Origin of the sequence: Micromonospora sp. DT228 (genome assembly GCF_049841595.1) — a bacterium.
GTDB lineage: Bacteria > Actinomycetota > Actinomycetes > Mycobacteriales > Micromonosporaceae > Micromonospora.
Window position 1 is genome coordinate 268512 of the sequence record NZ_JBNCKO010000005.1, and the last position, 54839, is coordinate 323350.

The following is a 54839-nucleotide window of genomic DNA, read 5'->3' on the forward strand; positions in this document are numbered from 1 at the left end:
GCGTCGCCGGAGCCTCGACGAGGCGGCTCCGGCGACGCGCCCGGTCGGGGCCGTCCTCGCCGGTGGTTTGCGAGGGCCGCGCACCGGAGCGCGACGGCCGAGGCGACCCAGCGGGAACGTCAGGCCGAGTTGTGCGTACTGAGCACCGCGTCCAGGAGACCTGGGTAGAGGCGGTCCAGCTCGTCGCGGCGGAGCCGGACCAGGCGGCTGGTGCCGGCGGCCCGGGTGCGGGTCAGGCCGGCCTCGCGCAGCACTTTCAGGTGATGGCTGCGGGTCGCCTTGGAGACGCCGAAGTCGAAGCTGCCGCAGGTCGCCTCGCCATCTTCGGCAAGCGCCCGCACGATCTTCAGCCGCACGTCGTCGGCGAGTGCGGTCAGCACGGTGGTGACCGGTACGTCGGTCAGGTCGGGTTCGTGCGGCTCCATGTGACCAGTGTAACCCTTGTTCGACAACTATCGAACAAGCCCCTATGGTCGGTGTCGTTGGTTCGACGATACTCGAACATTGGAGCTGACGATGCGATCCCGCGCCGCCGCCTATCCGCTGCTCGCCGTACTCGGTTGGGGCGTGATGTTCCCGGTCCTGGCCAGTGCGCTGACCCGGGTCGACCCCCTCAACCTGACCACCGCCCGTTACCTGCTCGCAAGCGTCATCCTGGTCGCGATTCTGCTGCTCCGCGAAGGTGCCGGCGCGCTGCGGCACGGCGGCCGGACCGGCGAGATCGTGCTGCTCGGCGTGGTCGGCTTCGCCGGCTTCAACGTGCTCACCAACCTGGCGCTCGAACACGCCGCCCCGCAGCAGATCGCTCTCTTCGTGGCCACCACCCCGCTGATCACCCAGTTGGTCCGGTGGGCCCGGGACGGCGTACGGCCGAAGCCGCTCCTGCTGGCCCTCTCCCTGGTGGCGCTTTTCGGAGTCGGCCTGGTGATCACCCGCGGGAGCCTGGCCGGGCTCGGCCAGTTCGGTCTCGGTGGACTGATGATGATCGGCGCGGTGCTCGGCTGGGGCATCTACACGCACGGTGCCAGCCGGTTCGGCGACTGGTCACCGCTGCGCTTCACCACCCTGACCGCGCTCGCCGGCACGGCGGCCATGCTGGCCGCGAGCATCGGCGCGGACGCCCTCGGCTGGCAGCACGCGCCGGCCGCCGCCGACCTCGCGGCGGTCACCCCGCAGTTGGCGTACGCCGTGGTCGTCGGCGCGGTCATCGCGGTCCTGGCCTGGAACACAGGTGTGCAGCGGCTCGGCGCCGCCAACGCCGCGCTGTTCATGAACCTGGTCCCGGTCACCACCTTCGCGGTGCAGATCGTCCGCGGCTACCGCCCGGAGCCCATCGAGCTGGTCGGAGCCGCCATCACGATCGGTGCGCTGGTCGCCGCGAACCTCGCCACCCGGGCCCGGATCCGGCCTTCGTCGCCGCCGCAGTCGAGCGCGATCACGGACCGGATAGCGGTGGTCGATCCGGTCGCGGTGAGCGCCCGCTGACCCACCCCACCAGCGACCAGGCGCCGCAGCCGGGGAGCGCCGCCGCCGGTAACTGGCTGAGTTGTTCGGCTCACAGCGTGGGATCCGCGGTAGAGGCGGCGGACATAGTTGCCTAGACTCGACGGCACAACTGCATACCTCATCCAGAGGGGCTGAGGGATACGGCCCGACGACGCCCCGGCAACCACCCCGCGCGCTCACCGCTGAGCGACCCGCGGGGCAGGTGCCAATTCCGTCCCTGCCGCACCGTGCGATGTGGGGAAAGATGAGAGGACTCTCGACATGACGTCGACGCTCGCCGCCTCCGGCATCGACACCTCCGCCAGCCCCGCCCGCGCACTGGTCTGTCGCGCCTGCTCGGCCCGTTACCCGCTCGTCGCCCAGCACGCCTGCTACGAGTGTTTCGGCCCGCTGGAGGTCGACTACGACACCGCCGCCCTGGCCACCGTCACCCGCGAGCAGATCGAGGCCGGCCCGGAAAACATCTGGCGCTACGCCGCACTGCTCCCCGCCGGTCAGGACCCGGCCAGTCGGGTCACCCTCGACCCGGGGCTGACCCCGCTGGTGGCGGCCCCGCGCCTCGCCGCCGAGTTGGGCATCACCGCATCGCTGTGGGTCAAGGACGACAGCGGCAACCCGACCCACTCGTTCAAGGACCGGGTCGTCTCGGTGGCGCTCACCGCCGCGAAGGCGCTCGGTTTCACCCGGTTCGCCTGCGCGTCGACCGGCAACCTGGCCAACTCGGTGGCCGCGCACGCCGCCCGCGCCGGGGTGCCCTCGGTGGTCTTCATCCCCAGTGACCTCGAGCAGGGCAAGGTCATCACCACCGCCGTCTACGGTGGCGAACTGGTCGCCATCGACGGTTCGTACGACGACGTCAACCGGCTCTGCGGCGAACTGGTGGAGACCGACGAGTTCGAGGACACCGCGTTCGTCAACGTGAACGTCCGGCCGTACTACGCGGAGGGCTCCAAGACCCTCGGCTACGAGGTGGCCGAACAACTCGGCTGGCGCATCCCGGCGCAGGTGGTCATCCCGATGGCCAGCGGCGAGCTGCTCACCAAGATCGACAAGGCGTTCTCCGAGTTGGTGGAGATCGGCCTGGTCGATGCGCCGGCCGGCGGCTGGAAGGTCTTCGGCGCCCAGTCCGCCGGCTGCAACCCGATCGCCACCGCGCTGCACGCCGACACCGACACGATCATCCCGGTCAAGCCCACCGGCATCGCCAAGTCGCTGAACATCGGCGACCCGGCCGCCGGCGTCTACGCCCTGGAAGCGGTCCGCCGCACCGGCGGCTGGATGGAGTACGCCGACGACGACGAGATCCGCGCCGGCATCCGCGACCTGGCCCGCACCACAGGCGTCTTCGCCGAAACCGCAGGCGGGGTGACCATTGCGGTGCTCCGCAAGCTCGTCGAATCCGGCCGGCTCGACCCGACCGCGGAGACCGTCGTCTTCAACACCGGCGAAGGCCTGAAGACCGTCGACGCGGTCGCCGGCCAGGTCGGACCGACCCACCACATCAAGCCTTCGCTGCGCGCCGCCCGCGACGCAGGTCTCCTCGGCTGACCCACCCGCGACCCGCTCACCGGCCGGCCCGTGCCGGGTTGGCTTGATGGAGGGGGTGGGGGTCGTCCGGAAGGAGGAGCGAGTGGATCAATCGCGTAACTGGGGTTTCGCTGTGAGTGTGGAAAACCCACCCCTGCGGACTTGACGGCAGGAACCGGACGGCGCAAGATGCTCCGTGCGGGAGGGCATTTCGCCGAAGACTTTTGAAGTTCTTGCGACCCAACGCCGGAGGCGTTGTGCGAGTGTCCCTCCCGACCACGTTCGATCGGGCCAGCGATTAATTCGCTGGCCCGATCGCTTTCCCGGGGCGCAGGCTCAGCGGCATGAGCATCACGATCGCGTCGTTCGACGGCACCGACCGAGCCGCCGTCGACGAGGCGTACCTGATCGGCGCGGCGGCAAACGACGCCGATCTGCCGGACCTGCCGCCCTTCTGCCGGCGACGCTTCGACGCGTTCTTCCACACGCCGATGCCCGGTACCGAGTCGCTCTGGGCGCTGGCCCGGCTCGACGGGGTGCCGGCCGGCTACCTCCAGGTTGACCTGCCGTACCTCGACAACCCCGACAACGCCACCGCCGAGCTGACCGTGCATCCGGAGCTGCGGCGGCGGGGCGTCGGTCGGGCGTTGCACGAGTACGGGGTTCGCCTGCTCCGCGAGCGTGGCCGTAAGCGGGTGGTCGCGATGGCCGTCTCCGCGCTGCCCGGCGGGCCAGCCCGAAGCGGGGCGGGCGACGCGTTCGCCGCCGCCACCGGTGCCCAGCCGGCCCTGGCCGAGGTGCGTCGCCGGCTCGACGTCGAGGAGATCGACCGGGTCGCGCTGCGGGCGGCGCTGGCCGAGGCCCAGCCGCGGGCCGAAGGCTACCGGTCGGTCTGCTGGCAGGGGGCGACCCCGCAGGAGTACGTCGCGGACATCGCCTACCTGGACGGCCGGCTGCTCACGGACGCGCCCATGGGGGACGTGCAGTGGGAACCGGAGCAGGTGGACGCCGAGCGCATCCGTGGCAACGAACGGGCGTTGGACGCCCGGGGCCGGCGGTGCTACCACCTCGGGATGCGTCATGAGGCGACCGGTCGACTGGTCGCCTGGACCCTGCTGGACGTGGGCGCCTCCGCCGACTGGCACGCGTACCAGCAGATCACCATCGTCGACCCGGATCACCGTGGGCGCCGGCTCGGCCTCATCGCCAAGGCCGAGAACCTGCACCACCTGCTCACCCACGAGCCCGCGGTCCGCATGATCGACACCTGGAACGCGGCCAGCAACAGCTACATGGTGGCGATCAACGAGCAGCTCGGCTTCCGCCCGGTGGACGCCTGGACCGACTGGCAGCTCGCGCTCTGACAGCCATGCGCCGCTGCCCAACATTCGCGCTACTGCTCGCGAACCGGACTGCGGCATGATGGCGGGCATGACGGAGACCCCGCAGCCCCTGTACGACAGGCACGCCGACACCCTCAACCGTGCGCTGACCGCGATCACGGAACGGGGCTACTGGTCCGCCTATCCCGAATCTCCCAGCCCCCGGGTGTACGGCGAGACCGCCGCCGCCGACGGCAAGGCCGCCTTCGAGGCGTACCTCGGTGGTGATTTTCCGCTCGACCAGCCGGGCGCTGGCGCTCGGGTCGCCACCGAGGCGAGCCCGTTCGGGGTGGAGCTGGCGGTGCGGTACCCGCATGCTGGCCCCGGCGAGCTGATCGACGCCGCCGCCGCCGCGCTGCCGGCCTGGCGCGACGCCGGCCCGCAGGCCCGCGTGGGGGTCTGCCTGGAGATTCTCGACCGGCTGCACAAGCACATCTTCGAGCTGGCCAACGCGGTGCAGTTCACCAGCGGGCAGGCGTTCGTGATGGCCTTCCAGGCCGGCGGCGCGCACGCGCTGGACCGGGCGCTGGAGGCGCTGGCGTACGCGTACGCCGAGATGACCCGGCACCCGGCCACGGCCGGCTGGGAGAAGGCCGCCGGTAAGGGCGACCCGCTGCGGATGACCAAGACGTTCCACGTGGTGCCGCGTGGGGTGGCGCTGGTGATCGGCTGCAACACCTTCCCGACCTGGAACTCGTACCCCGGGCTGTTCGCCTCGTTGGTCACCGGCAACCCGGTGCTCGTCAAGCCGCACCCGCGCGCGGTGCTGCCGCTGGCGATCACCGTTAAGTACGCCCGGGAGGTGCTCGCCGAGGCCGGGTTCGACCCGAACCTGATCATGCTGGCGGCCGAGGCTCCCGGTGAGAAGCTCGCCAGCGACCTGGCCCTGCACCGCGCCGTGAAGATCGTCGACTTCACCGGTTCCACCGAGTACGGCGACTGGCTGGAGACGCACGCCCGGCAGGCGTCGGTCTACACCGAGAAGGCCGGCCTGAACACCGTCGTCATCGACTCCACCGACGACTTCACCGGCATGTGTCGCAACCTCGGTTTCACGCTGACCCTGTACAGCGGTCAGATGTGCACCACCTCGCAGAACATCCTCATCCCCGCCGGGGGCATCGAGACCGACCAGGGGCACAAGAGCTTCGACGAGGTGGCCGGCGGGATCGCCGCCGCGGTCGGCAAGCTCACCGCCGACCCGGCCCGAGGCGTCGAGCTGACCGGCGCCATCGTCAACGACGGGGTGCTGGAGCGGCTGGCCGAGGTGACAAAGGTCGGCGAGCCGGTGCTGGAGTCGCGGGCCGTGGCCCACCCGTCGTACGCCGACGCGGTGGTGCGTACCCCGACGATCGTGAAGCTGGCCGCGGACGACACGGAGACGTACGGCCGGGAGTGGTTCGGGCCGATCTCGTTCGCCATCGCGACCGACTCCACCACCCACAGCCTGGAGTTGCTGCGCCGCACCGTCGGCGAGAAGGGCGCGCTCACCGCCGGGGTCTACTCGACCGACGAGGCGGTGTTGGACGCCACCGAGGCGATCGCGGTCGAGGTCGGGGTGCACCTGTCCTGCAACCTCACCGGCGGGGTCTTCGTGAACCAGTCGGCGGCGTTCTCCGACTTCCACGGCAGTGGCGCCAACGCGGCGGCCAACGCCGCGCTCACCGACGGGGCGTACGTGGCGAACCGCTTCCGCATCGTGCAGTCGCGGCGTCATGTCTGAGTTTTAGTTGCGGCTGGGGTTTCCGGGGCAGCCCGACCCGCTCCGGGCGGTCAGGCTTGATCCCTGCGCGGGTCGGGCTGCCCCGGAAACCTCGGCGGGCGCGGTGGGCGGCGGCGTGTCTGGCCCGGGGCACTGCCCTTGGTCATGATCGCGCTCGATCCACGAGTAGTGGCCTCCCGGCGGCTACATTCAGGTGGGGTGTCTCGCGAGAAGTTCGCGCCGATCTTGCAGTTTCGGTTGTCGATATAGGTGATATACCCCTTGTGTCGGGACAGAAAGTGCAAGATCGCGGAGCGGGGGCAGTCCGGACCCGGCAATCACCACGTCCTGGTGCCGGGCTTGAGGCCGCATAGGCGTTCTGTTGTATGCCACAACTTCGTGATCGGCGAGGCGGCGCGGTTGACGAGCAATGGTTCCGCCCACAGCAACGGTGTTGTCCTGGATTTCAACGTGGTTGCGGTGGCGCGCTGCGGCCGGCCAGGCGCGACCTCGATCACCAACCGCCCCTCGGGCGCGGTGCACGAGTCGCCCCCTTTGCTCTGCACCCCAATAGGCACCGGTCACAGACCGTAGCCGTCGCACCCACGGGTGCAGAGCAAAGGACCCCCGACCACCCCCGGACACGCAGTGCCTGCCCCGCCGACCGGCCACCCCTGGCCGATCAACCTGGGTCGAAGGACAAGACCACCCCAGCACAACAGCATGAAAGGCGAGACAGTGCCCATTGACGAACAACCGCTCGCCCTAACACAACGGCGTTGACATCATGGACGTAGCGCGATCATCGCGGCCCGGCCCAACGCGATGGTTCGGCTGGTCAGGCCTTTCGGCGCATTTGTAGTTCGGTCAGGGCTGGGACGGTGGGGTGGGGGACGCGTACGCCCGTGTCGGTGAAGCCCAGCCGTTGGTAGGCGCGGTAGGCACGGTCGTTGCCGACCACCACCTCCAGCAGCAACTCCAGTCGGCCACAGGCCCGGGACCAGGCGGCCACCCCGTCGATCAGCTCGCCGAGCAGGCCACTGCCGCGCCAGGCCGGCGTGACGTAGACGGCGTAGATCACGGTGAGCCCGGGTTCGTTGTGCGAGACCGTGCCACCGGCGTGCCCGACGAGCCGGCCACCCGGGTCGGCGATGAACTGCGCGTTACCGGGGCCGGCCGAGGTGTACGCGACCCGGGCGGCGAACTCGGTGTGCGGCCGGGCCGCCGCGTCCGCCAGGGTCTCCAGGAAGGCCAACGGCGCGTCGGCGAGCATCTCCAGACGCAGTGCCCGCATCCGGGCGGCGTCCTCCGGCCGGACCCGGCGGATCTCCGCCTGCCGTAGGGCGGTCGCGCCCGTATCGGTGGTCATGCCCGCATGCCTACCACAGGCCCGGTGGCCCGGTCCGCCCGGTGGCCCGGTCCGCCCGGTGGCCCGGTCCGCCCGGTGGCCCGGTCCGCCCGGTGGCGCGGCGTCCGGCGGCGGGGCTTTCGGGGGCTGTGTCGCGCAATCGCCGACATGGATCCGGTGGATCGAGAAGCCGGCCGACAGGCGCAGTCCGATCGCCCCGGAATATGCCCGATTTGTGGCCGTGCGCGGCCGTCACTCCTCGTGTAGCGTGCGATTTCGGTCACCTTTTTCCAATGGTCGCCATCGATCGCTGAGGGTGGTGGCCGGTGGGCGTCCGGCCGTGCCGTGCGCCAGGTCAGGCAACACCGCGCATAGTGAGGGAAGTGCACCGTGGCACAGGGCTCCGTGAAGTGGTTCAACGCCGAAAAGGGCTATGGATTCATTGCCGTCGACGGCGGTCCGGACGTGTTCGTTCACTTCTCCGCGATCGAGATGGACGGCTACAAGGCGCTGGACGACGGCCAGCGGGTGGAGTTCGAGATCGCCCAGGGTCAGAAGGGCCCGCAGGCCGAGCACGTACGCGTCATCGCCTGAGCTTTCCTCCTTGATCGGCTCCGCGCGTCGGGGCTGCGACACGGGCGCACAACCGGGAAGATCGTGGCCGTTCCAGCCAATGCTGAGGAGCGTTCATGACTGACCAGTGGCCCCCGCCCACCCCACCCTCCGGGCCGGGGGAGCCGGGTCCGTCCGATCCGACCGTGCCGTCCGATCCGACCGTGCCGTACGGCAGTTCCGGCGTGACTCCGGAGACGCCATCCGAGCTGCGGCCGGGCGTACCTCCGGTCGGCCCGCCGCCCGGCTGGGATCCGGCGCAGGGCGCCTGGGGTGCGCCGCCGCCGGGTTGGACGTTCCCGCCCACCGGCGGCTACCCGCCCGGGTCGGGTCCCTACGGTGCAGTGCCGTGGTATCCGGGGTCGCCGGTTGGCTGGTACCCGCCGGATTACGGATTCGATCCGAACGACCCCCTGGTCACTCCCCGTGGCGCCGGTCTGGCCGGCTGGTTCAACAGGTGTCTGGGAGCGTTGCGCCGTAGCTGGCGGCAGTTGGTGCCCATCATGCTGCTCACCCAGGTGTTGCCGGCGGCCGTGCTCTCGGTGCTCGCCCTGGGCCTCGACCCGACGGCGAGATGGGAAGCCGAGGTCGGATCGGACCCGACTCCCGTGCTGCCGGACACGTTCGCCGTCGATCTGGCGGGTCTTCTCGCCGTGGCGATCGGTGGCAGCCTGTTGGTCGGGCTGGTGCAGGCCATCGGGTGGGCCGCCGGCAGTTGGGTGATCACGCAGCAGGCGTCCGGTCAGCCGGGCAACCTGGAATCGGCGCTGCGGTACGGCCTCCGTCGGGCACTCGGGCTCTGGGGCTGGACCCTGTTGACCAGCTTGATCGCCGGCATCGGTTTCTGTTGCTGCGTGCTGCCGGGCATCTATCTGACGTTCGCCCTGAGCATGGCCGGCCCGGTCTATCTCTTCGAACGCCGCGACCCCATCGGCCGGTCGTTCCGGATGTTCCACGACCGACTCGGCCTCCTGCTCGGTCGGGTGGCTCTGGTGGCCCTGGCGGTCATCGTCGTCAACGTGGTCACCGGCGCCCTGGAGGGGGCGGGCACCCCCCTGTTCGGCACGGATCCCCTCACGTCCCCGGGTACGGCCGTCGGGGTGGTGGCGGTGATCGGGGTCACCGCCGTGCTGGCCCTGCCCGCCCACCTCGCCCAGATGGTCGGTCTGCTGATGACGTACGCCGAGCAGCGAGCCCATGAGGCGCCGGTGAACACCGTTGGACTGGCCGCGGAACTCGGCTGAGCGGCGGCATCGTGCTTGCACTCGGCAGGGGAGAGTGCTAAACAAGTCATTGGCACTCGCATACCGTGAGTGCCAATGGTCGGGACGGTGGGGCCAGGTTGCACCGGCGTGGAGACGCCGGGGCGACACATGGCCGGTCGTCGCGGGCTATCCGGCCCGGCCGAAGGACGTCGTCGTCGCCAGGTGGCGACGTCCCAAGGTGCGTACACCAGGCGGCCCATCCGGGGCACACATCTCGGGTGGCCCGTGAGTGTCCAGGAGGACAACGCCGTATGGCCAAGATGATCGCGTTCGACGAAGAGGCGCGCCGCGGCCTCGAGCGGGGCATGAACCAGCTCGCCGACGCCGTAAAGGTGACCCTCGGCCCCAAGGGCCGCAACGTCGTGCTCGAGAAGAAGTGGGGTGCCCCCACCATCACCAACGATGGTGTGAGCATCGCCAAGGAGATCGAGCTCGAGGACCCGTACGAGAAGATCGGCGCTGAGCTGGTCAAGGAGGTCGCCAAGAAGACCGACGACGTTGCCGGTGACGGCACGACGACGGCGACCGTCCTGGCCCAGGCCCTGGTTCGCGAGGGCCTGCGTAACGTGGCCGCCGGCGCCAACCCGATGGCCCTGAAGCGGGGCATCGAGGCCGCGGTCGCGAGCGTCTCGGAGGAGCTGTCCAAGCTCGCCAAGGACGTCGAGACCAAGGAGCAGATCGCCTCCACCGCCTCCATCTCCGCTGGCGACAGCACCGTCGGCGAGATCATCGCCGAGGCGATGGACAAGGTCGGCAAGGAAGGCGTCATCACCGTCGAGGAGAGCAACACCTTCGGGCTGGAGCTGGAGCTCACCGAGGGTATGCGCTTCGACAAGGGCTACATCTCGGCCTACTTCATGACCGACCCGGAGCGTATGGAGGCCGTCTTCGACGACCCGTACATCCTGATCGCCAACAGCAAGATCTCGTCGGTGAAGGACCTGCTCCCGATCCTGGAGAAGGTCATGCAGTCGGGCAAGCCGCTGCTGATCATCGCCGAGGACCTGGAGGGCGAGGCCCTCGCCACCCTGGTGGTCAACAAGGTCCGTGGCACCTTCAAGTCGGTCGCCGTCAAGGCGCCGGGCTTCGGTGACCGCCGCAAGGCCATGCTGACCGACATCGCCATCCTCGCCGGTGGCCAGGTCATCAGCGAGGAGGTCGGCCTCAAGCTCGACGCCGCCAGCCTCGACATGCTGGGCCGCGCCCGCAAGGTCGTGGTGACCAAGGACGAGACCACGATCGTCGACGGTGCCGGTGACGCCGAGCAGATCCAGGGCCGGGTCAACCAGATCCGGGCCGAGATCGACAAGAGCGACTCCGACTACGACCGGGAGAAGCTGCAGGAGCGGCTGGCCAAGCTGGCCGGCGGCGTTGCGGTCATCAAGGTCGGCGCGGCCACCGAGGTCGAGCTCAAGGAGCGCAAGCACCGCATCGAGGACGCCGTTCGCAACGCGAAGGCCGCCGTCGAGGAGGGCATCGTCCCGGGTGGTGGCGTCGCGCTGGTGCAGGCCGGCAAGACCGCCTTCGACAAGCTCGACCTGGTCGGCGACGAGGCCACCGGTGCGAACATCGTCAAGGTGGCGCTGGACGCCCCGCTGCGGCAGATCGCCGTCAACGCCGGCCTCGAGGGCGGCGTCGTGGTGGAGAAGGTTCGTAACCTCGAAGCGGGTCACGGCCTCAACGCCGCCAACGGCGAGTACGTCGACCTGCTGGCCGCGGGCATCATCGACCCGGCCAAGGTGACGCGCTCGGCGCTGCAGAACGCCGCTTCCATCGCGGCGCTCTTCCTCACCACCGAGGCCGTTGTCGCGGACAAGCCGGAGAAGACCCCGGCTGCCCCGGCTGGCCCGGGTGGCGGGGACATGGACTTCTGAGTCCAGTTCCGACACCGAACGGGGCGGGCCGCTGACGCGGTCCGCCCCGTTCGTCGTCAGGTCGGTAGTGGGCGCTGGTTGCGCCGCTTCTGCGCCCGGCTGTACGGCGGAAGCAGTTGGATCGGCGCGTCCACCATCTCCCGTGGCTCCTCGACGACCGCCGACTCGTCGTCGGTGGTCATCTCGGCCAGTTGCTCGGCGTCGCCGTAGTCGAGCCTGTCGAACGGCAGTTGGCCGGGGAGTTCGCCGATCGGTTTCCAGGTGATCGGCGGGCCGTCCTCGGTCTGGTCGTCATCCGTGGTCATGGCTGCCTCCTCTACCAAAACGGTAGGGGGCGTCGATGGCCGACGCGGGCGAATGACTCAATACACTTTTTGCCCTGGTTACGCCGGCGGCAGGGTCCGCCGGTAGAGGAAGAAGACCCGCTCGATCCGGGCACCCGCGCTGCCGGAGTAGAACGGCACCGGCCCCACCCAGCCGATCTCCGCCCGGGTCAGCCCCGCCGCCCGCTGGTCGGCCAGGCAGCGCCGCAACAGGACACCACCGATGCCCGACCCCTCGGCGGCCGGCGCGGTGCCCATCGGCCCGAACCAACTCGGCCGGGACGACCCGTACGCGGCGAAGCCGAGCACCTCCCCGCCCCGCTCCGCGAGGTGACAACCGGCGCCGTCCCGCCCCACCGATCCGGCCAGCTCGCCGTCCCAGGTGCCACCGAAGGTGGACCGAGCGAACGCGGTCAACGCCGGCAGGTCCGCCGGCTCCGCCCGGCGTACGGTGACGCCCTGATCGGCCAGCCGCCGCTCGGCAGCCTCGGTGGACCGCAGTGCCGGCGACCCGTCGTACGACAGGTCGGCGGTCATGTTCCAGGCGGTCCGGTCCTGCTGATAGCCCAGCGCGAGGGCCGCGCAGACCGCCGGGGTGTAGCGGACGTCGATGCCCGGCCACGCGTAGTACGGCGGGTTCCCGGCCAGCAGCACCTCCGTCGCGCCACGATCGGCCAGCACCCGCTCGGCCTGCCGCAGCAGCGCCCGGCCGACGCCCCGGCGGCGGTGCTCCGGAAGGACCGCGACCAGGTCCACGTGCCCGGTACCCGGCTCGGTCGACGACACCGAGCAGAGCAGCACCCCGACCAGGTCCGCACCCCGGTACGCGCCCAGCCCCACCAGCGGCCGGTCGGCGGCGGCGGCCCGGGGCCAGAGGACGTCCACGATTCCGGCCGCCTCGGCGGCGTCCTCGGGCAGGTCGAGGGCCCGCTCGCAGAGCCGCGCCACGGTGGTGGCCAGGTCGGGGGTCAGTTCGGTGACGGTGATCTCGGCGTCCATGGTCGCCGACCCTAGATCACCGGGCGCCGGTCCGCGTACCTCACCGCCGGGCGGCCTGAACGGCCGCGTAGGCATCGACCTGGCCCGAGCCGGTGACGTTCGACGGGCCACCGCAGGCGTCGGAGGGACTGTCGGAGCGGTAGGTGGGCGTCGCCTCCGTCGCGGTGTCCCGCAGGATCTGCCGGGTGCGGTCCACGTCGCCGACGAGCGCCGGGTTCGCCGACCACATCAGCGCGACCACCCCCGCCACCTGCGGGGTCGCCATCGAGGTGCCGTCCAGCGCCGCGTACGTGCCGCCCGGCATCGCCGACACCACACCCACGCCCGGGGCCAACACGTCCGGCTTACCCGCAACTCCTGGCACCGGACCGCGCGACGAGAACTCCGCGACCCGGCGTTGGTCGTCCACCGCGCCCACCGTCAGCACGTCCGCGTACGGCGCCGGCGGGTCGTCGATCGACGCGCACCACGGCCCGGTGTTGCCGGCGGCGGCGACCACGAAGATCCCGGCGGCGTCCAGCGCGGCGGTGGCCGGGCGCAGCACACCCCTGTCGCAGCCCTCGATCGGCGGGCAGCCCCACGAGTTGGTGAGCACCTGCGGGGCACGCTCCGGACGACCGTCGGTGAACGGGTCGCCCCCGGCCGGGAAGGGCGCCAGCATGAACTGGAGACAGTCCAGGTAGTGCGCGGGGCTACCTAGGTTGCGGTCCAGGTTGACGCAGCCCACCCACTGCGCGTCCGGTGCCACCCCGATGCCGTCCCGCCCGACCGCGCTGCCCACCGTGTGGGTGCCGTGCCCGCCCTGGTCGGTCGGGCTCCGGGTGCCGTCCCACGGGTCGTACCAGGAGTCGTCGCCGCCACGGAAACCGGCGCGCAGGGCCGGATGGGTGCCGTCCACACCCGAGTCGGAGCTGCCGACCACGATGCCGGTGCCGGTCACCCCGAGCTGGGACCACACCCGGTCGGCGCCGATCTGGAGGATGTTCCACTCCGGGCCGGTGGGCTTTGGCGCGCTGCCCCGGTTCTGCCCGGCCGGGGCCGGCAGCGGGCGCAGGCGCTGACTGACAAGCACCCGGGCCACCTCCGGCCGGCGGGCGAGCCAGGCCCGCACCGCCGGGCCGCCGTCCACCTCGACCGCGTTGACCAGGTAGTACGACACCGGGTCGAGTCGCAGTCGGTTCAGCCCCCGCAGCAGGTCGGCCTGGCTTTGCTCGGCGGTCGTCACCAGCCGCCGGTAGACCTCCGCCGCGCGGGCGTCCCGCCCGGCCCGACCCGGCTGCCCGGCCGGCAGTCCGGTCAGGTCGGCCTGTGCGCGCAGCACCACGAACAGCCGCTCGCCGTACAGGCCGGGCTGGCCGGGGCCCAGGTCGACCACGCCGAACGCCACCAGCAGCACCACGGCCGCCACCGCCGCGACCCGACGGCTCGGGGTGCGTGCCGTCGGCCGGGCGAGCAGCACCGCGTACCCGATGGCGACCAGGACCGCGACGGCGAGCCCGACACCGGCGGCGGCCGCCACCCAGAACGGGACGTCGCGGGTGCCGACCAGCAGCAGAGTGATCTCCTCCGGGTCGGTGAAGGCCAGCGGGCCGAGCACGGCCAGGCCCACCAGCCAGCCGGTCGCCGATCGGCCGGCGCGCGCGGCGTCGGCGGGATCGGCGGTGGGCCGCCACGTCGCGGCCCAGAGCGCGGCCAGGGCGAAACCCGCAGGTGGCAGGGTCAGCAGCGCGGGCAACTGCGCGCCGGACTGGCCGGCGCCGGCCGCGAGCAGCAGCAGCGCCACCCCGGCGACCAGGCCGCCGACCAACACCAGCCGAGCCGGCCGGGGCGGTCGGCCGACCGCGAACCGGGACCAGAAGATGGGGTCGAGCAGGGTCGCGGCCAGCACCCCGAGCGCGGCCGTCGCCAGCAGCGCGAGCGCCGTCTCCAACAGGCCACCGAGCGCACCCAACCAGGCCCACGGCAGCAGCAGGGCCAACCCGGCGGCGACCGCGAGCAGCGGCACCGCGCCGAGCCGCCGTGACCGCCCGACCGGCTCCGCGTTCCCGGTGGCCTCGTGCCGCCTTGGGTCGCGGTCTCCGGTCGCTTCGGGCCGGGTGGCGTCGCCGTCGTCGGTGGGTGCCGGGCCGCCGACAGCGCCGGCCGCTGCGGGGTACGCCCACCGGCGCGCCGACCAGCGCACGGCGAGCGCGCCGAGCAATGCGACACCGGCCAGCGTGGCGAGGTACGCCTCGTGGTGCACCGGCGGCACGACCCGCAGCACTGTGAGCACCCCGAGGACGAGTGCGGCGGTCAGCCAGAGCCGCCCGGTGGCCCGGACCGTGGTGGATCGGGGCAGCATGGCCAGCAGCAGGGCGGGTGTGCCCACCAGCACGACGGGGGCCAGGCCGAGCACCGGCCAGAGCCAGCCGACCCGGTCCCGCCCGAAGCCCAGCAGCAACTGATCGGTCAGCCAGCCACCGGTCTGGGTGGCCACGGTGACCGCGACCGTCCAACAGCCGACGAACACGGCCGCGACCACCGGCCACGGGGAACTGCGGTCGCTGACTCCGGGGTACGCGGGGTGACCGTGCATCCGAGAACCTTACGACCACGATGAACGGTTCCCGCTCCGCGTCGACGTGCCGTGCGGTGATCAAGTGATGAGAAATAGGTCTGGAGCGCCGCTGACACCTACTTTTCATCACCTGATCGAGGAGTGGGAGCGGCGGCTGGAACTGATCATCGAACCGGGCGACGGCCGGGCGGCGAATGTCGACACGGTGGCATGGCGGTTACGGTGGACGGGTGCGTGACCCCAATATCTCCCGATCCGTCGCCGGTCAGCTCTCGCCGGTCCGCCGTGCGTCCGACCTGCGGCGGCTGCGCGCCGAGCGCTTCGACGTGCTGGTCATCGGTGGCGGGGTGACCGGTGCGGGGGCCGCCCTGGACGCGGCGTCCCGGGGCCTGAAGGTGGCGCTGGTCGAGGCGCGTGACCTTGCCGCCGGCACCTCCAGCCGGTCCAGCAAACTCATCCACGGTGGCCTGCGCTATCTGGAGCAGTTGGAGTTCCACCTGGTCCACGAGGCGCTCACCGAGCGCGGCCTGCTGGCCACCCGGCTCGCGCCGCACCTGGTGCGCCCGGTGCCGATCATGGTGCCGCTGCCGGCCGGGCGGGGCCTGCGGGACCTGCCGGCCCGGATCCTCCGCCGCTCGTACTACGGCGCGGGGGTGGCCGCCTACGACGCCTTCGCCGGGATCTTCGGCGGTGGCCGCGGCATGCCCCTGCACCGGCACCTGACCCGGGAGGGCGCCCGGCGGATCTTCCCGAGTCTGCGGCCCGACGCGCTCGCCGGGGCGATCCGCTACTACGACGGGCAGGTCGACGACGCCCGGTTGGTGGTCACGCTGGCCCGTACCGCGGCCAGCCTCGGCGCCACGGTGGTGAGCAGCGCGCGCGCCGTCGGGCTGATCCGGCAGGCGCGTGAGGTGACCGGCGTACGCGTGCGCGACCTGGAGGCGCCGCAGGGCTCACCGGACGCGGAGTTCGAGGTGCACGCCCGTACCGTCATCGCCGCCACCGGGGTGTGGAGCGACGACATGTCGCGGATGCTCAACGACGTGGGCCTGCGGCCCGGCGTCCGGGTGCGTGCCTCCAAGGGGGTACACCTGGTGGTGCCCCGCTCGGCGATCACCGGCGAGACGGGGCTCATCCTGCGGACGGCGAAGTCGGTGCTCTTCGTCATCCCGTGGGGCGGGCACTGGATCATCGGCACGACGGACACCGACTGGCGGCTGGACCGGTCCCACCCGGCCGCCTCGGCCCGCGACATCGACTACCTGCTGGAGCAGGTCAACACGGTGCTGGACCGGCCGTTGACCACGGACGACATCGAGGGGGTGTACGCCGGGCTGCGCCCGTTGCTGGCCGGCGAGGCCGACTCGACCTCGAAGCTCTCCCGTGAGCACGCGGTCTTCGAGCCGATGCTCGGGCTGCTGCTGGTGGCCGGTGGCAAGTACACGACGTACCGGGTGATGGCGTCCGACGTGGTCGACCGGGCCGCCCGCCGGCTCGGCGGCACCCGCCCGTCGCGTACGGCCGATCTGCCGTTGCTCGGTGCGGATGGTTACCCGGCGATGTGGCGGGACCGGGCCGACCTGGCCCGCCGGCACGGTGTGCCGGTGGGCGTGGTGGAGCATCTGCTGGAGCGGTACGGCACCCTCACCCTGGACCTGTTGGCGCTCATCGACGCCGATCCGCTGCTCGCGTCTCCACTGGCCGGTGCGCCGGAATACCTGACGGCGGAGGTCGCCTACGCGGCGCGGGCCGAGGGTGCGCTGCACCTGGAGGACGTGCTGACCCGGCGGACCCGGATCTCGTTCGAGACCAGCCACCGGGGGTTGGAGTCGGCGGAGCACACCGCCGAGTTGATGGGCGCGGTGCTCGGCTGGGACGCGGCGACTCGGGCCCGGGAGGTCGAGCACTACCGCGCCCGGGTGGAGGCGGAGCGGCAGTCGCAGTTGATGCCGGACGACGCGGCGGCGGACGCGGCCCGGCTCGGCGCTCCGGACGTCAGGGGTTTTGCGGCCGACCGGGGTGGCGGCGATGATCAGGCCGAGCTGCGGCCGACCGCTAGGTGACGAATTGTAACGTTACCGATGGGTAACCATCGATACCGGCCCGGATGGTGGTTTCGAACGCTACCTACGGTGGGGTAGGTTTCCGCGCGTGCTTCTCCGCGCGCACCCTCGTCTCCTTCTACCGGTCCTCGCCGCCGTCGTGGTTGGTGCCCTGACCGGGTGCTCGCTGTTCGACCGGGGGCCGCGCGGGAATCCGGCGGCCCAACCGTCCGCCTCGGCGGGTGGCGGCGCGCAGTTGGAGATCCCCACCACGGTCGCCGTCGGCCAGGTCAGCCTGATTCAGCGGCTCGGCGAGGACGGCCCACTGCGCACCCTGAGCGTCGAACGCGGCGGCGCGTGGCAGTGCCTCGACTGCGCCGGTGACGGGGTCACCTCCCGGGGCACCCTCGCCCCGGAGCTGACCGAACGGCTCCAGGTGCTGCTGGCCAACCCGGCACTCGCCGACGAGACCGATCAGGCCCGGAGATACCGCAGCACCTGCATCGACGCGCTCACGTCCAGCCTGCTCACCTCGACCGGGCTGATCACCTCACAGGACTGCCCGGGTGAGGAGCGCACGCCGGTCGCCGGGGAAATCCTGCTGCTGCTCACCCAGGCGACCCCGGCCGAGGTCAAGGGCTGACGCCACACCAGCTCAGAGCACCTTGCCGGGGTTGAGCAGACCAGCCGGGTCCAGCGCCGACTTGATTGCCTCGTGCACCCGGACGCCGACCGGCCCGATCTCCCGGGCCAGCCAGTCCCGCTTGAGCAGCCCCACCCCGTGCTCGCCGGTGCAGGTGCCGCCCAGGTCCAGACCGAGGCGCATGATCTCGTCGAAGGCCCGCCGGCCCCGCTCCACGCTCACCGGGTCGGCCCGGTCGACCACGATGTTCGGGTGCATGTTGCCGTCCCCGGCGTGCCCCACCACACCGATCGGCACCTCGCACTCCACGGCGATCCGGGCCACCCCGTCCAGCAGCGCGGCGAGCGAGCCGCGCGGCACCGCCACGTCGTCGATCACCAGACCGCCGTTGCCGCCCGGGTAGGCGTCGGCCGCGAACTTCTCCATCGCCGGGTGGGCCAGCCGCCGGGCCTGCAACAGCGCCGCGGCCTCCACCGCGTCGGTGGCCGCGTACACCTCGTCGGCGCCGGCCGCCGCGCACACCTCGGCCAGGTCGGCCAGGTCGTCGGCGGCCCGGCTGCCGGTGTCCGCGGCGGCCAGCAGCAGGGCCTGCGCGTCGGTCCGCAGCCCCATCGGCTGGTACGCCTCGATCGCCCGCAGGTGGGTCTGGTCCAGCAGTTCCAGCAGGCTGGGGGTGAGCCCACGGGCCGCGATCTCGGCCACCGCCGAGCCGGCAGCCGCGGTGGACCCGAAGACCGCCACCAGGGTCAACGACTCGGCCGGGGCGGGCCGCAGCGCCACGGTCACCTCGGTGATCACCCCGAGGGTGCCCTCCGAGCCGACGAAGAGCCGGGTCAGGTCGTAGCCGGCCACCCCCTTGGCCGTCCGCCGGCCGGTGCGCAGCACCTCACCCGAGGCGAGCACCACCTCGAGGCCGAGCACGTACTCGGTGGTCACCCCGTACTTCACGCAGCACATGCCGCCCGCGTTCGTGGCCACGTTGCCGCCGATCGTGGACGACTCCCAGGAGCCGGGGTCGGGTGGGTACCAGAGCCCCTGCTTGGCCACCGCTCCGGCGAGCGCCGCGTTGACCACTCCCGGCTGGACCACCGCGATCCGACTCACCGGGTCGATCTCCCGGATCTCGTCCATCGCGACGGTGCTCAGCACCACCGCGCCGTCCACCGCGTTCGCCGCGCCGGCCAGCCCGGTCCGCGCGCCCTGCGGCACCACGGGTACGCCGTGTCGCGCCGCCGCCCGGACCACCGCGACCACCTGTTCGGTGCTACGCGGACGGGTCACCACGAGCGGGGTGCCGGCCGCGCACAGGTCCGCCTCGTCCCGCTCGTGCATGCGCAGCAGGTCCGGGTCGGTGAGCACGGCGTCGGCGCCGAGCGCGGCGCGGAGATCGTCCAGGAGCGTGGTGGGGGCCATGAAACCGAGGCTAGGTCGCCGGCAGCCGATCATCAACGTGATCAACTACGCGGGATAGCTTGGACGTCATGCTCTATCTGGACCGGCCGGCCTGGCCGTGGCGCGGGCGGCTCTGGTCACACCTGATCAGCGACGTCTCGTACGCCGAGCTGCACGCCTTCGCCGAGGCGCTCGGCGCGCCCCGGCGCGGCTTCGACCGGGACCACTACGACATCCCCGCCGACCGGTTCGCGGCGGCGGTGTGGCTCGGCGCCCAGGTGGTGCCGAGCCGGGAGCTGGTCCGGTTGCTCCGCGCCGCCGACCTGCGCCGCCCGAAGCACCTGGTCAGCCCGCGCCCGTCGGCGCCACCGCAGCGGTGAGCGTGGCCAGCTCGCGGCGCACGTTGCCCCGGGCCGGCTCCTCCCAGCGGGCCGCCAGCGGCGGCAGCCGGAACAGCGCGGGCAGCGCCAGCAGGCCGCCCAGCACCGCCGCCCGTCCAGCCCGGAAGGCCGGCTCCGGCACGTGCGCGTACTCCCGTCGGATGGCCGTCGCGTACCTGTCGTAGGCCGCCGGGGGCGCGGCCAGCACGGCGAGGTCCGCGTCGCAGAGCAGCGCGCCGTCCCGGTCGTCCGGATCCACCACGTGCCCGGCGGTGAGCAGCACCAGCCGGCGTACCTCGGCCGCCGTGGGCACCGGCACCCCGAGCCCGCTGAGCACGCTCTCGGCCAGCGCGGCGCTGTCCTGTTCGTTGGCGTCACCCGTGGCCCGCGGGTCGTAGACCGCGTCGTGCCACCAGGCCGCCAGCCGGACCAGGTCGGGTCGGTCGGCCAGCTCGGCGTGCGTGTCCACCACGTCGAGCACAGCCGTCAGGTGAGCGACCGTGTGGTACTGCCGGTGCGGCTCTTGCCACCTCTCGAGCAGCCGTTCCCCGGCTCGGGTCCACCCCGCACCCGGTTTCGCACCAGCACCCCGGGCTGCCGCCCGCCACCGCTCCAGCAGATCGGCCACGGGCCGAGTCTGCCGTATCCGGGCACGGCGCGCGACGCGGAAGGATTCAGCCGGCCTGTCCCGGGTAGTCGCGCCCATGGCCGTGGCCCGGGACAAGCGACCACCAGTGGTGCGACGTACCGCGCTGCGCGACGGGCTGGTGGACGTCGACGGCGCACGGATCGCCGAGGCCACCGAGCAACTGCGCGATCGCGGCCGGGCCACCCTGCACGACCGGCTGCACCGGGTGCGGATGGCCGGCGGCCTGGCCGTGCAGGCGGGGCTGGCCGCCGGGCTGGCGTATCTGATCTCGCACAAGGTGCTCGGCAACCCGCAACCGGTCTTCGCGCCGATCTCCGCGGTCGGCACGCTCGCCGCGTCGGTGGGACAGCGGTTCCGCCGGACCATCGAGCTGATCGCCGGGGTGGGGATCGGGGTGGCCATCGGCGACTTCCTGATCTATCTGCTCGGCACCGGGGCCTGGCAGCTCGGCCTGGTGGTCACTGTCGCGATCCTGTTCACGATCTTCGCCGGGGCGAGCGTCGCCATCGTCATCCAGGCGGCGGCCACGGCGGTGCTGATCGTGACGCTGAGCCCGTCCACCCAGAATCTGGAGATCCCGCGCTTCGTGGACGCCTTCCTCGGTGGCGGAGTCGCGCTCCTGGTGACCGCCGTGCTGCTGCCGCTGAACCCGCTCCGGGTGATCAACCGGGCCGCCCGGCCGGCACTGGACCTGCTCGCCGCCCAGCTCGACCTCACCGCGGACGGGCTACGCAGCCGGGACCGCGCCAGCGTCCAGCGGGCCCTGGACCGGCTGCGCAACAACAAGGAGGAACTGGCCACGTTGGCCGAGGCGATCGAGGGGGCGAAGGAGACCGCGACCCTCTCCCCGGCCCGCTGGCACCGCCGCAGCGAGCTGATCCACTACGCGGAGGCGGCCGACCCGATCGACCGGGCGATGCGCAACACCGGCACGCTGATCCGTCGGTCCGTCACGTTGATCGAGGACGAGGAGCCGGTGCCGGATCCGATGCCGGACGCGATCGGCCACCTCGCCGAGTCGGTCCGGCTGCTCAAACACGAGTTCGCCGCCGGTGAGGAACCGGAGAAGGCCCGGGAACGGTCGCTGCGGGCGGTCAGCGAGGCCGGTCGGGCGTACGGCGCCGGCGTCGGCTTCTCCGGCAGTGTGGTCGTCGCCCAGATCCGGACCACCGCCAGCGACCTGCTGGTGGCCTCCGGGATCGAGCAGGAGGAGGCGAACCGGTGGATCCGCACCGCCTTCGGGGAGCAGGAACGCCCGATGGGTGAGCCGGCCGAGCCGGGCGAGGCGCCGAAACCGCCGACCGCCCCGCCCGTCGGCTGACCGTCTACCGCGCGCCTCAGCCCAGGTCGGCGAGCGCGGCGAGCAGCCGGTCCACCTGCTCGGCGGTGCTGCCCAGGCCGATGCTGGCGCGCAACGCCGTGGGCGGCAGGTCCCGCCGGCCGGTACGCCCCGCCGCCTCGGCGAGCAGCCGCCGGGCCAGCGGGTGGGCACAGAACAACCCGTCGCGTACGCCGATCCGGTGCGCGGTGGCCAGCCGCGCGGCCACGTCGGCGGAATCCCGGCCGGCGACCACGAACGAGACGATGCCCACCCGGGGCGCGTCCGGGCCGAAGGTGCGCAGCTCCACCACGTGCGGCAGCGCCTCGATGCCGGTGCGCAGTCGCGCCAGCAGCGCCTGCTCGCGGGCGGCCAGCGCGACCCGGTCGGCCGCGCCGAGCGCCGCGCACACGGCCGCCAGCGCGACCGCGCCGAGCAGATTCGGGGTGCCACCCTCGTGTCGGGCCGGACCGGTTGCCCAGGTCACGTCGTGGGTGGCCGGGCCGACGTGGCTGGTGGCGCCTCCACCCGCCAGGTACGGCGGAGCGGCGTCCAGCCAGTCCGCCCGGCCGATCAGCACACCCGCACCGAACGGCGCGTACAGCTTGTGGCCGGACACGGCCAGGTAGTCGACGTCGAGCGCGAGCCTGTCGACCGGGGCGTGCGGGGCGAGCTGCGCGGCATCGAGCACGATCCGGGCGCCGTGCCGGTGTGCCACCCGGGCCAACTCGGCGACCGGCCACCGCTCACCTGTCACGTTGCTCGCGCCGGTCACCGCGACCAGCACCGGCAGCGCCGGGTTGCTGCCCCGGCGCAGCTCGGTGAGGGCGGCGGCGAGGTCGCGTACCGCCCCGGCGGGATCGGCGGGGACGGGCAGCCGTACCGAACCGCGCGGCCAGGGCAGCAGGTTGGCGTGGTGCTCGCCCGCGAAGGTGACCACAGTGGTGCCGGCCGGCAGCGACCGCGCCAGCAGGTTTAGCGCGTCGGTGGTGTTGCGGGTGAAGATCACGTGATCGTCGGCGCGGACGCCGAAGAAGTCACCCACCGTCTGCCGGGCCTGCTCGTACGCGAGTGTGCAGCGCCGCGACAGCGCGCCCGCGCCGCGGTGCACGCTCGCGTACCAGGGCAGTAGCTCGGCCACCGCGTCGGCGGCGGCCCGCGCGCACGGTGCGGTCGCCGCGTAGTCCAGGTTGGTCTCACCTGGCACGCCGAGGACGTCGAGCGGCACCGACGCGGGCGCGACGGTGGGCAGGGTGGGCAGCGTGGGAACGAGGGTGACGGGCACGCCGGAACCTCCGGGGTCAGGGACCCCGGGTGCGGCATCGGGACGGGGTCCGCGCTTGCCCAGCACACCGATCGGGCTGGGCCCGGTCATCACCCGGGGCACCCCACCGCGAACTCGACGAGGGTTGCCGGCCAGCAAGCCGGGGCTGAACGCTGGCACTCGTGACCTCCCGGCAGCATAGCGGCAACCGATGCGACCGGACCAGCCGGCGGCGGATGGCTACGCTGACCGCATGGCCGACACCCCGCCCGGTACGCCCCTGCCGCCGTCGCCCGCGCCCGCGGCCCCGTCCGTCGGCCAGGCGGCCCGGATGCCGCTGCGCCGGCTGGGTTGGCGGCGGTTCCTGGCGCTGGCCGCGGTGGTGCTGCTCATCGCCGCCTGCGCGGTGTTCATGGTCTTCACGCTCGGCCGGTCGCTCGGTGTCCAGGCCCTGCTGATCGGGGTGGCCGCCGCCATCCTGCCGGTGCCGGTGCTCGTCGCCTGCTTCCTCTGGCTGGACCGGTACGAGCCCGAGCCGCTGAAATATCTGATCTTCTGCTTCGCCTGGGGAGCGTTCGTCTCCACCGCCGCCTCGCTCACGGTCAACGAATTCGCCGCCGGGCTGTTCGCCGACTGGGGGCTGCCCGACGCGCTCACCGGCGTGCTGGTGGCGCCGTTCATCGAGGAGCTGACCAAGGCGCTGGGCCCGATCCTGCTGCTGGTGTTCCGCCGGCGGGAGTGGTCCGGGATCACCGACGGCCTGGTCTACTGCGGGTTGTCCGCGGTCGGCTTCGCGATGGTGGAGAACATCCTCTACCTGGGTGGTCTGGGCTACGCGTCCGGAGCCGACCGGTACGGCCCGGTGACCGGCATCAACCAGGTCATCGGGATCTTCATCCTGCGGATCCTGCTGTTCGGTTTCGCCCACCCGCTCTTCACCTCGATGACAGGTGTGGGGCTCGGCATCGCGGCCCGGACGGCGGACCGCCGGGTCCGGGTTCTCGCCCCGATCGGCGGCCTGCTGCTGGCGATGATGTTGCACGGCACGTGGAACCTGCTGCCCACGCTGACCCAGGCCACCGGCGAGGCGGTGATCATGCTGTACGGCTTCCTGGGCCTGATGGTGCCTGTCTTCTTCGGCATGGTGGGTCTCGCGGTGTGGCTGCGCGCCTGGGAGGGGCGGCTCACCGAGCGGACCCTGCCGGACTACGTACGCGCCGGCTGGCTGAGCCCACCCGAGGTGGCCGCGCTGAGCAGTCTCGGCCGGCGGCACGCGGCCCGCAGTTGGGCGCGGCGGGTGGCCGGCGACGCCGGGGTGCGGGCGATGCGCGGCTACCAGTCCGCGGCCACCCGACTGGCCCTGCTGCGCGACGGCTCGCTGCGTGGCCTGGACCGCAAGCCCGCCGACCAGGAACGGACCGCGCGGGAGGAACGGGAGTTGCTGGACGCGATCGGCGCGTACCGGTCGTTCTTCGTCGGCCGCGACCCGCAGGCCCCGACGGGGATCTGGGACGGCAGCCGCTACCACCTGCGTTTTCCCGACGGCACCCAGCGTGCGGTGGACGCGCCGGACGAGCCGGTGGTGCCGATCCCGGTGGTGCTGGCCCCCGCGCCGCCGCCTCCGGTGGGCTATGGCCCGCCGCCCGGCTGGCCCGGTCTGCGCTCGGCTCCGCCGTGGCCGCCGGGTCACCCCTGACGGCAGGCGCCCCGGCCGGTGGCCTCAGGTCATCAGGGAGGTGAGGAAGTCACCGAAGCCCTGAAACATCGCCATCAGCGCGCCCCCGATGGCCTTGAAGATCTGCGCGGCACCGTCCGGCCGGAAGGCCATGAAGTAGATCAGGAACGCGACACTGCCCCAGGTCAACAGCTTCTTCACGAATATTGGCATCGTCCCTCCCCAGGGCCACGGTCGCCGGATGGCTTCCCTTCGTGCGGCTGGGCAAACGATGCGCGGCGCGGCGTGGTGGCCGGGGGAGGTGCGTCAGAGGTAGAGGCCGGTGGGGTCGTTCTCGATCCGCTCGGCGGCCACCGCGTGCACGTCGCGTTCCCGCAGCAGCACGTACCCGCGGCCGTGCAGCTCGACCTCGGAGCGGTCGTCCGGGTCGAAGAGCACCCGGTCGCCGGAGACGATGGCGCGCACGTTCGGCCCCACCCCTACCGCCGTGGCCCAGGCGAGGCGCTTGCCGACCTGGGCGGTCGCCGGGATGACGATGCCGGCGGAGGAGCGGCGTTCGCCCTCGCTGCCCTCCATCCGCACCAGCACGCGATCGTGCAGCAGGCGAATCGGCAGGCCGGCGTCCAGATCATTGTCGGCGGTCACGCCGCAGACGCTACCGTGTGGCCGACGGCGGGTCCGCCGGTGGTTACGCCGGTGGTGGTCTGGGCATTGTGTGGCGGAACTGCCCTACGGTGTCCGGGACGGACGTATGCTCTCCGACCTGTCGCCGTTGGCGGGCCGGTTTCACTGCCAGGAGGTGCGCTTGAGCCGCTTCGAGCGGGTACGCGGGCGGCTTCGTCGCGCCTACCAGGCACGACAGGAGTCGGCCCCCGCCGACGAGGGCGTTTCGGCCGACGAGTTGGGTGACGTGTCGGACGCCGCCCGGGTGGCGTCGCCGGCCGTGCCGGGGCCGACCGCACCGCCGAGCGCCTCGGTCTACGGCGCGGAACCTCCGGTGGACCTGCACAGCTCGACCTCCAGCCGGGACGACGCCGACGTCCCGCACGGGCTGCGGATCGCCGCCGCCTGGTGCTGGCGGCTGATCGTGATCGGTGTGGTGGCCTGGGCGCTGGTCAGGGTCGTCAGCACCGTCAAGATCGTGATCATTCCGCTGGCCATCGCGCTGCTGCTCTCCGCGCTGCTCGCGCCGGCGGTGGGCTGGCTGCTGCGGGCTCGACTGCCCCGGTCGCTGGCGACGGCGGTGGTGCTGGTCGGCGGTCTCGTCGCGGTGATCGGCACGCTGACGCTCGTGGTCAACGAGTTCATCCGAGGTGTGCCGGAGCTGAGCGAGAAGTCCTCGGAGGGCGTCCGGCAGATCCAGAACTGGCTCAAGACGGGTCCGCTGCACCTCTCCGACACCCAGCTCGACCGCTACATCAACGAGGCGCAGAGCTGGATCAACAACAACACCTCACGGTTCACGAGCGGTGCCCTGAGCACCGCCGCCACGCTTGCCGAGGTGCTGACCGGCACGCTCCTGGTGCTCTTCGCGACGTTCTTCTTCCTGCGCGACGGCAACCGGATCTGGCGCTTCCTGGTCCGGCTGTTGCCGGTGGCCGCCCGGTGGAAGGTCGACGACGCGGGCCGCGCCTCCTGGCAGACGCTCGTCGCCTACGTCCGCGCGACAGTCCTGGTGGCCTTCATCGACGCGGTCGGCATCGGCATCTTCCTGGTCATCTTCGACATCCCGTTCGCCTTCCCGCTCGCCGCGCTCGTCTTCCTGGGCGCGTTCATCCCGATCGTCGGCGCGGCGCTCTCCGGTGGCGTGGCGGTGCTGGTGGCGCTCGTCGACAGCGGCCCGGTCACCGCGCTGATCATCCTGGGCGTGGTGATCGGTGTGCAGCAGGTGGAGGGCCACATCCTCCAACCGCTGATCATGGGACGGGCGGTCGCCCTGCACCCGCTCGCGGTGATCATCGGCATCGCCGCGGGTGTCGTCCTGGCCGGCATCACCGGAGCGCTGGTCTCCGTGCCGCTCATCGCGGTGCTGAACACCGCGGTGCGCCGGCTCGCCGCCCGCAGGGTCCCGGACACCCCGCCCGACGCGGTGGTCGTCGCCTCCCAGGCCCCCTGATCCGGGTTAGGACTTGGCGAGGCGTTGCAGAGCGCCGCGGGCCACCTCGGGGCGGGTCGTGTACCAGAACGGCGGCAGTGAGCGGCGCAGGAACGGCCCATAGCCACGAGCCGTCTCCAGCCGGGAGTCGAGCACCGCGACCACACCCCGGTCACCGGTCGCCCGGATCAGCCGGCCCACGCCCTGGGCCAGTCGCACCGCCGCGATCGGCACACTGACCGCGGAGAAGCCGGAGCCACCGCCGGCGTCCACGGCCGCGGCACGGGCCGCCGCCAACGGCTCGTCCGGGCGCGGGAAGGGCAGCCGGTCGATGACGACGAGCTGGCAGGCGTCACCCGGCACGTCCACGCCCTGCCAGAGCGACATCACGCCGAACAGGCAGCTCGCCCGCTCCTCCCGGAAGCGGCGGACCAGCAGCGGCAGCGCCTCCTCGCCCTGCAACAACACCGGCAGGTCGGTCCGCGCGCGCACCAGCTCCGCCGCCTGCTGCGCGGCCCGCCGAGAGGAGAAAAGCCCGAGGGTACGACCACCGAGCGCCTCGACCAGCGCGAGCAACTCCTCCCCGGCGGCGTCGGGCAGCCCGGAGACACTGGGGCGGGGCAGGTGCGCGGCGACGTACAGGATGCCCTGCCGGGCGTAGTCGAACGGCGAACCGACGTCGAGTGACCGCCAACCGGGGCCCTCGGTGGCCGGTACGACGGCGTTCGGGGCGGCGTCGCCGGCGAGTCGACGGCCCGGCGACTCGGCGACCGGGCGACCCGGACCGGTGCGGGCGGCCTGGGCGGCCGCGGCGGGGGTCGGCGGTGCGGGCGGCGGCGCGTCCAACCCGAGGGCGCGGGCCACCGTGTCGAACCGACCGCCCAACGCCAGCGTCGCCGAGGTGGCGACGACTGTGCGTTCGTCGTACAGGTGGGTGGCGAGGGTGCCGGCCACCGACAGCGGCGCGACCACAAGCGCCCGGCGGCTGCCGCTGTCGTTCTTCTCCACCCAGGCCACGTCGTGGTCGGCCTCCTCCAGCAGCCGTTGGGCGGTGGTGGAGAGCTCGTCCAGGGCGGCCTTGGCCTGCTGCTTGCGGACCGGGTCGGGATCGTCGGACTTGATGTCGCCGATGGCGTCCAGGGCGGCACGGGTCGCCGCGTCGAGCAGCGTGCACGCCTCCCGCAGCGGCGTCGGCAACCCGGCGGTGATCCGCCCGGCCGGAGCCTCGGCCAGCCCGACCGCGAGCGCGTCGCCGGCGGCGGTGAGCGCCTCGGCGGTCTCCGGCCGCAGCAGCGTACGGGCCCGCCGGGTGGTCCGGTCGATCAGCTCCGGCACCAGCTCCGCCTGAGCCGCGGAGGAGACCCGGTCGGCCAGCTCGTGCGCCTCGTCGACGATGAGCAGCTTGTGCGGCGGCACGATGTGCCGGTCGGCGAGCATGTCGACCGCGAGCAGGCTGTGGTTTGTCACCACGATGTCGGCCTCCCGGGCCCGCGCTCGCGACGCCTCGGCGAAGCACTCCTGCCCGAAGGGGCAGCGGGTCGCCCCGACGCACTCCCGGGCCGGCATCGACACCAGCCGCCAGGCCTGGTCGTCGACGCCTGGGTCCAGCTCATCCCGGTCGCCGGTGGCGGTCCGCTCGGCCCAGTCGCGCAGCCGTTCGACCTGCTTGCCCAACCGGCCCGCCTCACCGAGCCACTTCGTGCCACCCCCGGGACGGGCCGCGGGGGCGTCGAAGAGGGTGTCCTCCGGCTCCTCCTCGGTGGAGTTGTCCAGTCGGGCGAGGCAGAGATAGTGGTGGCGACCCTTGAGCACCGCGAACGTGGGCCGACGGCCGAGCACCGGTTCGACCGCGTCGGCCAGCCGGGGCAGGTCGTGGTCGACAAGCTGCGACTGCAACGCCAGGGTGGCGGTGGAGACCACCACCGGGCCGTCCACTGTCAGCGCCGGGGCGAGGTAGGCCAGCGACTTGCCGGTGCCGGTGCCCGCCTGCACGAGCAGGTGCTCGCCGCCGGCGACGCACTCCTCGATCGCCGTGGTCATCTGCAGCTGGCCGGGGCGTTCCGCGCCGCCGGGCACCGCGCCGACCGCCGCCGCCAGCAGCTCCGTGCCGCTGGGCCGGGCACCCCGCCGCCGGCCCTTGGCGCGGGCCGACGGAGTGGCGGAACCGGTGGTGGTGCGGGGCGGAGTCACCGTGCGACGGTACCCGGCGCGGCCGACACCGGCCGTGCCCCTCCGCCGCGTGGCGCGCTGCCGGCCACGCTAGTTGTCGCGGCCGCGCCGCCCGGTTACCGCCACGCTACGACGGGTGGGCAGTATCGGTTAGGGTGCGAATCATGCCGAGCGACATGGTCCGAGTGATCTACCGCAAGTACGACGGCAGCGCCCACCGCGACTACCCGGCCCGCCGGCTCACCGAGGACGACCTCGGCATCTGGCTCGGCGTGCCCCAGGGCACCGAGTCGGTCTACCACGGCCGCCCGTCGGTGGAGAAGATCCCCTTCGTTCTGCTGGTGCCACACCGTGCCTGGTGGACGGCCATGTTCAACCCCCCGCCCCGCACCAGCGAGGTCTACTGCGACATCACCACCCCGGCCCGCTGGGAGTCCGACGACACGGTCCACCTGATCGACCTGGACCTGGACGTCGTCCGGCGTCGGGCCACCGGCCTGGTGGAGCTGCTCGACGAGGACGAGTTCGCCGAGCACCGGGTCCGGTTCGGCTACCCGGACGACGTGGTGGCCGAGGCCGAGGCCGCGGCCCAACGACTGCTCGGAGCGCTGGGCGACGGCACCGAGCCGTTCGCCACCTCGTACCGCAAGTGGTTGGGCCTGGTGGTCTGATGCCGCGCCGGCCGGCTCACCAGCGCGGTGGCCAGCCGTCGTCGTCGCCGAGCGGGGGCAGGCCGGCCAGTTTCTCCGGGTTGATCTGGTTGTAGATGGCGGTGATCCGGCCCTGGTCCACCGCGAAGACGGTGACCAGGCGGATCGGCCGCCCGTCGCTGTGCACGGTCTCCATCTGCAGGCCGAGCGCGCCATCGACGAGCACGAGCCGGGCCAGCACCCGGTCGGCGTACCGGCCGGCCCGGCCGAACAGGCCGAGCGTGAAGCGACCCACGGCGTCCGCGCCGACGACCGGCTGGCGGGCCGAGGGGTAGTGCCCGCCCGAGTCACCGACGAAGACCACGTCCGGCGCGAGCACCTGGAGCAGTTGCTCCAACTCGCCGGACTCGGTGGCGGCGACGAACGCTTCGAGTACCCGGCGCTGCTCGGCCAGGTCCGCGGTGTGTCGGGGCACGTCCGGCGCGGTGACCGCCCGGCGTGCCCGGTGGGCGAGCTGGCGGGCGGCCGCCTCGGTGGTGCCGAGCACGTCGGCTACCCGGGCGAACGGCACCGCGAACACGTCGTGCAGCACGAGCGCGACCCGCTGCTCCGGCGCGAGCCGCTCCAGCACGACGAGCAGCGCCGTGCCGACCTGGTCGGTGCGCACCGCCCGCTCGGCCGGATCGGGCGCGTAGCCGTCCGTCGGCGTCACCGCGCCCAACGGGCTCACCACGGGCTCCGGCAACCACTGCCCGGGGTACGCCTCGCGGCGGACCCGCGCCGAGCGGAGCACGTCCAGGCAGATCCGGGCGCAGGCGGTGGTCAGCCACGCGGACAGCTCGCGGATCTCGGCGCGAGCGCTCGGGTCGGCGAGGGCATTGGCGTAGCGCAGCCAGGTTTCCTGCACGGCGTCCTCCGCCTCACTGCGGCTGCCCAGCATCCGGCGGGCCACCGAGAGCAGCCGCCCCCGCTCGGCCTCGAACTCCGTCGCCAGATCCTGCACGACCCACCACCCTCCCCGCCGGCACCACCCTGACGTCCATCCTCCCGCCGACCGGACGCCCTGGCTGCCCCGTGCCGGGCGGCGGCCGGCCCGTGGACCGCGCCGACCGGGGGTGTCGGCAGCCCTGTGCGCGGTGGCGGGCTGGCCCGCCACCGGTCCGATCGGGGGTGGGGTGAGGGGTGGGCCTCGGCGGGCGGATCGCCCGCGATTGGGCGATGATCCGTGGATGAGCGCACCCCAACAAGGGCAGATCGTGGCACCGGACGGCGGTTCCGTTCGGGAGTTGCTGCGGGTCACCGCACCTGTGGACCTGGGCGCGGTCGACCCGCGGTCCACGCCCGGCGTGCCGAGCGCGGCGGGGCGCGGCGAGCACCGTAAGGCCTGGGCGCGGGAGCAGGTGGAGTTGGTCGGCGGCGAGCTGGGCCGGCAGCAGGAGATGCTCTTCGCGATGGCCAAGAGCGGGTCGGACCGGCCGGCACGCCGGGTCCTGCTGGTGCTCCAGGCGATGGACTGCGGTGGCAAGGACGGCACGATCAAGCGGGTGGCCGGCGCCATGAACCCGCTGGGCCTGCACATCCGCTCGTTCGGGCCGCCGACCCGCCAGGAGTTGCGGCACGACTTTTTGTGGCGGATCCGGCGGGAGTTGCCGCCGCCGGGGTACGTGGGGATGTTCAACCGTTCGCACTACGAGGACGTGTTGATCGCCCGGGTCGGCTCGCTGGTGCCGGAGGCGACCTGGCGGGCCCGCTATGACGAGATCAACGCGTTCGAGCGGGAGTTGACCGAGGGCCGGACGACAGTGCTCAAGGTGATGCTGCACATCTCGTACGCCGAGCAGGGCAAGCGCCTGCTGGAACGACTCACCGACCCGCGCAAGCACTGGAAGTACAACCCCTCCGACGTCGACTCCCGGTCGCACTGGGACGACTACCAGGCCGCGTACGCCGAGGCCCTCAGCCGGTGCGGCACGGACGCCGCGCCCTGGTTCGTGGTGCCGGCGGACCGCAAGTGGTACCGGGACTGGGCGGTGGCTCATCTGCTGCGTGAGACGTTCGACACCCTCGACCTGGGGTATCCGGCTGCCGATTTCGATGTCGATCGGGAGCGGGAGCGGTTGGTCGCTGGGGGAGTGGGTGCGGGTGGGACGGCCGAGATGAACAGCAGATGAACGACCGGTGAATGACGCCTGGCCAGGGGTGGGCCGTCGAATTCGCGGTTCCGGCGTTTCCTAGCATTCACCCAGCGGGTGCCCGACGGGTGCCGCCACCCTTCCACCGACGCGACGAGGTCTGTGCTGTGAAGTTTTCCTTCCGCCCCACCGAGGGCGCCTTCTACGAGCTCTTCACCAGGGCCGCGCAGAACCTGGTCCGAGGCACCGCGCTGCTCAACGAGCTGGCCCTGCCCGGCGTGGACGTGCAGTCCGTGAGCGAGCGGCTGACCGAGGTCGAGCACGACAGCGACCAGATCACCCACGACCTCTACAAGAAGATCAACTCGACGTTCATCACGCCGTTCGACCGGGAGGACATCTACCGGCTGGGCTCGCTGCTCGACGACGTGATGGACCACCTGGAAGCGGTCGGCGACCTGCTCTACCTGTACGGGCTGACCGAGCTGCCGGCGCTGCCCCGCGAGCTGCACGAGATGGTCAACGTGCTCGACCAGCAGGCCAAGCTGACCGCCGACGCGATGCCCCGGCTCAAGTCGATGAAGGATCTCGAGGACTACTGGATCGAGTGCAACCGGCTGGAGAACGAGGGCGACCGGATCAACCGGCAACTGCTCGTCCGCCTCTTCTCCGGCGAGTACGACGCGTTGACGGTGCTGAAGATGAAGGAGGTGGCCGACGAGCTGGAGGCCGCCTGCGACGCCTTCGAGCACGTGGCCAACACGGTCGAGACCATCGCGGTCAAGGAGTCCTGATCCGGTGACTTTCACACCCGAACTCATCGCCGTGCTGGCGGTGATCGGGGTAGCCCTGGCGTTCGACTACACCAACGGCTTCCACGACGCCGCCAACGCGATCGCGACAAGCGTCTCCACCCGGGCGCTGACCCCCCGGATCGCCCTCGGCCTCGCCGCGGTCGGCAACTTCGTCGGCGCGCACTTCGGCGCCGGCGTGGCCAAGACCGTCGGCGACGGCCTGGTCACCCTCCCGACCGGCGTGAACAGCCTCGGCGTGGTCTTCGCCGGGGTGCTCGGCGCGATCGCCTGGAACCTGATCACCTGGTACTTCGGTCTGCCCTCGTCGTCCTCACACGCGCTCTTCGGCGGCCTGGTCGGCGCGACCCTGCTGTCCACCGGCGGCATCGTGCAGTGGGGCAACATCGGCGAGAAGGTGCTGCTGCCGATGGTGCTCTCGCCGATCGTCGGCCTGACCCTCGGCTACCTGCTGATGCTTGCCATCCTCTGGCTGTTCCGGAAGGGGCAGCCGGGCAAGCTCAACCGGGGCTTCCGGTGGGCGCAGACCGTCTCGGCGGCCGCCATGTCGGTCGGCCACGGCATGCAGGACGCCGCCAAGACCATGGGCATCGTGGTGCTGGCGCTCTACACCGGCGGTTTCCAGGAGAGCAAGACGCACATCCCGGGCTGGGTGTTCTGGACCTCGGCGACGATGCTGGCCCTGGGCACGTACGCCGGCGGATGGCGGATCATCCGTACCCTCGGTCGTAAGATCATCGACCTGGGGCCGCCGGAGGGCTTCGCCGCCGAGACGGTCGCCAGCGCGGTGCTCTACTTCAACGCCCTGGTGCTGAAGGCGCCGATCTCGACCACGCACACGATCACCTCGGCGATCATGGGCGTGGGCGCGACGAAGCGGCTCTCCGCGGTCCGCTGGAACGTCGCCGGCAACATCGTGCTCGCCTGGATCATCACGTTCCCGGCCGCCGCGCTCATCGCCTGCGTCACCTACCTGCTGGTCCGGCCGCTCTTCGGCTGACCGTCGCCCAGAAGGGGCCCCTCCGCGAGGAGGGGCCCCTTTCTTTCACTCGTACCGCACGCCGATCTGCTCCCGCACCGTGTCCAGCAGCGCCATCACCTCAAGGGTCGTGGCGTGCGGCACCAGTGGGCTCTCGGTCAGCCCGGCGGCCAGGCAGCGCTGCACCTCGATCGCCTCGTACTGGTAGCCGTTGCCGGCCCCGTCGGCGACGATCGTCTCCGGCTCCACGCCGGCCCGGTGCAGGACCACGGAACCCGGCCGGAAGAACGGCTCCGGCAGGTCGATCCGTCCCGTCGTGCCGGTGATCGAGGCGGTTTGCCCGCTCAGCCCGACCATGCCGCAGCTCAGCGTGGCCAGCGCTCCGGTGTCGTAGCCGAACAGGATCCCGGTGTTCTCGTCCGTCCCCTCCGGGCCGAGCTGCGCCCAGGACCGGATGTGCTGCGGCACGCCGAGCAGCAGGTGGGCCAGGCTGATCGGGTAGATCCCCAGGTCGAGCAGGGCGCCCCCGCCCAGTGCGGCGTTGCGCATCCGGTGCTCCGGCGGAAACGGCCCGGCCACCCCGAAATCGGCCCGGACGCCGGTCACCGTGCCGATCGCCCCGTCCGCGATCAGCTCGACCACGCGCAGGATCAGCGGATTCAGTCGCATCCACATGGCCTCCATCAGGAAGACCCCGGCGGCGCGGGCCGTGTCCACCAACTCGGCGCTGCTGGCCAGGTCGAGGGTGAACGGCTTCTCCAACAGCACCGCCCGGCCGGCGGTCAGGCAGGTCATCGCCGCCTCGTGGTGCGCGGAGTGCGGGGTGGCCACGTAGATCGCGTCGACCTCCGGGTCGGCGGCCAACTCCACCCAGGATCCGTAGGCGCGCTTGGCGCCGTACGTGTCGGCGAAGCGCCGCGCGCTCTCGACGGCGCGCGAGCCGACCGCGACCAGCTCGGCGTCCGGCACCAGCCGGAGGTCTTCGGCGAAACGGCTGGCGATGTGGCCGGTGGCCAGGATGCCCCAACGAGTCATGCCGAAACGCTAGCGGAGCCAGGTGAACCGCCCGCCGCCCGCCTGCCCGCCGCCCGCCGCCCGCCCGGCGTGATCAACACCGGTTTCGTGATGTCGTGGCATCATGCCGTGGCTGATGCCGCGGTATCCAGGAGGTCGAGTCGATCACCACGCCCGGCAGTCGAGTCGGTGGGAACTAGGCTCGCGGCATGACGATCAACAGCGACGGCTTCGCCGCGCCGGCCGCGCTGGTCGAGCACGCCCGCCGGTTCCAGGCCGAGGGTGGCACCCCGGCGGTGCCGCGGGTCGCCGCCACCGTGCTGCTGCTGCGCCCGACAGGCGTCGACTTCGAGGTGTGCGTCATCCGCCGGGTCGCCACCATGACCTTCGGCGGGATGTACGCCTTCCCCGGCGGCGGGGTGGACCGCTCCGACTCCGCGGCGCACCTGGACTGGGCGGGCCCGGCCCCGACCGAGTGGGCGGGCCGGCTCGGGGTGACCCCGGAAGCCGCCCAGGCCGTGGTCTGTGCCGCCGCCCGCGAGGTCTTCGAGGAGGCCGGCGTGCTGCTCGCCGGCCCGGACCCGACGACAGTGGTGGGCGACGTCAGCGGGGACGACTGGGAGGCCGCCCGGCAGGACCTGGAGGGGCGACGGCTGGGCTTCGCCGAGCTGCTCGCCAACCGACAGCTCACCCTGCGGTCGGACCTGCTGCTGCCGTGGAGCCGGTGGATCACCCCGGAGTTCGAGCCGCGCCGCTTCGACACGTACTTCTTCGTGGCCCTGCTGCCGGCGGGACAGCGGACCCGCGACGTCTCCGGCGAGGCCGACCAAACGCTCTGGATCCGCCCGGCGGACGCGCTTGCCCGCGCCGAGGCGGGCGAGCTGACCATGCTGCCGCCCACCCTGGTCACGCTTGCCCAGGTGGCGGCGGCCGGCGACCTGGCCGGCGTGGCCCGCGCGGCGGCTCAGCGGGACGCCGCGACCCCGGTCACCCCACGCCTGGACCTCCCGCCGAACGGCGAACCCCGCTTCGTCCTGGGCTGACCGCTTCGTCCTGGGCTGACCGCTGACCGCTGACCGCTGACCGCTGCCCGCTGCCCGCTGCCCGCTGCCCGCGCTGCCCGCTGCCCGCTGCCCGCGCTGCCCGCGCCACCCGCGCCGCCCGCGCCTTTGGGTGCAAGTGTCCTGCGCGTGCCGTCAAGATCCGCACAACTTCAGGGATGCTGCTGCCTCGGGCTCGCGGGAGACGGCAATATCCGCGTAGTTGCGCAGATCTTGGCCGTGCCGTGCGGGCTGGGTCGGGGCCGTCCCCGGGCCGGGCTGGAACCACGTCGGGTACGCGGAAGGGCGCCGGTCAGGTCGACCGACGCCCCTCGCGGACCGGGAGTCAGCGGCTCAGCCGAAGCGGCCGGTGATGTAGTCCTCGGTCTTCTTCACGCTCGGGTTGCTGAAGATCTTCTGGGTGTTGTCGTACTCGATCAGGCGGCCCGGGTCGCCGGTCTTCTCGATGGAGAAGAAGGCGGTCCGGTCCGACACCCGTGCGGCCTGCTGCATGTTGTGGGTCACGATGATGATCGTGAACTTGTCCTTGAGCTGGAACATCAGGTCCTCGATGGCCAGCGTGGAGATCGGGTCCAGGGCCGAGCACGGCTCGTCCATCAGGACGACCTGCGGCTCGACCGCGATGGTCCGGGCGATGCAGAGCCGCTGCTGCTGACCGCCGGAGAGGCCCGCGCCGGGCTTGCCCAGCCGGTCCTTGACCTCGTCCCACAGATTGGCCGAGCGCAGCGCCTTCTCGGCCGAGTCCTCCAGGATCGACTTCTTCCGGACGCCGTTGAGCTTCAGGCCCGCCACCACGTTCTCGAAGATGCTCATGGTGGGGAACGGGTTCGGCCGCTGGAAGACCATGCCGATCGTGCGCCGGACCGCGGTGACGTCCACGTCCCGGTCGTAGATGTCCTGGTCGTCGATTGTCAGGCTGCCCTCGACCCGAGCCCCGGGCAGCACCTCGTGCATCCGGTTGATCGACCGCAGGAAGGTCGACTTGCCGCAACCGGACGGCCCGATCAGGGCGGTGACGGTCTTCGGCTCGACCGTCAGGTTGATGTTCTCGATCGCCTTGAAGCCGCCGTAGTACGCGGTGACGTTCGAGGCGGAGACGCGCTTGGCCATGGTGGTACCTCCGGGGTTCATCGGCTGAGCCGGTTGCGACGGGCCAGCAATTTCGCCGCGATCGTCAGGATGAGCACGAGGGCGACCAGGGTGAGTGCAGCGGTCCACGCCCGCTCCGGCGCGTACTTCGACGCGCTGCCGGCCTGCTGGTAGACGTAGAGCGAGAGGGACGACTGGTTGTTCTCGAACGGGTTGAAGTTGATCGCGGCGCCACCGCCGGCGATCAGCAACACCGGAGCGGTCTCGCCGGCCGCGCGGGCGATGGAGAGCATGACGCCGGTGACGATGCCCGGGAGCGCGGTGGGGAGCACCACCCGCAGGATGGTCTTCCACTTGGGCACGCCGAGCGCGTACGCGCCCTCTCGCAGTGGCGCGGGAACGAGGCGCAACATCTCCTCGGTGGAGCGGACGATCGTCGGCAGCATCAGCACCGCGAGGGCCAGCGCGGCGGCGAAGCCGGAGAAGCTCGGCCGGCCGTCGTTGAACCACGGCGACACGATCAGCACCCAGAACGCCAGCACGAACAGGCCGCTGACGATCGACGGGATACCTGTCATCACGTCGACGAAGAACCGGATCGCGAAGGCGAACTTGCCCCGCCCGTACTCGACGATGTAGATGGCGCAGAGCAGGCCGAGCGGCACGGTGATCAGGACGGCGATGCCAACCTGCTCCAGGGTGCCGATGATGGCGTGGTAGGCGCCGCCGTTCGGGTCCCGGGCGCCGATGTTGTTCATCGAGGTGAGGAAGAAGTCGCCGTCCAACCGCTGGACGCCCTTGCTGAGCAGCGTCCAGACCACCGAGACGAGCGGCACCACGGCCAGCACGAACGCGGAGTGGATCAGCGCGCTCCAGGTGCGGTTGCGGGCCGCTCGTCGCCCCTCGACGGCGTTGGCCGCCGCGAAGAGCCCGGCCAGGTAGAGCAGCGCGCCCAGCACGATGACGAGGACGGGGCCGCCGATGCTCGCGCCGTAGACGATCGCGGCGGCGAGGGCCAGCGCGGCCACGGCGATGGCCGGCGCGGCGTACGCGGGCAGCCGCCGGGCCCGCAGCGTATCCGGCTGGACCGGCGGCCGGGTGCGGTGTGAGGTGACCGTGGTGCTCATGCGGCGGACTCCGTGAACTCCCGGCGGCGGTAGATGATCGCCCGCGCGATGATGTTGACGACCAGCGTGATCGCGAAGAGCACCAGGCCGGATGCGATCAGGGCGCCGCGACCGGTGTCGTTCGCCTCGGCGAAGCGGTTGGCGATGTTGGCGGCGATGGTGTTGCCGCCGGACTCCAGCACGTTGAACGAGATGCTGTAGGTGGCCCCGAGGGTCAGCGCCAGCGCGATGGTCTCGCCGAGTGCCCGACCGAGTCCGAGCATCACGGCGGCGATGATGCCGGGCCGCCCGTACGGCAGGACCGCGGTGCGCAGCATCTCCCACCGGGTGGCGCCGAGCGCGAGAGCGGCCTCCTCGTTCGCGGTGGGCGTCTGGAGGAACACCTCGCGGGTGAGCGAGGTGATGATCGGCAGCACCATGATCGCCAGCACGAGGGAACCGAGCAGGATGGAGTTGCCGTACGGGCCGTCGCCGCCGAAGATCGGGATCCAGCCGAAGTACGTGTTGAGCCAGCCGGACAGGTCGGTGACCGGCCCGATGAGGTAGTCGCGCCCCCAGAGGCCGAACACCACACTGGGTACGGCGGCCAGCAGGTCGATCAGGAAGCCGAGCGCGTTGCCGAGCCGCCGGGGCGCATAGTGGGACAGGTAGAGGGCGATGCCCATCGCCACCGGGACCGCCATGAGCAGCGCCAACGCGGCGGTGAGCACCGTACCGAAGGCGAGCGCGCCGATGCCGAACGTGGGCGGGTTGTCGTTCGGGAACCAGCCCTCGAAGGTCCAGAAGCTGGCGCTGTTGGCACGCAGGGCCGGGATCGCCTTGGCGATCAGGAAGACCGCGATGGCGACGATGATGACCAGAACCGTCGTGCCGGCGGCCAGGGTGAGGCCGTGGAAGGCCCGCTCGGCGCCGAAAGCGCGGGCCCGGGGCAGTGCGCCACCGCCGCCCAGCCCGGAACCGTCAGGGGAACGGGTGCTGACTGGTGCCTCGGCCACACGCGCCGAGGCACCGGCGGGCCACTCGTGACTCTGCGTCACGCGCGTCCCGCCGGTGCCGGCGTCGGCCGAGCGGTGAGGGGTTTCACCCATCTGCTCGCTCGATTCGGTTGCGGAGGTATGGGGTCGGGTCAGGAGAGGTTCTTGACCGCGGTCTCGACCTTGGTGCGGACCGTCTCCGGCAGCGGGGCGTAGCCCAGCTCGGTGAGAGAGGCCTGGCCCTCAGCGCTGGCAGCGTGGCCCAGCAGGCCCTTGACCAGCTTCAGCTTGTCGGCCGCGAGGCCCTTGCTGCAGACGATCTCGTACGTCGCCAGGACGATCGGGTACGCCCCGGCCTCCTTGGTGTTGTAGTCGATCGACATCTTGAGGTCGTCGCCCTGGCCCTCGATCTTGGCTCCGGCGATGGTCTTGCCGGCCGACTCGGCGGTCAGCGCGGCGAACTCGCCCGCACCGTTGCCGACCTTGGCCATCTTCAGGCTGGCGTTCTCGGCGTACGACCACTCGACGTAGCCGATGGTGCCGTCCGTGCTCTTGATCTTGCTGGCAACGCCGTCCGACTTGGCGGCGCCCACGCCACCCGGGGCCTTCCAGGCCTTCGCGTTGCCCAGGGTCCAGTCCGCCGCGGCGGTCTTGGAGAGGAACTTGGTGAAGTTGTCGGTGGTGCCCGACTCGTCGGAGCGGTGCACCGCCTGGATGGCGGTCGACGGCAGCTTGGCGTCCGGGTTGTCGGCCTTGATCGCCGGGTCGTCCCACTTGGTCACCTTGCCGGCGAAGATCTTCGCCAGGGTGGCCGGCTTGACCTGGAGGTTGTCCACGCCGTTGAGGTTGAAGGCGATGGCGACCGGGCCGATCACCATCGGCAGGTTGATCGCGGCGCCGCCGGCGCACTTGGCGTCGGCCTTCGGCTGCTCCTCCGGCTTGAGCGCGGAGTCGGAGCCGGCGAAGTCGGCAGTGCCGTTCGTGAACGCCGTGATGCCGGCGCCCGAGCCGGACGGCTCGTAGTTGATCGTGACGCCCTGGCACTTCTGCTGGTACGCCTTGATCCACTCGTCCATGGCGTTCTTCTGCGCCGAGGAGCCCTGGGCGTTCACCGTGCCGGTGGCGCAGTCGACCGCGGCGGTCGAGCCCGAAGCGCTGGTGCTGGGCTCGTTGTTGTCCGAGCCGCATGCACTGAGACCGAGCGTCGCAGTAAGAGCGAGGCAGGCAATAGTGCCGTACCGCTGGAGCTTCACCTGAGGGGTTTCCCTTCGCGTCTGACTTGGCACCCCGAACCCGGGGCCCGAGGACCGGCACTGACCGGCTGACACGAAAGTTAGAAGTGCCAGGTAGCCGGTTCGCCGGTCGCAAGTGAACGCGAGGTGAACACGTACGGCCGTCGAGATGACCGCTTGCCGAGGGTGAGTTGTCCGTTAAGTGAACCCGGATGCACCTGTCGGATGTATGGGTATATTTCCGGTTCGCTGTTATGTCGCCGACGTCCGGCCGTTACCCACCGGTGACCCGGCCGGAGCGCCGGTCCACGGTCAGCCCAGGTGGTAGTTGATGTGCGCGGACCAGCGGGCGAAGCCCAGCCGCTCGTAGAGCGCGACGGCTCCGGTGTTCGACTCGTCCACGTAGAGCATCACCCGGTCCAGGCCCCGCCGGTCCCGCAGGTACGCCAGCCCGGCGGTGGTCAGGGCCCGGCCGAGCCCGCCGCCGTGCGCGGTCGGCTCGACCCCCAGCACGTACACCTCGCCGATCCGGGCCGACCCCGGGCGTTCGTGCACCTTGGTCCAGTGGAAGCCGAGCAGCCGACCGGTGGCGGTCTCCTCGGCGAGCAGGAAGCCGGCCGGGTCGAACCACGGCTCGCCGAGGCGGACCCGCAGGTCCTCCGAGGTCCACCGCCCCTGCTCGGGGTGCTCGGCGAAGGCGCGCGAGTTGAGGGTCAGCCAGGCGGCGTCGTCCGCCCCGGGCCGGAACGCGCGCAGCGCCACCCCGTCGGGCAGGCGCGGCTCGCCCAGCGGGGCGGCCAGGGGGCGGCGCAACTGCCAGAGCGCCCGCGCCCGGGTGAACCCGAGATCGACGCCGAGCGCCGCGGCCGAGGGGTGGTCGCCGTGCGCCCACGCCCGCAGCGGCCCGGTGGCCGAGGCGAGTACGCCCCGGGCCAGCGCGCGACCGGTGCCCTGCCGTCGGTACGCGGGGTGCACCACCAACTCGACCCCGATCCCGCCGACCGGGTCGGTGGTGTCCAGGTGCGCGTACCCGGTGAGGGTGCCGTCGTCGGCGCGGGCGATCAGGTGCAGGGCCGGGGCGTCCGGGTCACGCAGGCGGAGCAGGACGTGCTCGTCCAGCGGGTCCGCGCCGTCGGTGTCGCCCGCCGCGCTGGCGAGGGCCAGTATCTCGCCGATCTCCGCCGGTGCCAGTCGGTCGGTCCGGGTCACCTGGTCGCTGGTCGGCTCCGCGCTGCTCATTCCGCCACCGTAACCGCTGCCTGTCCGGACGCCCGGACCGTCGCCGACACCGACCCGCAAAGCCGTGCCTCACGTCGGGTCGGTGGGCAGCGCCTCCAGCTCGAATCTGGCGGTCAGGTCGGGCAGGATCCGGCGCAGCGCGTCCACGGTGCCCTGCCGGTTCCCGCCGGCGTCGTGCAGCAGCACCACCGAACCCGGTTCGGCCTGCGTCAACACGGTCGCGGTGATCTTCGCGGCGCCGGGCAGCTCCCAGTCCGACGGGTCCACCGACCAGTGCAGCGGGGTCATGCCGAGTTGCCGGGCCACCGACACCACGGGGTACGTCCAGGCGCCGCCCGGCTGGCGGTACCAGACGATCGGCGCGTTCGGCGCCGCGGCCCGGATCGCCGCGTTGGTGCGCAGCAGGTCGGAGCGGATCGCGTCGGCCGAGCGGGCGCCCAGGCCGACGTCGTGGTGCCACGAGTGGTTGCACAGGGTGTGCCCCTCGTTGACGATCGCCTGGATCAGGTCGGGGTGGTTCTGCGCGTTCTCGCCGACCACGCAGAACGTGGCGTGTACGTCGTACTCGCGCAGGAGGGCGAGGACCTGTGGGGTGTAGCGCGGGTCGGGGCCGTCGTCGAAGGTCAGCGCGAGTCGTGGGGAGCCGGAGGTGGCGTGCGCCCCGAACAGGTTGTCGGTGCCCGCGTCCTGCCCCGACCCGTCCTGACCGGTCTCGGCGGGGCCGGTGCCGGCGCTCGGGGTGCCGGTGGGCGCACCGCCGCTGGGCTCGCCGCCGCTGGGCTGGTCGGCGTAGTGCGGCCCGTCGGCGCTTGTCGTGGCCCCGGCGGAGTGCCCCGGCGGAACCTGGTCGGGGACGAGACTGCGGCCCAGCGCGTACGCCGAGCCGAGCAGTGCCGCCACCACCACCGTCACGATCCCGACCGCACGCGCGGTCGAGTTGCCGGGCGTCACGGCATCCGCCCGGCTGGCCGGTCAGTCCGGCCCGTCGCCCCCGTGGTCACTGCGCGCACAGCCGCCCCCTTCTCCGACAAACCCGGCAGTCAGAATAGGACTGCCAAGCTGCGCAAAAGGGGCATATGGGAAATCGCTCGCGGCGACCTCGCGGATCAGACCGGCAGTGGCGCGTGCTCCGCCTCGGGCAGCGATCGCGACGGCGGAACGACGAACTTGTAGCCGACCTGGCGAACGGTGCCGATCATCGACTCGTACTCCGAGCCGAGCTTGGCGCGCAGTCGCCGGACGTGCACGTCCACCGTGCGGGTGCCGCCGAAGTAGTCGTAGCCCCAGACCTCGCGCAGGAGCTGGTCCCGGGTGAACACCCGACCCGGGTGCTGGGCCAGGAACTTCAGCAGCTCGAACTCCTTGTAGGTCAGGTCGAGCGGGCGACCCTTGAGCTTGGCCGCGTACGTGTCCGGGTCGATGTTCAGCTCGCCGGCCCGGATCGAGCCACCGGCGCCCGCGGTCGCGTTGCTCAGCCGGCCCACCGCCAGCCGCAGCCGTGCCTCGACCTCGGCGGGGCCGGCCGACGCGAGGATGACGTCGTCGACGCCCCAGTCCGCGTTCAACGCGATCAGGCCGGCCTCGGTCACCACCGCGACAAGCGGCACGCCGAGCCCGGTGGCGTGCAACATTCGGCAGGTCGCACGGGCCTCGCTCAACTCCGACCGGGCGTCCACCATCACCGCGTCCGGGCTGGGGCCCGCGACAAGTGTGCGGACGTCACGCGGCGCGGTGCGAACCGAGTGCGGCAACAGGTCGAGTGCCGGCAGCACAGCCGACGGTTCGCCTGCGCGCGCAGTCACCAGCAACAGGATCTCCACGATCACCTCCGTCCCGGCGGCGCACGGCCGCACGCGACCAGACACACTCACGAGGGAGCGCGCTGAGAAATTGCGTGGTCCCGGCGTCGCTGACGGGCGGGGTAACGGGTTGAGAGTAACCGATCGCCTCGGCCGCGCCGGCAGTCCATTTCCCGTTTGTCTATCTTGCCCCTGATCGTGGCCCAGGTTTTAACGTTGTCGAAACCCGTGACCACCGCGTCGGGCCGTCGGTCTGGCACGATCGGGTCGTGTTTCCCTCCACGTCGCCCGAGGCCGGCCGCGAATCGTGGCCCGCCGGGCCCCACCCGGGCCCGGCCGCCACACCGACCCGCGGCCAACCGCCCGCGCCGCGTACCGGCCCGGCCACCACCGACGGCGAACGCCGCGAACGGGGTGGGCCTCGTCGGGCCCGTCGAGCCGGTGAGCCGGCCCGCCGATCCGAGGACGAGGTCGACGAGCCGGAGGAGGAGGTCGTACCCCCGGTCGAGGTGCGCCGCCAGTTGGCGGTGACGATCGCCGGCTTCGCCGCGCTGCTCGGTCTCGGTCTGGTGCTCGGCGCACAGACGTCGGGTCCCGGTCACCGCCTGCCGTTCGCCTTCATCATCTTCGGCGTCCAGTTGCTGTTCGTGCTGGCCTGGACCATGGCCATGCGACCGCCCGCGCTGCTCGTGGTCGCCGGGATCAGCGCCACTGTCGCGGCGCTCGTCGACATCGCCGCGGTGCAGACCGACGTCGCCGGCCTGGCGCCGCTCGGCTACCTGGCCGCCGGCGGGTTCCTCGCCGCGGTGCTCGGCCAACTGGTCCGTCGGGTCGACCGGGTCCGGGTCACCGACTCACTCGGCGCCACGCTGCTCATCGTGGTCGGGGTGGTGGCCTTCGGCACCCTGATCGTGCTCAGTCGGATCCCGGCCGGCACCCAGGCGATCACCGTCTGCCTTTCCGCCAGCGGCGTCGCGCTCACCGTCGCCCGGTTGACCGACGCCGTGCTGCCCTGGCCCCGGCTGGCTCCGCAGGTGCCACGGGGCGCCGCCGGTGTGGTGGCCGGCGCGATGGTCGGCACGCTCACCAGCGCGCTTTTGGGCAGCTATCTGGTAGCTCCCTTCACGCCGACCCGGGCCGCCGTGATCGGCCTGGTCGCGGCCGTCACCGCCGTCCTCTCCGATCTCGCCGTGGGGTACGCGGAGGCGGGGCGGCTGATGGCCGGCGAGACGCCCACGATGTGGGTGGCCCGGCACATGCAGGGTCCGCTCGGCGGCTTCGCCCTCGCGGCGCCGGCCGCGTACGCGATGTGCATGCTCTTCCTCTGAGTCACGGTTGAGCGCTGGGTCGGTCGGGTACCTACGGGTGGGCCGCCCTGCGGCGTCGGTACGAACGACCTGTCGCGACACGACGGGCGGAGACAGGAGGCGGCGTGGCGCAGGACTATCCGGTGGACGAGGCGCGACCTCGACGCCGTGGCCGCAAGCTGCTCATCGGGCTGTTCGTGTTGCTCCTGCTGCTGGCCGGGTTGCTTGTGGTCGCCGACCGGGTGGCCGTCGGGGTCGCCGAGCGGATGATCGGTGACCGCGTCCAGCAGGAGGTCACCAAGCAGGGCGCGCAGTCCACCAGGCCGGACGTGGAGGTCGCCGGAGTCCCGTTCCTCACCCAGGTGCTCGACGGCCGCTACCAGCGGATCTCGATCAAACTGCGGGACGTGCAGGCCCCGGTCCAGGGCGACACCGTGCGGTTGTCGGTGCTCAACGTGGACGCCCGCAACGTGCGGGCCTCGCTGGACACCCTGCGCTCCGGCCAGGGTGACGTCGTGGCCGACACCGTCGACGGCACCGGCACGATCAGCTACGAGAGTCTGGCGGCGCTGCTGAAGCGCCCTGGGCTCGCCCTCGGCGAGCAGAACGGCAAGCTCGCCATCACGGGCCCGATCGACATCTTCGGTCAGAAGGTCACGATCAGCGGCACCGCCGACGTCACGGTCGCCGACAACGGCGCGGTCGCCCTGCGGTTCAACGACCTGGACGCCGCTGGTCTGCCGAACCTGCCGATAGCCCGCACCGCCCTGAGCAACTTCGCCAAGAGCATCTCCATCGACGTGCCCCTGCCGGATCTGCCGTTCCAACTCGCCGTCCGGGAGGTCCGTCCGCTGCCGGAAGGGCTGGCGGTCACCGCCGACGCGAAGAACGTTCCGATCAATTCCGCGAGCTGAGGGGGGCCCGGGCCGGACGCCGGCCCGGGCAATTCCCGGATGGTGGTCGGCTCAGTGGCAGCACGGTCACCGGCTGGTAGGCTCCCTGCTCATGGGGACCCACCTCACCAAACGGCGCGCGGTCGACCTGTGCCGCGTGGCCACCTGCCTGTGTCGCCCCGTCATCTGACGGCGGGGCTGTCTCCGGCCGCCTGACGGCGGCCACCGGCACAGGGTTCTCGCACCCTCCGGTAATCCCACCGAACGCCCGGCAGCGGCGCCGTCGCACGAACCCGTGATCCCGTCCTTCCGCTGGGTCCCGCGCGTGGTGCGACAGTCACACCCATCGATACGCGCGCGTTGGCTCACCATCCATCCTCACCAGGGAGTGATTCGATGAGTCGCGACACCGCACTCGTTTCGGCCGAGTGGGCCGAGAAGAACCTCGACGCCCCGGGCGTCGTCTTCGTCGAGGTCGACGAGGACACCTCGGCCTACGACACCGGCCACATCGCCGGCGCCATCAAGATCGACTGGAAGACCGACCTCCAGGACCAGGTCCGCCGGGACTTCGTCAACAAGACCCAGTTCGAGGCGTTGCTCTCCGAGCGCGGCATCAGCAACGACGACACCGTCATCCTCTACGGCGGCAACAACAACTGGTTCGCCGCGTACGCCTACTGGTACTTCAAGCTCTACGGCCACCGCGACGTCAAGCTGCTCGACGGCGGTCGCAAGAAGTGGGAGCTGGATGCCCGCCCGCTGGTCACCGACGCGGTGACCCGCCCGGCGACGCAGTACGTCGCGCAGGAGCCGGACACCTCCATCCGGGCGTTCCGCGACGAGGTCGTCGACGCGATCGGCACCAAGAACCTCGTCGACGTGCGCAGCCCCGACGAGTTCGCCGGCCGGCTGCTCGCCCCCGCCCACCTGCCCCAGGAGCAGGCGCAGCGGGCCGGCCACATCCCCACCGCGATCAGCGTCCCGTGGTCGAAGGCGGCCAACGAGGACGGCACCTTCCGCTCCGACGACGACCTGCGCCGGATCTACGGCGACGCGGGCCTCGACGACGGCAAGGAGACAATCGCCTACTGCCGCATCGGCGAGCGCTCCTCGCACACCTGGTTCGTGCTGCAGGAGCTGCTGGGCCACCGCAACGTCAAGAACTACGACGGCTCCTGGACCGAGTACGGCTCGCTTGTCGGCGTGCCGGTCGCGCTCGGCGACGAACCCGGGGAGGCCTGATCATGACCCTCCCCACCGCCGCGGGTTGCGCCGCACCCGACCAGGCCGCGCCGCTGCCGGCCAGCCTGGACCTGGAGAAGGAAACCGTCATCACCGGCATCGTCCGCTCCGCTGAGGACGAGCCGGTGCCGGGCGCGTACGTCCGACTGCTCGACTCGACGGGCGAGTTCACCGCCGAGGTGGTGACCTCGGCCGCCGGCCAGTTCCGGTTCTTCGCCGCGCCGGGTTCGTGGACGCTGCGGGCCCTGTCCCGGCACGGCAACGGCGACACCGCGATCACCGCAGGTCGGGGTGTCAACGAGGTTGGTGTCACTGTCGCCTGACCCACCGCTCTGATCGACCGGGGCCGGTCACCCGCACGGGTGACCGGCCCCGGTCGTGCGCTCGGCGCAGCACGGGCGGCGTGGGCGGGCGCCCGCCGACTCCGTCCCGGTCGGCGGCCCTCGTCGGCACGCCCGGCTCCGCCGCCGGGCCGGCGGCGGACCCGTGACACCATGACCGGGTGAGCGGTGCTGTCCAGACAGGTTGGGTCTCGTCGGCCGGTCCCACCGTGCCGGCACCCGCCCCGCGGCGGGGGCGGTGGCTGTTGGCCGCGACCGTGGCCTGGGCCGTGCTGCTGGCCGCGCTCACCTGGATGTCGGTCCGCACCGACCCACCCACGGTTCGCGAGCAGCGTTCCCTCGACCAGGCCGGCCCGGTGGTCGACCGGGCGGTCGGCGAGCTTGCCCGGGCGGCCGGCGCCGCCGGCCTGCTGGAGCTGAGCCCGCCGCGGATCGCGGCGGGCTGCCGGGTCACCCCCCTCGCCGAGGGGGCGAGGCTGCGCCGTGAGATCGGCGTGCTCGCGCCCCCCGGCACCGAGCGGGCCGTGTTGGCCGGCATCGCCGACCGGCTGCCGGCGACCTGGCAGGCCGGCGTCGGCTCCGGGCTGAACGGCCCACAGTTGCGCGCCGACGCCGGTGAGTTCGTGGCCGTCGGGGGACGGCCGACCGTGGACGGCCGGGTGCTGCTGTTCGTCGACACCGGTTGCCGGCCGGTCGGCTCCGGCTACCGGCCAGCTCAGCCGACCGCCGCCGGTCCGGAAGCCGCCGCCCTGACCGCCGCGCTGGCGGCGCTCGGCCGGCCCGCTGACGCCGCGCCGGACCTGGTCACCGCGCCCTGCCCGGGCGGCGGGTCGGCCCGCACCGTGCGGTCGGCGGGCGGTCCCGGCCCGGAGGCGTCGACGGACGCCCTCGCCCCGCTGGCCGGCACGACCCCACTGCTGGACAAACCCCCGGTGTACGCGTACCGCACCGGCCCGGTCACGGTGCTCGCCGACCTCGCACCGGAGGACACCCGGCTGGCCGCCACCGTCGGCTGCCCGAGCTGACCCGAACAGGCCCCTCGGGTCAGCCGTCGCCCGGCTGGTCCGGCTGTTCCCGGCTGCGCCCCAACGCGTCGACCATGCCCCACCGGCCGGGGATGTCCAGCAGCTCGACCCGACCCATCCCCGGTGGCACGGCCGGGTCGATGATCAGGTGCTCGCCCTGCGGCTCCAACCCCAACATCACCCGCAGCAGCAGCAGTGGCGTGCCTGTCGACCAGGCCTGAGGGCTGCACGCCGTCGGATACTCCACCGGGTAGTCGGTGAGATTCCGGTCGTAGCCGGCGAACGCCTCCGGGAGTCGCCCCTCGAAGTATCGGGACGCCGCCAGCAACGTGTCGCAGAGCTTTCCCGCCTCGTTCCGGAAGCCGTACCGCCACAACCCCCAGGCGATGATCGAGTTGTCGAACGGCCAGACCGTGCCCACGTGGTAGCCGATCGGGTTGTACCGTCCCTCGTCCGCGGCGAGCGTGCGCACGCCCCAGCCGGAGAACAGTCGCGGCCCGAGCAGGTGCTCAACCACCTTGCCGGCACGGGACTCGTCCACGATGCCGCTCCACAGCAGGTGCCCGATGTTCGAGGTGAGCGCGTCCACCTGCCGGCCGTCGGCGTCCAACGCGACCGCGTAGTACTCGCGGTCGGCGATCCAGAAGTCGCGGTCGAACCGCCGCTTGAGGTCGGCGGCCTCTCCCTCCAGCCGGTCGGCGAACTCCGGGTCGTTCCAGAAGGTCCGGGCCATCCGGGCGGCCCGCATCTTCGCGTCGTACGCGTACCCCTGTAGTTCGCAGGTCGCCCGGGGGAAGCCGGGAAACTGGCCGTCGGCGTACGAGATGGCGTCCCAGGAGTCCTTCCAGCACTGGTTCTGCAGGCCGGTCTCCGGGTTGCGGGTCTGGTACCAGAGGTAACCGGTCCCGAGCAGGTCGCCGTACGTGTCGATCCACTCCAACGCCGCGCGGACCTGCGGTTCCAGCCGACGGACCAGCGCGGAGTCGCCGGTCCAACGCTCGTACTCGTCGACCAGGATGATGAACAGTGGCGTCGAGTCGGCCGACCCGTAGTACGGCGAGTGCGGCTGCTCCTCGAAGCCGGCGGTCTCCCCGTACCGCAGCTCGTGCAGGATCTTGCCGGGTTCCTCGTCCCGGAAGTCGTCCACCCGGTGCCCCTGGAGCCCGGCCAGCATCAGGATTGTCGGAGGGACCAGCTCCGGCAGGAACGGCAGCACCTGTAGTGAGGTGATGATGCTGTCCCGGCCGAACAGGGTCATGAACCAGGGCAGTCCCGCGGCGATCAGCCGTACGCCCAGGGCGATCGACTCGTAGCGCAGGGCGGCCAGGTCGTTGAGGCTGCGCCGGTACGCCCCGGCCAGCGGCTCGCAGTCGCACCCGAGCTTCGGCGCCCGGTCGATCAGCTCCTGCTGTTCGGCCCGGATGACGTCCGCGCTGCGGCTGCCCCCGTACGGCAGGGTGGCCCGGATGTCCTCGCCACGGGCCCCGTAGACAACGCTCGACACGTGCAGCCGGGTGGTCCACTGGCTGTTGCGGGCGATCCGGATCCGGAAGCTCATCCCGGAGGCATCGACCTCCGCCGGCGCGCTCGTGGTGACCACCATCTCCCGATGGAACGCCTCCCGCCGGTAGGTCAGCCGCAGCTCGTTCTCCGCGACCGAGACGGTGGTCCGGCCCCGCTTCTGCCGAGAGTTCTTGATCTCGAACAGGTCGGCGAAATCGGCCCCGATCTCGATGCGGACGGTGCACTCGACGTCCGCGCCGAGGTGGTTCAGCACGGTCAGCTCCTCCTCGAAGCTGCCCACGATCGCCCGGCTGCGGATCACCGACGCCTTGGCGTCCAGGTAGTGCGTGGGTTCCCCGGGGGCGAGGAAGAACTTGGTGCGGTACGACTCGGTGTCGTCGACGGAGAGGGCGTGCAGCCGTTCGCCGTCCAGGGTCAGCACCCAGGTGGACAGAAAACGGGTGTCGAAGGAGAACAGCCCGGTGGGGAAGTCGTAGGACGGTTCGATGTCCCCCCGCCGGTCGCTGACCAGGAAGGTGTTGCCGTCCAGGATGCTGACGAGTTCCTTCATGCCGGTCGCCCGGCTGTCCGGCGCGCCGTTTCCCGGGGGTCGCGGGTGCCGGGCGGGTCCGGGAAGAACCGGCGGAAGGCGAGGAACAGCACCACGTTGCCGCTGAACGTGCTCTCGTTGCGCAGCACCGCCGCGACAGCCTGGGCCTCGCCGACGATCAGTCGGTCGAAGAGGGCGGCACTGCTGTACCAGATGGCATCGGCCGGCCCGCGCCCTCGGCTGACCTGCACCGACCCGGGCCGCATCCGGACCAGCCAGTGCTCGGTCTGGTCGTCGTCGCCGAGGTCGATCTGAAGGGTTCCGTCGGCCAGGCCGCCCAGGATGTCGGGGGCGCGGGACGGCAGCGCTTCGAAGAACCTCTCCGTCGCCTCGGTCACATCCGAATCGTAGGCAGCCGCCCGGGATGTCGGGTCGGTATCGGCACTCCGCTCGAATCGCCAGACCGCGCCGGGCGGTCAGTAGACGAGCGCCTGCGCGCCCTCGGCCATCGCCTCCTCGACGAAGACGGCGGCCCCCGCGATCCGAACCCCGGGCAGGACGTCGTCCGGGCCGATCTCGCGTCGGGCCGCGCACTGGGTGCACGCGGTCACCCGACCACTGGTCAGGATGACGTGCAGCAACTCGGCCAGCGGCGCGGAGTGCGGCAGCTCGAACTGCTGGGCGCGACCGGGCAGGGCGAACCAGGTCGACTCACCGGTCAGCCAGAGCGACACGTCCACTCCGGCCGCGACCGCCGTCGCGGCGACCGTGAATGCCTGCGCGCACCGCTCCGGGGCGTCCGCCCCAGCGGTGGCCTTGACGACGAGAGTGCGGGCCATGTGGCCCAGCATAGGATGGCCGGGATGGTTACCGAGATCGGGTTTGTCAGCCTGTTGGTCGCTGGCCTGGGCGGGCTCGCCGGTGGCCTGGTCTACCTTGCCGTACGCATTTCGAGAGGACGCTGGTGAGCGCGAGGAGTGAGCCGGGGTTGCGAGCCCCGCAGTCGCGAACGAAGGTGGCACTGTGAGCGATGAGAACCCGCTGCAGCCGCCGTGGCTGAACGCGCCGCCGGTCGAGGAGTACCCGTTCGAGGAGAGTCACGACCTGCGGGTCGGGCCGAAGCTGCACCCGGCGCTGGATGGCCTGCTGCCCTACATCGGCCTCTGGCGTGGCCGGGGCAAGGGTGGTTTCCCCACCATCGAGGATTTCGACTACGCGCAGGAGATCCGGATCAGCCACGACGGCCGGCCGTTCCTGCACTACGAGTCCCGCGCCTGGATTTTGGACGAGCAGAGCAAGCCGGTCCGCCCGGCCGGTCGCGAGATCGGCTGGTGGCGGCCGGTGCTGGTGGACGGACGGGCGACCGATGAGCTGGAGGTGCTGCTGACCACGCCCACGGGGGTGATGGAGCTGCACCTGGGCAAGCGCACCGGCACCCAGGTGGAGTTGGCCACCGACGCCGTCGTGCGGACTCCGACCGCCAAGGAGGTCACCGGCGGGAAGCGGCTCTTCGGCATCGTCGAGGGCGCGCTGCTCTACGCCCAGGAGATGGCCGCGATGGGGCACGGGCTCAGCCCGCACCTCTCCGCCCGGCTCGTCCGGGTCGGCGGCTGACTAGCTGGGAAAACCCAACAGCGCCTGGAGGGCGGGGGTGCGCGGGCAGCGGGCCCGACGCACCCCGTCCAGCGTGCGGACCTCGACGGCCCCGCGCACCGACGAGGTGAACCACACGCCGTCCGCCGCGTGCAGCTCGGCCGTGGTGACCATCCGCTCGGCGGCGCCCAGGCCCAGCTCGGCGGCGTGGGCGAGCAGCCAGGCCACGGTCGTGCCGGCGAGGATGCCTGTGGTGGCGGCCGGCACCGTGCAGAGCGTGTCGTCGGTGAGCCACACCACGTTGGCCCACGGGCCCTCCAGGGCGTAACCATCGGAGGAGATCCAGAGCACGTCGTCCACCCCGGCCCGGTCGGCCCAGCGGCGGGCGGCGCTGTTGACCGCGTACGACGTCGACTTGATCCCGGCCGGCAGCCAACTCAGCCCGTTGCGGGCGTCGGCGGGCACCCCCAGCGGCAGGGTGGCCACACTGATCCCGGCCCGCCGGGCTGCCCGGGAGGCCGCCGGCACCTGGGCCAGCGTGGCGTAGACCGTCGGCGGGCCGCCGCTCTCCGGGCCTCGCGTGCAGACCAGCCGAAGCGCCCCCTCCACAACCGCTGGCCAGCCCGCGCACACCTCGTCGAGCAGGTCGACGAGCGCCGCGGTGGGCGGCACGGCCAGTTCGACGGCGTCGGCCGCGGCGACGAGCCGGGCCAAATGTTCGTCGCGCAGCCACGGCCGGCCCTGCCGCAGGTGCAGGGTCTCGAAGAGGCCGTCGCCCCGGAGTACGCCGAGGTCGTCACCGCGGAGCACCGGGTCACCGGCCGGCACCGGCCCGCGTCCGAGGACGACGATCCGCGCGGTCGGATCGGCACCGACCTTCCCGGTGGGCGACATCACCATGACCATCGAGCGTAGCGGCGGTCGATCGCGGTGCGCGGACCGGCATGGTGGCCGAACTATGATCGGACGGTGTCCGAATCCTCCCTCGCGGAAATGCTGCGGGCCCGCGGGCTGCGGCTGACGCCCCAACGGCAGCTCGTCCTCCAGGCGGTGCTCGATCTGGGGCACGCCAGCCCGGAGCAGGTGCACACCGCCGTCCGGGAGGTCGCCGCCGGCGTCAACATCACCACCATCTATCGCACGCTTGAGCTGCTGGAACGGCTCGGCCTGGTCACCCACACGCACCTGTCGCACGGCTCACCGACCTATCACGCCGCGGGTGAGCACCAACACGTCCACCTGGTCTGCCGGGAGTGCGGGGCGATCGACGAGATCGATCCGGGCCTGCTCCGGCCGTTGGCCGACGAGTTGGCCGCGCAGCGGGGTTTCCGAGTGGATATCGGGCACGTGTCACTCTTCGGCGTCTGCGTACGCTGCGAGAACGGGGACAAAAAATGATCGACATCGCGGGTGCGGTGGCCGTCGAGCGCATCGACGAGGCCAGCCGCGACCAGCCGGATCCGGCGCACGTCGCGGCCGGGGTGCGGGGCGTGGCCGCGCACTACGGGGACCCGCTGCGCGAGCAGCGCACCCTCGACACCGAGGTCGGCCTTGTCGACAGGTCGCACCGGGGGATCATCGCGGTGCCCGGCGAGGAGCGCGCCGGCTGGTTGCACACGATCACCTCGCAGTATCTGACGACGCTGGCCGCAGGTGAGGGCACCGAGCTGCTGGTGCTCTCCCCGCACGGCCACGTCGAGCAGCACGCGCTTGTCGCGGAGGACGGCGAGACCGCCTGGCTGGACACCGAGCCGGGTGCGACCGAGGGCCTGCTCGGTTACCTGGAGAAGATGCGGTTCTTCAGCCGGGTCGACCCGCGCGACGCGACCGCCGAACGGGCGCTGCTGTCGCTGGTCGGGCCGGCGGCGACCGAGGCGCTGGCCACGCTCGGCGTGACCGGGCTGGCCGCACCGGACCTGGTCGCGGTGCCCGGTCCGAAGTTCGCCGCCGGCGCCGTGCCACCGCGGGCGAGTGTCCGGTACGACGTCAAACCGCTGCCGATCGGCGGCTGGGCGCGGCGCGGCCAGCTCGGGGTGGACCTGCTGGTGCCCCGCTCGGCGATGGAGCAGGTGGTGGCGGAGTTGCGCGGCGCGGGCGTGCCGGTCGCCGGCCTGTGGGCGTACGAGGCGATCCGGGTGGCCGCCCGGCAGCCCCGGGTCGGGGTGGACACCGACCACCGGACCATTCCGGCGGAGGTGGACCTGATCGGCCCGGCGGTGCATCTCGACAAGGGTTGTTACCGGGGGCAGGAGACGGTGGCCCGGGTGCACAACATGGGCAAACCGCCGCGTCGGCTCGTCCTGCTGCACCTGGACGGGGTGACCACCGATCAACCGCCGACGGCCGGTACGCCGGTGACCCTCGACGGCCGGACGGTGGGCTTCGTGGGCACCGCCGTGCTGCACCACGAGTTGGGGCAGGTCGCCCTCGCGGTGGTGAAGCGGAACGTCCCGGACGACGCCGCGCTGCGGATCGGCGAGACGGCGGCGGCGATCGACCCGTCCTGAGCGGGCCGTCTAGGATCGCCGGCATGACGACAGGGACGTTGATCACGGTGGCTCCGACCGGCGCGGAGTCGGCCAAGGCGGAGGTGCCGGCACTGCCGGTGACCCTCGACGAGCTGCTGCTCACCGCCAAGGAGTGCGAGGCGCTCGGCGCCGCCGTGATCCACGTCCACATCCGCGACGACGAGGCCCGGCCGACCCTCGACCCGGTGCGTCTGGCCGACACGGTGGCGGCGCTGCGGGACAGCACCGACCTGATCGTGCAGCTCTCCTCCGGTGGCGCGGTGACCGATCCGGAGGCGGCCCGGCTCGCCGTGCTCGATGCCCGGCCGGACATGGCCTCCTGCACCATGGGCACTGTCAACTTCGGCGACGACGTCTTCCTCAACCGCTGGGAGTTCATCGTCGACCTGCACACCCGGATGCAGGAGCGCGGGATCGTTCCGGAGTACGAGATTTTCGACCTCGGTCACCTGTCCGCGTTGCAGCGACTGCTCGGCAAGTACGGGATGCCGGCCGGCGGGCACGTGCACGTCGACTTCGTGATGGGCGTGCCGGGTGGCATGCCGGGCACCACCGAGACGCTTGTCGCCGCCCACCGGATGCTGCGTGACCTGCCCGAGGGCACCACCTTCTCGGCCACCGGCGTCGGCCGCAGCACCCTCTCGGTGCTGTTGGCCGCGCTGTCGACCGGCGGGCACCTGCGGGTCGGCATGGAAGACACGGTGACGTACGCGAAGGGGCGTCCGGTGGAGTCCAACATGCAACTTGTCGCCCGCGCGGTGGGTTTCGCGCAGCTCGCTCAGCGCCCGCCGTTGACCACCAGCGAGGCCCGCGAGCTGCTCGGGCTGTAAGGCCGCGCTGCTCCTACGCTCCTGTCACCCGGGCGATGGACGACCTGGTCACCCCGCCGACGGGCACCCCGGGACCGTCGGTACCGTCCAGCGCGTGACGAAGACGTACGAGGGCGGCGCGCCGCTCGCCGAGGTGGTCCGGTCCGGGTTCGTGGAGGGCGCGCACCGTGGCTCGGTGGTGGTGCTGGACGCCG

55 protein-coding genes and 2 riboswitches (1 of these 57 only partly in view) are annotated in these 54839 nt (G+C 72.0%); of the genes, 31 read left to right on the plus strand and 24 right to left on the minus strand.

What is annotated here, in order from left to right:
• Positions 1-119: 119 nt before the first annotated feature.
• Positions 120-425, minus strand: coding sequence for an ArsR/SmtB family transcription factor (locus ACLQ29_RS13030; protein WP_425771846.1), 306 nt, complete (start codon positions 423-425; stop codon positions 120-122).
• Between the two features lie 91 nt (positions 426-516).
• On the opposite strand from ACLQ29_RS13030, the gene ACLQ29_RS13035 reads away from it, so the two are divergent.
• The 4 genes from ACLQ29_RS13035 to paaN all read left to right on the plus strand — a co-directional run bounded on the left by ACLQ29_RS13035 (position 517) and on the right by paaN (position 6138).
• Positions 517-1485, plus strand: coding sequence for a DMT family transporter (locus tag ACLQ29_RS13035; RefSeq protein WP_425771847.1), 969 nt, complete (start codon positions 517-519; stop codon positions 1483-1485).
• Positions 1486-1621: 136 nt separating this feature from the next.
• Positions 1622-1757: riboswitch (SAM riboswitch) on the plus strand.
• A gap of 10 nt (positions 1758-1767) precedes the next feature.
• The gene (thrC, locus tag ACLQ29_RS13040) at positions 1768-3054 is read left to right on the plus strand and encodes a threonine synthase (RefSeq protein ID WP_425771848.1); all 1287 of its coding nucleotides are present in this window, start codon (positions 1768-1770) and stop codon (positions 3052-3054) included.
• A 323-nt stretch (positions 3055-3377) separates the two neighbouring features.
• Positions 3378-4397, plus strand: a complete 1020-nt coding sequence (locus tag ACLQ29_RS13045; RefSeq protein ID WP_425771849.1) for a GNAT family N-acetyltransferase — start codon at positions 3378-3380, stop codon at positions 4395-4397.
• A gap of 67 nt (positions 4398-4464) precedes the next feature.
• The gene (gene paaN, locus ACLQ29_RS13050; protein ID WP_425771850.1) at positions 4465-6138 is read left to right on the plus strand and encodes a phenylacetic acid degradation protein PaaN; all 1674 of its coding nucleotides are present in this window, start codon (positions 4465-4467) and stop codon (positions 6136-6138) included.
• 817 nt (positions 6139-6955) lie between these two features.
• Here the strand turns inward: paaN and ACLQ29_RS13055 are convergent.
• The gene (locus ACLQ29_RS13055; protein ID WP_425771851.1) at positions 6956-7486 is read right to left on the minus strand and encodes a GNAT family N-acetyltransferase; all 531 of its coding nucleotides are present in this window, start codon (positions 7484-7486) and stop codon (positions 6956-6958) included.
• A gap of 369 nt (positions 7487-7855) precedes the next feature.
• On the opposite strand from ACLQ29_RS13055, the gene ACLQ29_RS13060 reads away from it, so the two are divergent.
• The 3 genes from ACLQ29_RS13060 (at position 7856) to groL (ending at position 11216) form a co-directional block, all read left to right on the plus strand.
• A complete protein-coding gene (locus ACLQ29_RS13060; protein WP_425771852.1) occupies positions 7856-8059 on the plus strand; it encodes a cold-shock protein in 204 nt (67 codons plus the stop codon).
• Between the two features lie 95 nt (positions 8060-8154).
• Complete coding sequence (locus ACLQ29_RS13065) at positions 8155-9321, plus strand: hypothetical protein (protein ID WP_425771853.1); 1167 nt, start codon at positions 8155-8157, stop codon at positions 9319-9321.
• Between the two features lie 272 nt (positions 9322-9593).
• Complete coding sequence (gene groL, locus ACLQ29_RS13070; RefSeq protein ID WP_030490078.1) at positions 9594-11216, plus strand: chaperonin GroEL; 1623 nt, start codon at positions 9594-9596, stop codon at positions 11214-11216.
• 56 nt (positions 11217-11272) lie between these two features.
• Here groL and ACLQ29_RS13075 read toward each other — a convergent pair whose 3' ends face one another.
• The 3 genes from ACLQ29_RS13075 to ACLQ29_RS13085 all read right to left on the minus strand — a co-directional run bounded on the left by ACLQ29_RS13075 (position 11273) and on the right by ACLQ29_RS13085 (position 15113).
• Positions 11273-11521 carry a hypothetical protein gene (locus ACLQ29_RS13075; RefSeq protein ID WP_393369724.1) on the minus strand — a complete coding sequence of 83 codons (249 nt, stop codon included), beginning with the start codon at positions 11519-11521 and terminating at the stop codon, positions 11273-11275.
• Positions 11522-11599: 78 nt separating this feature from the next.
• Positions 11600-12538, minus strand: coding sequence for a GNAT family N-acetyltransferase (locus ACLQ29_RS13080; RefSeq protein ID WP_425771854.1), 939 nt, complete (start codon positions 12536-12538; stop codon positions 11600-11602).
• A gap of 40 nt (positions 12539-12578) precedes the next feature.
• On the minus strand, positions 12579-15113 hold the full coding sequence (locus ACLQ29_RS13085; protein ID WP_425771855.1) for a S8 family serine peptidase: 2535 nt from the start codon (positions 15111-15113) through the stop codon (positions 12579-12581).
• Positions 15114-15180: 67 nt separating this feature from the next.
• Here ACLQ29_RS13085 and ACLQ29_RS13090 point away from each other — a divergent pair, with 67 nt between their 5' ends.
• The 3 genes from ACLQ29_RS13090 to ACLQ29_RS13100 all read left to right on the plus strand — a co-directional run bounded on the left by ACLQ29_RS13090 (position 15181) and on the right by ACLQ29_RS13100 (position 17780).
• A complete protein-coding gene (locus ACLQ29_RS13090) occupies positions 15181-15333 on the plus strand; it encodes a hypothetical protein (RefSeq protein ID WP_425771856.1) in 153 nt (50 codons plus the stop codon).
• Positions 15334-15340: 7 nt separating this feature from the next.
• On the plus strand, positions 15341-17158 hold the full coding sequence (locus ACLQ29_RS13095; protein WP_425772039.1) for a glycerol-3-phosphate dehydrogenase/oxidase: 1818 nt from the start codon (positions 15341-15343) through the stop codon (positions 17156-17158).
• Positions 17159-17246: 88 nt separating this feature from the next.
• Positions 17247-17780: a hypothetical protein gene (locus ACLQ29_RS13100; RefSeq protein ID WP_425771857.1), complete on the plus strand. Its 534-nt coding sequence runs from the start codon at positions 17247-17249 to the stop codon at positions 17778-17780.
• Positions 17781-17792: 12 nt separating this feature from the next.
• Here ACLQ29_RS13100 and ACLQ29_RS13105 read toward each other — a convergent pair whose 3' ends face one another.
• The gene (locus ACLQ29_RS13105) at positions 17793-19193 is read right to left on the minus strand and encodes an FAD-binding oxidoreductase (RefSeq protein ID WP_425771858.1); all 1401 of its coding nucleotides are present in this window, start codon (positions 19191-19193) and stop codon (positions 17793-17795) included.
• 68 nt (positions 19194-19261) lie between these two features.
• On the opposite strand from ACLQ29_RS13105, the gene ACLQ29_RS13110 reads away from it, so the two are divergent.
• On the plus strand, positions 19262-19552 hold the full coding sequence (locus tag ACLQ29_RS13110) for a DUF4031 domain-containing protein (RefSeq protein ID WP_425771859.1): 291 nt from the start codon (positions 19262-19264) through the stop codon (positions 19550-19552).
• Here the strand turns inward: ACLQ29_RS13110 and ACLQ29_RS13115 are convergent.
• Positions 19518-20180 (minus strand): HD domain-containing protein, encoded by a 663-nt coding sequence (locus ACLQ29_RS13115; protein ID WP_425771860.1) that lies wholly within the window; start codon positions 20178-20180, stop codon positions 19518-19520. The genes ACLQ29_RS13110 and ACLQ29_RS13115 overlap by 35 nt on opposite strands.
• A 139-nt stretch (positions 20181-20319) precedes the next feature.
• Here ACLQ29_RS13115 and ACLQ29_RS13120 point away from each other — a divergent pair, with 139 nt between their 5' ends.
• Positions 20320-21522: an FUSC family protein gene (locus ACLQ29_RS13120; RefSeq protein ID WP_425772040.1), complete on the plus strand. Its 1203-nt coding sequence runs from the start codon at positions 20320-20322 to the stop codon at positions 21520-21522.
• 16 nt (positions 21523-21538) lie between these two features.
• On the opposite strand, the gene ACLQ29_RS13125 is transcribed toward ACLQ29_RS13120, so the two are convergent.
• Positions 21539-22804 (minus strand): aminotransferase class V-fold PLP-dependent enzyme, encoded by a 1266-nt coding sequence (locus tag ACLQ29_RS13125; RefSeq protein ID WP_425771861.1) that lies wholly within the window; start codon positions 22802-22804, stop codon positions 21539-21541.
• 46 nt (positions 22805-22850) lie between these two features.
• A riboswitch (SAM riboswitch) is annotated at positions 22851-22971 on the minus strand.
• Positions 22972-22994: 23 nt separating this feature from the next.
• On the opposite strand from ACLQ29_RS13125, the gene ACLQ29_RS13130 reads away from it, so the two are divergent.
• On the plus strand, positions 22995-24479 hold the full coding sequence (locus ACLQ29_RS13130) for a PrsW family intramembrane metalloprotease (RefSeq protein ID WP_425771862.1): 1485 nt from the start codon (positions 22995-22997) through the stop codon (positions 24477-24479).
• 24 nt (positions 24480-24503) lie between these two features.
• Here the strand turns inward: ACLQ29_RS13130 and ACLQ29_RS13135 are convergent, their stop codons facing one another.
• The gene (locus ACLQ29_RS13135; RefSeq protein WP_425771863.1) at positions 24504-24671 is read right to left on the minus strand and encodes a hypothetical protein; all 168 of its coding nucleotides are present in this window, start codon (positions 24669-24671) and stop codon (positions 24504-24506) included.
• 93 nt (positions 24672-24764) lie between these two features.
• Positions 24765-25103: a GroES family chaperonin gene (locus ACLQ29_RS13140; protein WP_425771864.1), complete on the minus strand. Its 339-nt coding sequence runs from the start codon at positions 25101-25103 to the stop codon at positions 24765-24767.
• Between the two features lie 106 nt (positions 25104-25209).
• On the opposite strand from ACLQ29_RS13140, the gene ACLQ29_RS13145 reads away from it, so the two are divergent.
• Positions 25210-26574 (plus strand): AI-2E family transporter, encoded by a 1365-nt coding sequence (locus tag ACLQ29_RS13145; RefSeq protein ID WP_425771865.1) that lies wholly within the window; start codon positions 25210-25212, stop codon positions 26572-26574.
• Between the two features lie 6 nt (positions 26575-26580).
• Here ACLQ29_RS13145 and ACLQ29_RS13150 read toward each other — a convergent pair whose 3' ends face one another.
• Complete coding sequence (locus ACLQ29_RS13150; RefSeq protein ID WP_393369748.1) at positions 26581-28743, minus strand: ATP-dependent DNA helicase; 2163 nt, start codon at positions 28741-28743, stop codon at positions 26581-26583.
• 143 nt (positions 28744-28886) lie between these two features.
• On the opposite strand from ACLQ29_RS13150, the gene ACLQ29_RS13155 reads away from it, so the two are divergent.
• The gene (locus ACLQ29_RS13155) at positions 28887-29393 is read left to right on the plus strand and encodes a DUF402 domain-containing protein (RefSeq protein WP_425771866.1); all 507 of its coding nucleotides are present in this window, start codon (positions 28887-28889) and stop codon (positions 29391-29393) included.
• 16 nt (positions 29394-29409) lie between these two features.
• On the opposite strand, the gene sigJ is transcribed toward ACLQ29_RS13155, so the two are convergent.
• Positions 29410-30375, minus strand: coding sequence for an RNA polymerase sigma factor SigJ (gene sigJ, locus ACLQ29_RS13160; protein WP_425771867.1), 966 nt, complete (start codon positions 30373-30375; stop codon positions 29410-29412).
• Positions 30376-30601: 226 nt separating this feature from the next.
• Between sigJ and ACLQ29_RS13165 the strand changes: the two genes are divergently transcribed.
• The 3 genes from ACLQ29_RS13165 to ACLQ29_RS13175 all read left to right on the plus strand — a co-directional run bounded on the left by ACLQ29_RS13165 (position 30602) and on the right by ACLQ29_RS13175 (position 33316).
• On the plus strand, positions 30602-31543 hold the full coding sequence (locus ACLQ29_RS13165; protein WP_425771868.1) for a PPK2 family polyphosphate kinase: 942 nt from the start codon (positions 30602-30604) through the stop codon (positions 31541-31543).
• A 128-nt stretch (positions 31544-31671) separates the two neighbouring features.
• On the plus strand, positions 31672-32298 hold the full coding sequence (locus tag ACLQ29_RS13170; RefSeq protein ID WP_053655020.1) for a DUF47 domain-containing protein: 627 nt from the start codon (positions 31672-31674) through the stop codon (positions 32296-32298).
• A 4-nt stretch (positions 32299-32302) separates the two neighbouring features.
• Positions 32303-33316, plus strand: a complete 1014-nt coding sequence (locus ACLQ29_RS13175; RefSeq protein WP_357068198.1) for an inorganic phosphate transporter — start codon at positions 32303-32305, stop codon at positions 33314-33316.
• Between the two features lie 45 nt (positions 33317-33361).
• Here the strand turns inward: ACLQ29_RS13175 and ACLQ29_RS13180 are convergent, their stop codons facing one another.
• Positions 33362-34330, minus strand: coding sequence for a Gfo/Idh/MocA family protein (locus ACLQ29_RS13180; protein WP_425771869.1), 969 nt, complete (start codon positions 34328-34330; stop codon positions 33362-33364).
• A 188-nt stretch (positions 34331-34518) separates the two neighbouring features.
• Between ACLQ29_RS13180 and ACLQ29_RS13185 the strand changes: the two genes are divergently transcribed.
• Positions 34519-35352 (plus strand): NUDIX hydrolase, encoded by an 834-nt coding sequence (locus ACLQ29_RS13185; RefSeq protein ID WP_425771870.1) that lies wholly within the window; start codon positions 34519-34521, stop codon positions 35350-35352.
• A gap of 351 nt (positions 35353-35703) precedes the next feature.
• Here the strand turns inward: ACLQ29_RS13185 and pstB are convergent, their stop codons facing one another.
• The 7 genes from pstB to ACLQ29_RS13220 all read right to left on the minus strand — a co-directional run bounded on the left by pstB (position 35704) and on the right by ACLQ29_RS13220 (position 42857).
• Positions 35704-36480: a phosphate ABC transporter ATP-binding protein PstB gene (pstB, locus tag ACLQ29_RS13190; protein WP_210925477.1), complete on the minus strand. Its 777-nt coding sequence runs from the start codon at positions 36478-36480 to the stop codon at positions 35704-35706.
• A gap of 17 nt (positions 36481-36497) precedes the next feature.
• Positions 36498-37586 (minus strand): phosphate ABC transporter permease PstA, encoded by a 1089-nt coding sequence (gene pstA, locus ACLQ29_RS13195; RefSeq protein ID WP_425771871.1) that lies wholly within the window; start codon positions 37584-37586, stop codon positions 36498-36500.
• Positions 37583-38674, minus strand: a complete 1092-nt coding sequence (gene pstC / locus ACLQ29_RS13200) for a phosphate ABC transporter permease subunit PstC (protein WP_393369767.1) — start codon at positions 38672-38674, stop codon at positions 37583-37585. The genes pstA and pstC overlap by 4 nt, the downstream gene beginning before the upstream one ends.
• A 38-nt stretch (positions 38675-38712) precedes the next feature.
• Positions 38713-39813: a phosphate ABC transporter substrate-binding protein PstS gene (gene pstS / locus ACLQ29_RS13205; protein ID WP_425771872.1), complete on the minus strand. Its 1101-nt coding sequence runs from the start codon at positions 39811-39813 to the stop codon at positions 38713-38715.
• 291 nt (positions 39814-40104) lie between these two features.
• Positions 40105-41031: a mycothiol synthase gene (gene mshD / locus ACLQ29_RS13210; protein ID WP_425771873.1), complete on the minus strand. Its 927-nt coding sequence runs from the start codon at positions 41029-41031 to the stop codon at positions 40105-40107.
• Positions 41032-41100: 69 nt separating this feature from the next.
• Positions 41101-41943, minus strand: coding sequence for a polysaccharide deacetylase family protein (locus tag ACLQ29_RS13215; protein WP_425771874.1), 843 nt, complete (start codon positions 41941-41943; stop codon positions 41101-41103).
• A 194-nt stretch (positions 41944-42137) separates the two neighbouring features.
• Positions 42138-42857 (minus strand): winged helix-turn-helix transcriptional regulator, encoded by a 720-nt coding sequence (locus ACLQ29_RS13220; protein WP_357808010.1) that lies wholly within the window; start codon positions 42855-42857, stop codon positions 42138-42140.
• 242 nt (positions 42858-43099) lie between these two features.
• Between ACLQ29_RS13220 and ACLQ29_RS13225 the strand changes: the two genes are divergently transcribed.
• The 6 genes from ACLQ29_RS13225 (at position 43100) to ACLQ29_RS13250 (ending at position 47641) form a co-directional block, all read left to right on the plus strand.
• Entirely contained in the window at positions 43100-44158 is a 1059-nt protein-coding gene (locus tag ACLQ29_RS13225) for a hypothetical protein (RefSeq protein ID WP_425771875.1), read from the plus strand.
• A gap of 104 nt (positions 44159-44262) precedes the next feature.
• Positions 44263-45051: a DUF2993 domain-containing protein gene (locus ACLQ29_RS13230; protein ID WP_425771876.1), complete on the plus strand. Its 789-nt coding sequence runs from the start codon at positions 44263-44265 to the stop codon at positions 45049-45051.
• A 91-nt stretch (positions 45052-45142) separates the two neighbouring features.
• Positions 45143-45220, plus strand: coding sequence for an Ms5788A family Cys-rich leader peptide (locus ACLQ29_RS13235; RefSeq protein ID WP_310503780.1), 78 nt, complete (start codon positions 45143-45145; stop codon positions 45218-45220).
• Between the two features lie 206 nt (positions 45221-45426).
• Positions 45427-46275 carry a sulfurtransferase gene (locus tag ACLQ29_RS13240; protein ID WP_425771877.1) on the plus strand — a complete coding sequence of 283 codons (849 nt, stop codon included), beginning with the start codon at positions 45427-45429 and terminating at the stop codon, positions 46273-46275.
• Positions 46276-46277: 2 nt separating this feature from the next.
• Positions 46278-46598: a DUF1416 domain-containing protein gene (locus tag ACLQ29_RS13245; RefSeq protein ID WP_393369790.1), complete on the plus strand. Its 321-nt coding sequence runs from the start codon at positions 46278-46280 to the stop codon at positions 46596-46598.
• 179 nt (positions 46599-46777) lie between these two features.
• Positions 46778-47641, plus strand: a complete 864-nt coding sequence (locus ACLQ29_RS13250; RefSeq protein WP_425771878.1) for a hypothetical protein — start codon at positions 46778-46780, stop codon at positions 47639-47641.
• A 19-nt stretch (positions 47642-47660) separates the two neighbouring features.
• On the opposite strand, the gene ACLQ29_RS13255 is transcribed toward ACLQ29_RS13250, so the two are convergent.
• The 3 genes from ACLQ29_RS13255 to ACLQ29_RS13265 form a co-directional block, all read right to left on the minus strand.
• Positions 47661-49715 carry a glycogen debranching N-terminal domain-containing protein gene (locus ACLQ29_RS13255; protein ID WP_425771879.1) on the minus strand — a complete coding sequence of 685 codons (2055 nt, stop codon included), beginning with the start codon at positions 49713-49715 and terminating at the stop codon, positions 47661-47663.
• Positions 49712-50092 carry an SCP2 sterol-binding domain-containing protein gene (locus tag ACLQ29_RS13260; protein WP_393369797.1) on the minus strand — a complete coding sequence of 127 codons (381 nt, stop codon included), beginning with the start codon at positions 50090-50092 and terminating at the stop codon, positions 49712-49714. The genes ACLQ29_RS13255 and ACLQ29_RS13260 overlap by 4 nt, the downstream gene beginning before the upstream one ends.
• A 78-nt stretch (positions 50093-50170) precedes the next feature.
• Entirely contained in the window at positions 50171-50545 is a 375-nt protein-coding gene (locus ACLQ29_RS13265; RefSeq protein ID WP_030490116.1) for a DsrE family protein, read from the minus strand.
• 12 nt (positions 50546-50557) lie between these two features.
• Between ACLQ29_RS13265 and mtfM the strand changes: the two genes are divergently transcribed.
• A complete protein-coding gene (mtfM, locus tag ACLQ29_RS13270) occupies positions 50558-50662 on the plus strand; it encodes a small membrane protein MtfM (protein ID WP_030327764.1) in 105 nt (34 codons plus the stop codon).
• 55 nt (positions 50663-50717) lie between these two features.
• On the plus strand, positions 50718-51308 hold the full coding sequence (locus ACLQ29_RS13275; RefSeq protein WP_425760249.1) for an FABP family protein: 591 nt from the start codon (positions 50718-50720) through the stop codon (positions 51306-51308).
• Here ACLQ29_RS13275 and ACLQ29_RS13280 read toward each other — a convergent pair whose 3' ends face one another.
• Positions 51309-52187 (minus strand): aminotransferase class IV, encoded by an 879-nt coding sequence (locus tag ACLQ29_RS13280; RefSeq protein WP_425771880.1) that lies wholly within the window; start codon positions 52185-52187, stop codon positions 51309-51311.
• Positions 52188-52256: 69 nt separating this feature from the next.
• Here ACLQ29_RS13280 and ACLQ29_RS13285 point away from each other — a divergent pair, with 69 nt between their 5' ends.
• The 4 genes from ACLQ29_RS13285 to ACLQ29_RS13300 all read left to right on the plus strand — a co-directional run.
• Positions 52257-52685 (plus strand): Fur family transcriptional regulator, encoded by a 429-nt coding sequence (locus ACLQ29_RS13285; RefSeq protein ID WP_425771881.1) that lies wholly within the window; start codon positions 52257-52259, stop codon positions 52683-52685.
• Entirely contained in the window at positions 52682-53794 is a 1113-nt protein-coding gene (locus ACLQ29_RS13290; RefSeq protein WP_425771882.1) for a YgfZ/GcvT domain-containing protein, read from the plus strand. Before ACLQ29_RS13285 ends, ACLQ29_RS13290 begins: the two co-directional genes overlap by 4 nt.
• 23 nt (positions 53795-53817) lie before the next feature.
• A complete protein-coding gene (locus ACLQ29_RS13295; protein WP_425771883.1) occupies positions 53818-54645 on the plus strand; it encodes a 3-keto-5-aminohexanoate cleavage protein in 828 nt (275 codons plus the stop codon).
• A 94-nt stretch (positions 54646-54739) separates the two neighbouring features.
• A protein-coding gene (locus tag ACLQ29_RS13300; protein ID WP_425771884.1) for an asparaginase crosses the window boundary here: on the plus strand, positions 54740-54839 show its beginning. Its footprint extends 860 nt past the window's final position; 100 of the gene's 960 nt are visible here — the first part of the coding sequence; it begins with the start codon at positions 54740-54742; its stop codon lies off the right edge, out of view.

What these genes read in the sequence shown, in the direction of transcription:
- ACLQ29_RS13055 (WP_425771851.1), bottom strand. Translation starts at nt 7,486, where the DNA reads ATGACCACCGATACGGGCGCGACCGCCCTACGGCAGGCGGAGATCCGC.
- ACLQ29_RS13265 (WP_030490116.1), bottom strand. Translation starts at nt 50,545, where the DNA reads ATGCTGGGCCACATGGCCCGCACTCTCGTCGTCAAGGCCACCGCTGGG.
- groL (WP_030490078.1), top strand. Translation starts at nt 9,594, where the DNA reads ATGGCCAAGATGATCGCGTTCGACGAAGAGGCGCGCCGCGGCCTCGAG.
- ACLQ29_RS13185 (WP_425771870.1), top strand. Translation starts at nt 34,519, where the DNA reads ATGACGATCAACAGCGACGGCTTCGCCGCGCCGGCCGCGCTGGTCGAG.
- ACLQ29_RS13090 (WP_425771856.1), top strand. Translation starts at nt 15,181, where the DNA reads ATGAGAAATAGGTCTGGAGCGCCGCTGACACCTACTTTTCATCACCTG.
- ACLQ29_RS13280 (WP_425771880.1), bottom strand. Translation starts at nt 52,187, where the DNA reads ATGGTGATGTCGCCCACCGGGAAGGTCGGTGCCGATCCGACCGCGCGG.
- ACLQ29_RS13290 (WP_425771882.1), top strand. Translation starts at nt 52,682, where the DNA reads ATGATCGACATCGCGGGTGCGGTGGCCGTCGAGCGCATCGACGAGGCC.
- ACLQ29_RS13080 (WP_425771854.1), bottom strand. Translation starts at nt 12,538, where the DNA reads ATGGACGCCGAGATCACCGTCACCGAACTGACCCCCGACCTGGCCACC.
- ACLQ29_RS13255 (WP_425771879.1), bottom strand. Translation starts at nt 49,715, where the DNA reads ATGAAGGAACTCGTCAGCATCCTGGACGGCAACACCTTCCTGGTCAGC.
- ACLQ29_RS13145 (WP_425771865.1), top strand. Translation starts at nt 25,210, where the DNA reads ATGCTCTCCGACCTGTCGCCGTTGGCGGGCCGGTTTCACTGCCAGGAG.
- ACLQ29_RS13110 (WP_425771859.1), top strand. Translation starts at nt 19,262, where the DNA reads ATGCTCTATCTGGACCGGCCGGCCTGGCCGTGGCGCGGGCGGCTCTGG.
- ACLQ29_RS13245 (WP_393369790.1), top strand. Translation starts at nt 46,278, where the DNA reads ATGACCCTCCCCACCGCCGCGGGTTGCGCCGCACCCGACCAGGCCGCG.
- ACLQ29_RS13035 (WP_425771847.1), top strand. Translation starts at nt 517, where the DNA reads ATGCGATCCCGCGCCGCCGCCTATCCGCTGCTCGCCGTACTCGGTTGG.
- pstC (WP_393369767.1), bottom strand. Translation starts at nt 38,674, where the DNA reads ATGGGTGAAACCCCTCACCGCTCGGCCGACGCCGGCACCGGCGGGACG.
- paaN (WP_425771850.1), top strand. Translation starts at nt 4,465, where the DNA reads ATGACGGAGACCCCGCAGCCCCTGTACGACAGGCACGCCGACACCCTC.
- ACLQ29_RS13135 (WP_425771863.1), bottom strand. Translation starts at nt 24,671, where the DNA reads ATGCCAATATTCGTGAAGAAGCTGTTGACCTGGGGCAGTGTCGCGTTC.
- ACLQ29_RS13295 (WP_425771883.1), top strand. Translation starts at nt 53,818, where the DNA reads ATGACGACAGGGACGTTGATCACGGTGGCTCCGACCGGCGCGGAGTCG.
- pstB (WP_210925477.1), bottom strand. Translation starts at nt 36,480, where the DNA reads ATGGCCAAGCGCGTCTCCGCCTCGAACGTCACCGCGTACTACGGCGGC.
- ACLQ29_RS13030 (WP_425771846.1), bottom strand. Translation starts at nt 425, where the DNA reads ATGGAGCCGCACGAACCCGACCTGACCGACGTACCGGTCACCACCGTG.
- ACLQ29_RS13045 (WP_425771849.1), top strand. Translation starts at nt 3,378, where the DNA reads ATGAGCATCACGATCGCGTCGTTCGACGGCACCGACCGAGCCGCCGTC.
- mtfM (WP_030327764.1), top strand. Translation starts at nt 50,558, where the DNA reads ATGGTTACCGAGATCGGGTTTGTCAGCCTGTTGGTCGCTGGCCTGGGC.
- ACLQ29_RS13105 (WP_425771858.1), bottom strand. Translation starts at nt 19,193, where the DNA reads ATGGCCCCCACCACGCTCCTGGACGATCTCCGCGCCGCGCTCGGCGCC.
- pstA (WP_425771871.1), bottom strand. Translation starts at nt 37,586, where the DNA reads ATGAGCACCACGGTCACCTCACACCGCACCCGGCCGCCGGTCCAGCCG.
- ACLQ29_RS13065 (WP_425771853.1), top strand. Translation starts at nt 8,155, where the DNA reads ATGACTGACCAGTGGCCCCCGCCCACCCCACCCTCCGGGCCGGGGGAG.
- ACLQ29_RS13235 (WP_310503780.1), top strand. Translation starts at nt 45,143, where the DNA reads ATGGGGACCCACCTCACCAAACGGCGCGCGGTCGACCTGTGCCGCGTG.
- ACLQ29_RS13165 (WP_425771868.1), top strand. Translation starts at nt 30,602, where the DNA reads ATGAGCGCACCCCAACAAGGGCAGATCGTGGCACCGGACGGCGGTTCC.
- ACLQ29_RS13155 (WP_425771866.1), top strand. Translation starts at nt 28,887, where the DNA reads ATGCCGAGCGACATGGTCCGAGTGATCTACCGCAAGTACGACGGCAGC.
- ACLQ29_RS13085 (WP_425771855.1), bottom strand. Translation starts at nt 15,113, where the DNA reads ATGCACGGTCACCCCGCGTACCCCGGAGTCAGCGACCGCAGTTCCCCG.
- thrC (WP_425771848.1), top strand. Translation starts at nt 1,768, where the DNA reads ATGACGTCGACGCTCGCCGCCTCCGGCATCGACACCTCCGCCAGCCCC.
- ACLQ29_RS13130 (WP_425771862.1), top strand. Translation starts at nt 22,995, where the DNA reads ATGCGACCGGACCAGCCGGCGGCGGATGGCTACGCTGACCGCATGGCC.
- ACLQ29_RS13180 (WP_425771869.1), bottom strand. Translation starts at nt 34,330, where the DNA reads ATGACTCGTTGGGGCATCCTGGCCACCGGCCACATCGCCAGCCGTTTC.
- ACLQ29_RS13075 (WP_393369724.1), bottom strand. Translation starts at nt 11,521, where the DNA reads ATGACCACGGATGACGACCAGACCGAGGACGGCCCGCCGATCACCTGG.
- mshD (WP_425771873.1), bottom strand. Translation starts at nt 41,031, where the DNA reads ATGAGCAGCGCGGAGCCGACCAGCGACCAGGTGACCCGGACCGACCGA.
- ACLQ29_RS13240 (WP_425771877.1), top strand. Translation starts at nt 45,427, where the DNA reads ATGAGTCGCGACACCGCACTCGTTTCGGCCGAGTGGGCCGAGAAGAAC.